This window comes from Pedobacter kyonggii, from assembly GCF_004310665.1.
GTDB classification, from domain to species: Bacteria; Bacteroidota; Bacteroidia; order Sphingobacteriales; family Sphingobacteriaceae; genus Pedobacter; species Pedobacter kyonggii.
Window position 1 is genome coordinate 57,672 of record NZ_SIXF01000003.1, and the last position, 57,149, is coordinate 114,820.

Sequence of the window (57,149 nt, forward strand, 5' to 3'; positions counted from 1 at the left end):
TTTATTGCATTTTACTAGCATTTAATCCCTTTGATATTCATACTTTTGCCCAAAATTAGATAAATGGAACTACTACAGCAGCTCATAGATTTTATTCTTCATATAGATGTACATTTAGCTGAAATTGTTAACGAATACCGTACCTGGACTTACCTCATTTTATTCCTGATCATTTTTGCCGAAACCGGTTTTGTGGTAACACCGTTCCTGCCTGGCGATTCATTGCTTTTTGCAATGGGCGCTTTAATTGCTGGCGAACATGAAACTGGTTTAAATATCTGGATCATGCTCATTATTTTAACAGTAGCTGCAATTTTGGGAAATACAGTTAACTATAAACTCGGGAGTGTTTTAGGTGCAGGTGTATTTAAAGAAAAAAATAAGATTTTGAAGCTTAAATATTATCATCAATCTCACGAGTTTTTTGAGAAACATGGTGGTAAGGCCATTATGTTAAGCAGGTTTCTTCCAATTTTCAGAACCATTGCTCCATTTGTAGCTGGAATAGCCAAAATGCCTTTCGGTCGTTTTACCTATTATAACATTATTGGTGGAGTAGCCTGGATATTTGCATTATTGTTAGGCGGTTATCTATTAGGTCAAATCCCTGTAATTAAAAACAACTTCGAACTGGTAATTATTTTTATTGCTGTGGTAACTTTTGTTCCCGCCATCTGGGCAGCCATTAGGAGCCGTTTTCAGCCTAAAAAGATTGAGGCAATTATTGAAGGAGAAGATACAAAGGCATAATTATAGTTCCCTACCAATTAGGGAACCATTTTGATAATTCTTTTCTACCTTATCACTTTCTATTTTCTCATCAGGTAATAACGCTGTTTTAATCAGGTTTTTAAGCACTGGCTGACCTGCATCAACCCAGGCAGAATACCAGAATGATCCCGTTTTTAATATGGCAGCACGCATTTGCTTTTCTACCATGTTATTCATTTTAGTATGATAGGCTTTTGAATAGGCCATGGAGTATTGTTTGAGGATGGTATTATTCCTTTCGGAAAAGCTATACTTTTTGTCGGAAGGGAATGAAGCGCTCAGTTCAGCTTCGAAAGTTAATACAGTATCAACCAAACTGTGCGTGTGTTTAAGAATTTTCCAAATTTCTTGCAATGGGTTTTCAATATAATCTGCTTTGCCAACAACAAAATTATAATTGGTCGAAAACAGTTCGGGTAAACGGCTTTCCCAAAAAGCATGGATACCAACCTGATTGGTGAGTTGCCCATTATGGTTGGCGGTAGTATGTAAAGGAACATGTGCATCACCAATGTAATGGCCCAGGTCTGCAGAATATTTCAAAATCTTTACCGAATCATGCATTTTAAAGGCTTTAACTAAACCATAATAGCTACGCTGTATTTGCCAGGGGATAATACCATCGGTGTTCAATTTTTTTTGGCCATATTTAGCTAGGGCGTCATCCCATTTTTCGGGAATACTATCGATATTTTTCTCATAGTTCTCTACATCGAGGTAATGCCGTGGTGCTTCGAGTGTATCAGCATACCTGCGTTTATCTGGGTCAACAGCATGTTCGGTAATGTATTTGATATTCTTTTTGTAGAAACCGATCATGTCAGAAGGCAAAGTGAAAACAGCAAGGTTGTTTATCCTTTGATGTGCAAAGAAGCCCCAAGAGGTACAAAGAAATATAGGGATGATTAACGCGGTTAAAATCGTTAATCTTTTCATATCCTAAGATAAAAAAAATATTTATTATTTGTCCTGATTTTATCTTAAGTTAATTTCATCCCGATAGATATTGAAAATTTCTGATCCGATGTTATTTAACTTTTCACTGAAGGGCTCAAATCCATGATCTGTAATATAATTTCTTTCCTTTTCAGTAATGGGCACCATCCATAATATATTCACCTGACTATCACGGTAATTTTCAAGCCATATATCGGGTAAGTGATTCAAATGCTTCACCAGTACTACCGATGTCATTTTTGTGCGTTCAAGAATATTAAAAGTAACGGTGTGGCCGTTCCCAAGCCAGGAAATTCTCTTCCACGGAATGCCTGCTTGCCCACTGATCCAACTCCCAATAAGGTTAAGTTCTGCCTGAGACAAACCTGTATTTAAGAGCAAGCCCAATTCTATTCTATTTACCTCATTAGGGTCTTCGCTATACATTTCAGCCACTGGCATGGGTAGTAACGATAGTCCGACAGTCACAAATACATCCTTAATCTCTCCTTTCTTCAAAAATAAGCCTCTTGGCGGCCATTCGTTTCCATCTATTGCAAAATATTGATCACTTTTACCTAAATTATCTTCATATTGCTGGAGCAACTGAGGTTGAATTATCTGAAAAGGATTAACTTCCAGATCCCATAATTGCCAATATTCTTTTGCTTTTCTAACCCTTTCTAACAAAATATTAGAAGATTTAAGTTCCCAGCAATATTCTCCTTCGGCTACGCAGTCTCTGGCATAACCTGAGAAACCATTCATGCCAGCCCAGGATGGGATGATGGCAATAACCTCTCCCTTTTCCATTAAAGTAGCACCATCACCTTCCTCAAACCAGACAATTTCTAAATCATCTGCTTGCAGAGGTGTTTGTCCTTCAGGGAACCTGCAGTATGCTTTGATTAACATTGGCGGGATCCCTTCTTCCATCTGTTTTAAATCTGCATTTATCGGGGCTTCATCCAGATTTCTGATCCAGCAGGCTTTAACCCCGAAATCGGAATCTTCATCACCCCACAAATAAAAATAAGCAACTTGATTATCCTGCTCCACAATAGCGGTAATCGGACAAGCTGGACTTCTCAATTCCATGAGTACTTCTGGTTTTTCCCTTTTAGGAGCGTCTGAACCAAATAACTTTTTTAATAAACTCATCTGATCATCTTAATTTTAAGAGTTAAAAAAACAATTTATAGATATGTTAATCCAATCAGTTTAGACTTAAAGCTAAACCTTAAGCAATGCATAACTTTTCTATTTCAAGTTTTATGCCAATGCTAAAGATCATCTGGTCTCATTTATTTCTGCAGGGCTTTTCTAACGGCGGGCGCAATCTGATCTCCGAAGAGTTCTATCGATTTCATCATTGCGGCGTGAGATGGACCTCCTACATCCATGTGTGCAGAGAAACGTGTTAAGCCAAAGGTTTCTTCCATAGCCAAAATTTTGTCTACCGATTCGTTTACATCGCCAATAATTAAAGCGCCGCTACTGCTTCGGCCAGCGTCGAACTGATCGCGTTGATAAGGTGCCCAACCACGTGATTTACCGATCCTGTTCATTTGAGCAGAATAAAGTGGGTAATAGTAATCTGCAACTTCACCACTGTTTTCGCCAAATAAAGCGTGCATATGCACACCTACTTCAAATTTACTCATGTCGTGCCCATAAGCTTCGTAAACTCTTTTGTAGTAATCGAAAAGCGGCTTAAACTGTATCGGCTGACCACCAATGATGGCAAACATTACAGGTAAACCTAATCTGCCGGCACGTTCTACTGATTCTGGTGTTCCACCAACCGCCACCCATATTTTTAAATTGTCGTTTACAGCTCTTGGTAATATTTCCTGGTTATTCAGTTCTGGTCTGAATTTACCCTTCCAGCTGATTTTGGGCTCCTTGTTTATTTTAAGGAGCAATGCTAACTTCTCTTCATAAAGTTCGTCGTAATCTTGTAGGTTATAACCAAACAGCGGAAACGATTCGATAAAACTTCCACGGCCAGCCATTAATTCGGCCCTGCCATTCGAAATTAAATCTATTGTGGCAAAATTTTGATATAGTTTAACCGGATCGGATGAACTTAAAACTGAAACTGCACTGCTTAATTTAATGTTTTTGGTTACTGTAGCTGCCGCGGCCAATATGATTTCGGGGCTCGATACGGCGTAATCAGGGCGATGGTGTTCGCCAATGCCATAGAAATCTAAACCAACTTCGTCCATTAGTTTTATTTCTGCTATAATTTCCTGAAGTCTTTGTTGAGCGGGTTGAATTTTTCCTTTTGCATTAATCTGCAAATCGCCAAACATACCAATACCTAATTCCATAATGTTAAAATAATTTTAACAAAGTTAATGGATACACAGGGAGTAGTTTTTGATGTATGGTAAGAAAAGAAGGATATTAAACATTTAGTTATGCATCCTGCAACCTGAGTTTTTTTATGCTGGCCTGAGTTTGCTAAACCCGATTATAGCGAGCATCCCGATCTTTTCATCGGGATAAAGCGGTAAGCGGGGCTTTCGGAGCCGATAAGTATTGGCATTGCTTTCCAAAAAAATCGGAATGAAGATCGTAAGCAAATTTGAACCATATAAGGAACATAAGATCATATCAGTTTATACCTGGAAAGATTCTGAAACAATTTCATAATGAGTTGTTTATAGAATCAAGTTCAGGATGAGGCAGCTGAGTTAAATCGGCAACTGCTAACTAAAAACTGCCAATTGCCCACTGAAAGCTACTCGATCTTCTTACCTTTCATTGCCGTAGAAATCGCTGCATCCATTACACGCTCGGCAAAAGGACGGGTAAATTCATTCAGCTCGTCTGCTTTCTTTAAAATAGTATCTTTTTCTTGAGTAGCTAAAGCCGTTTTAAGTGCTTCGATGTGTACTTTGGTATCTGAAATTTCTGCTTCGGTTAAATGCTCGGCATGTTTTTCGATAAAACGCTCGGCAGTATAAAGCAATTGTTCGCCTTCGCTTCTTGCTTCAATAAGCATACGTTGTTCAACATCACTTTTAGCATGTTCTATGCTATCAAGCAGCATTTTCTCTACTGTATCATCACTTAAGCCATAACTTGGTGTAATTTCTATCTCTTGTTTAACGCCAGAACGTAACTCTATCGCCTGAACGGTTAAAATTCCATCGGCATTCAGTAAAAAATTGATATCTACTTTTGGCAAACCCGCAGGCATCGCAGGAATTCCCTTTAAGTCGAACTCAGCCAATTTTCTGTTTTCTTTCACTAAATCGCGCTCGCCCTGATAAACAGAGATTTTCATATTTACCTGTCCATCTATAGAAGTGGTGTATTGGCGGCCGGCTTTAGTAGGTACTTTGCTGTTGCGCGTAATAATTACATCCATTAAACCGCCCATGGTTTCGATGCCCAAAGAAAGTGGCGTTACATCTAACAACAAGATGTCAGAACGGTTTCCTGCCAAAACATCGGCCTGAATGGCTGCACCAAGTGCAACTACTTCATCAGGATTGATATTATCCTGCGGTTTTTTACCAAAGAAATTTTCTACAGCCTGTTTTACATATGGTGTACGGGTAGAACCTCCTACTAAAATTACTTCATCAATATCGCTGGCAGATAGATCTGCATCCTTTAATGCATTTTTACAAGCGGTGATGGTTTCTTCAACCTTTTCTGAAATTAACTGCTCAAAAGTTTGTTTATCAAGCGTACACCAGATCTCACCAATCTGTTCGTTATATAGATTTTGGGTAGAGAGCGCTTTTTTAGCAGCCTCAGCCTGTAGGCGTAAGGTCTGCATTAGAATATTATCCTGAGCAACTACCGCTACATCAAGGTTGTTTTTCTCCAGCCAATAGTTTAAAATGGCACGATCGAAATCATCACCACCTAAATAAGTATTTCCGTTTGTGGCCAAAACCTCGAAAATTCCATTCTGGATCTGTAGAATAGAAACATCAAATGTTCCTCCTCCCAAGTCGTAAACCGCAATGGTTTTTTGTTGCGATGGATCTAAGCCAATTCCGTAAGCCAAACTTGCTGCGGTAGGTTCATTTACAATACGCATCACATCTAAACCGGCCAGTTTTCCGGCATCTCGGGTAGCCTGTCGCTGACTATCGTTAAAATATGCCGGAACAGTGATTACTGCTCTGTTAACCGGAGTTTTTAACGCGTGCTCTGCTCTTGCTTTAAGCTCTTTCAAAATTTCCCCCGATAATTCGATCGGCGTGTAGAAACGGTCGCCAGCATGGATTTTCACCAAAGCATCGCTATCATCGTCTATAATTTTGTAAGAAAAAATAGCTGCGTGTTCAGCTACATCTTTGTAAGACCGGCCAAGTAGTCTTTTAACTGAAAAAATGGTGTTTGAAGGATCAGTGGTTAAATATTCTTTAGCCTCGTTACCTACAACGGCTTCATTCTGGCCATTAAAGTATACCACCGATGGTACCAATATTCCTTTACCTGCATCGTTAATTACCTGCGGATTCTTATCTGGATTGATAAACGCCACCAAACTATTGGTTGTACCTAAATCTATTCCTACTATAATTTCTTCCTTTTGAAACGAACCTGTAGCAAGGTTAATTGATATTTTTGCCATGGCTGCAAATTTACAATAATGTTGTGCTAAAATTGTTGTTAAGTTGTAAGTTTTAGATGAAAAAAGTCCGAGGTCGGAGGTCTGAAAGCCGGGAGTTTTATTGATATTACTATATCTTCGGACCTCGGACTCCCGACCTCGGACTCCCGACTTCGGACTAAAGACTCTGGACTATCTCTTATTCTTCTCTTCAATCCACAACGACATATATTTGGTGCTCTGTGCCGTATGGTGATTTAATACCTGTCCGAAAAAGTTATTTTGTCGGTGTGCAGTTAAATCTGAAGCTAATTTCTCAGTTTTTTGTATGAACTGATCAGCAAAATGTTTTGCCGAATACCTTTGGTTAATAATCTGTACGCCATTTTGCTGCGCAATTTGCCAGGCATTTTTATCCTGATAGAGTTTTACGGCTTCATCAATAAATAATTCTAAATTATCTTCAATGCTACCGTTCCAATCTAAATTGCCTTTCATGGCTTCTGCACCAACGGATGTTGTAACTGAGGGCGTACCCATTCGCATGGCATCAATAAATTTACCTTTTACACCTGCACCGAACTGAATAGGGGCAAGTAATATCCGATGTTGAGCAATGGTTTCCTGAGCATCTAAAGCTCTTCCTTTAATTAAGAATTTTTCGTTTTTGTTATCCAACTGCAGTACTTTTTGCGAAGCATAAGATCCAAATATATTCAAGTTTGCATTTGGAACCCTTTTTCTGAGTACTGGCCAGATCTTAGTTTTTAAAACCTGAACGGTATTCCAGTTGGGCTCATGAAGGAAATTGCCAATGAAAACAAAATCTGCCCGATCCTCAAAGGGAATCCATTTTTCGACAACCTGCAGATCGATTTCTTCTTCGAGAAAAGGTAAATAATAAATCAGCGAAGGATCAATTTTGAATTGATTTTTCAATATATCCATCTCCACTTCCGAAATCATCATAGATAAATCGCAGCGCAAAATTGATGCAATTTCTCTTTTGGCAGTATCGGAAAATAAATCTAAAACTTGTTTTTTCTTGTCGCTTTGTTGGCGCGCGCTTCTCAGACAATGTAAATCTTCGGTATCTAAAATCCTAAGTGCATTAGGGCATTCCTGCTGAACCCGCCAACCATATTGTTCTTCTACCATAAAGCGGTCGAACAGTACTATTTCTGGATTTAATTCTTTCAGAAATACGTTAAAACTTTGGTCGTTTAGTTTGATTTGTTGCTCAACAACACTAGTCTTACTAAAATCATAACTGAAATCGCTTTTTGAGGCTGCCGATGAAAATGTGATCTGATAACCTTTCGAAAGAAATAAATCAACCAATTGGATCATCCTCGTACCCGCTGCTGATGAAGTGGGTTCGGGCCAGACAAATCCAATAATTAATAATTTCTTAGCGCTTTTATTCATTTACCTGCAAAATAAGTTCTTTTTTTTGGCTCCCGCAGATAAATGTGATTTTCACAGGATGAAATGTAAATCTGCATAATCTTTTAAATGTGTTGGGGATATTAAACGTATCTTAAATATTCTTAATTTTGCAGCTCAATTACAAGCACTACATGTTAGGATTAAAATTGTTGACAGACCCACGTTGGGCAAATATTGCGGAATCTAATTTAGAAGAAATTTTATCTGACCATGCCTGGTGCGAACAAAAGGCGGCAACCAATGCCATTACTTTAATTACTCAAAATTCAGAACATCAGGATCTTGTAGATGAATTAACAGCGATTGCCATTGAAGAAATGCAGCATTTTCAGATGGTAATTGAAATTATAAAAAAACGGGGTTATACTTTAAGTCGCGAGCGGAAAGATGACTATGTTGGCCGTTTGGTGAAATTTAGCAAAAAAGACGGAAGCCGAAATATGGCTTTTATTGATAGGTTATTGTTTGCGGCAATGATTGAAGCCAGAAGTTGCGAACGTTTTAGGGTACTTTCGTTAAATATAAAAGATCAGGAACTGGCCAGGTTTTATCATGAGTTAATGGTTTCGGAAGCTGGACATTATACTACATTTTTAAATTTTGCGCGTAAATACAGTACCGATGTTGATGTAGATAAACGCTGGAAAGAATGGTTAGATTTTGAAGGGGAATTGATTCAGAGTTTTGGAACGAAAGAAGCGATACACGGATAGTCAGAAGTCGGATGTCCGAAAGTCGGAAGTTTTTAGCGCATAACTTCTACTCATTATCTTCGGACTTCGGTCTTCCTTACTTCAGACTTATGGATATTCCACAGCCAAATTACAATATCCTGATAACTATCGATTCCTTTTTTCTGATTGTTCAGTTTTAAGAAGCTATCGAATGCGGCATCCATATAACCGAACATATCGCCATTGTATTTTCGCCAGAATTCTTTTTCGGTTCTAAAATCGGCTAAAACCTGTGGTAAGAGTTTCAAATAAAGTAATTTATAATCATCAGGAGATTTCATTCTGATCTCAAATAAAATATACCGTAACATTTCATAATTGGCCGAATATTGATAATTTACATCAATACTGTTGCTTGCCGTGAGATAACCCAAAAGATTGGCTTCGTCTTCATAAGCGATGCCCAATTGATGGCCTATTTCGTGGCAGCTTACATAGGGTTTAACGAAATCTGGTAAATTCATATTCATATTGGCTTCACCAGAAAGCGGGGCGTAATAGCCTTCGATGCCAATTTTACTGATCAGCCATGAATTTAAAACAGATTTTAAGCAAGGGTTTTGATATTGGAATAATTTATTTTTTCGCGACATAAGCAAATAGGCTTCTGCCGATTTTGATTCCAGTTCTTTGATTGTGTAAGCTGGAATTTTGCCTTGCTTCAGTTTTAGATTATTGGTTTTTTGGATGAAATAATCGCCAAGAACCACTAATTCTTTAACGTTATATTTTTCATTGCCAATACCCAGTTCTTCACTAATGCTTGGCCGGCTGTAATTTAGACCCCATACAGTTTTGAAAATGATATAGAGCAGCAGGAAGAAGTTGAGGACCTGTAAAGGAACAAGAATTCTATCCTGTCTTTTTAGCGATTTTCGTTGTTTATAAAATCTAACGATCTTATAAAGTACAAAACCAATCAATAAGGCGTAAATGATATCGCCAATGGCAAAAGGAAAAATAGATGATATAAATCTTAATATTGAAGAAATATAAAGATAAAAGCCTGTTGAATAATATTTTTGAACAAGGGTTGGGAAGAAGCCGAAGATATAAATAATTAGGGCGATGACCAATATAGCAGCAGCTTTTATAAGATTTTTTTTTATTGAGGGCATTATTTGTAATGGCCTTTCAGCGAATAAATATAGAGAACATCCTCTATCACTTCATAAATAATTCTATGTTCATCGTTAATTCGTCTAGACCATTTCCCGGAAAATTCATATTTGAGTGGCTCTGGCTTACCTATCCCACTATATGGCTCTTCAATAATAGCTAATATCAATTGTTCAATTTTCTTTTGTATAGCCTTGTTTCCAGATTTCTTCCAAAATTTGATATCTAATAAAGAATCGTCAACATATTGAATCTCCATCGGATTATTTCCATAAATCTTCAATAGCTATCTTAACACCTTTGCCAGCTTTTACCTGTTCTTGGCCTCGTTTTATTTTAGCTATAAATTCTGGGTTATACGGACTTTCTTCTGTTTCAAAATCAATCTTCAAAACTTTCATAACTGCTTTTAAAGCTGTTGATTGTTCTTCGTTTTTTGGATGTACGATTAGTGTTTCCATGTTATTTCATTGTGATAAAACAAATATAACAAATCTATCTGGCAAAAGTTAGGCGTTTTCCGATCTGATCGGTCGTGAATTTGCCATTTTGATAAGCCAGATTTCCTGATACAAAAGTGTGGGTAATACTTGCCTGGAAGGTATCGCCATCGAACGGACTCCAACCACATTTATAGAAATTGTTAAGTTTGGTTACTGTCCAGGAATCTTTCAGGTCTACCAACACTAAGTCTGCCCAATACCCTTCACGAATGAAACCGCGTTTTTCGATATCGAAACAGATGGCCAGGTTGTGTGCTGTTTTTTCTGCAATTTTCTCTAAAGAGATTTTACCCTGTAAATGCATTTCTAGTAATGCTGGTAAGGCATGTTGTACCAATGGACCACCAGATGGGGCTTGAGCGTAAGGCTGCTGCTTTTCTGCCAATGTGTGTGGCGCGTGGTCTGTTGCAATTACATCAATATAATCTTCAAGAATACCTTTAAGCACACCTTTTTGATCATCTTCGGTTTTTACCGCAGGGTTCCATTTAATGAAATTTCCTTTTGAAGCGTAATCTTTATCATTAAACCAAAGGTGGTGTACACAAGCCTCAGCCGTAATTTTTTTATCCTTTAGCGCGGTAATATTATCAAATAGTGTTATTTCTTTTGCTGTAGAAATATGTAAGATATGCAACCGGGTTTGATAAGTTTTAGCCAGTTCGACCGCCAATGATGATGATTTATAACAGGCCTCTGCGCTGCGGATCAAAGGATGCATATCAATGGTCAGGTCTTCACCGTATTCCGCCTTAAACTTGGCTAAGTTTTCGCGGATAGTTGCTTCATCCTCACAGTGGGTAGCCACTAATATAGGTGCCTTACTAAAAATGTTTTCTAAGGTTTTTTCGTTATCCACCAGCATATTCCCGGTTGATGAACCCATAAAAACCTTTATTCCGCAAACGTTTTTAGGATCGGTTTTTAAAACCTCGTCAATATTGTCGTTACTGGCCCCCATATAAAATGAATAATTCGCTAACGAAGTCTGGGAAGCAATTTCGTATTTATCAGCTAATAAATCCTGTGTTAAAGTATTGGGTACGGTATTGGGCATTTCCATGAAGGAGGTAATCCCTCCAGCTACTGCAGCCATGCTTTCGGTAAAAATATCAGCTTTATGGGTTAAACCTGGCTCGCGGAAATGTACCTGATCGTCAATCATTCCTGGTAAAAGGTATTGCCCTTCTGCGTTAATTTCTTGTGCATCAGGTGCAGATAGATTTTGACCGATTTTGGCTATCAATCCATCTTTTATCAATACATCGGCAACAATTTTTTGTCCTTCATTTACAATTGTAGCAGCTTTTATCAGGTAAGTATTCATGGTTTCAAAGGTAGTAATTTAGTGTTAAGTAGCGAGTATCAAGTATCAAGATTTTGATGCTGTGGGTAGGGGGAACTGAGTTTTATGTTGCTGTTTTGTGTAAAATAAACCCGACAGTAGCGTGCACGAAGTAAAGCGAATGGCGGGACTTTCGTAAATGAAGAATTACTGAAATTGCTTTGCCTTAAATTCTCAAGAGGGGACTTTGAATTGAAATGGGATTCAAAACCTTCTGCCTTACACCTTCAAACCCTCAACCTTAATCACTATCTTTGTGCGCTATGGCAAAATCGTTCGAAGAATTTAAGTTAAACAGGCAAATTTTAAATGCAGTTGCCGATGCAGGTTACACCGTTGCCACGCCGATTCAGGAAAAAGCAATTGCACCAGTATTATCTGGACAGGATATTTTTGGTATTGCCGAAACTGGTACAGGAAAAACCGCTGCTTTTGTTTTGCCGATTTTAATGCAATTGAAATATGCTCAGGGCGATAATCCAAGGGCTTTGATTTTATCACCAACACGTGAACTGGCAATGCAGATTGCCGAGCAGGTAAAGTTATTTTCTACTTATACGGATTTACGTTCATTAGTGATTTTTGGTGGAATCGGTCCGAAAACGCAGAAAGAGCAGATTGCTAAAGGGGTTGATATTCTGATTGCTACACCCGGAAGGTTCCTGGATTTATATTTGGCTGGTGATATCAACACACAGAGCCTAAAATTTTTGGTACTGGATGAAGCGGATAAAATGATGGATATGGGCTTTATTGGCTCTATACATCGGATTTTGGAAATCGTTCCGCGTAAACGCCAAAATTTATTGTTTTCGGCAACCATGAGCGACCTGGTACAGAAAATTGCCGGTGATTTCTTGAATAATCCACTTGTGATTGAGGCATCTGCGCAAGCAACGCCTGCTGCAAATGTAACGCAGACTTTGTATTACGTTCCGAATTTCAAAACGAAAATTAACCTATTGCAACATTTGTTGAAAAATGATGAGGCTTTTAACCGCCTGATCATTTTCTGTAAAACAAAAACCGTTGCCGATAATATTTACAGTTTTATTGAGCGCAGATATGGTGCTGAGAATGTTCGTGTGATCCACGCCAATAAAGGACAAAACACCAGAATTAACTCCATAAATAGTTTTAAAGAAGGTAATATCAGGGTTCTGGTGGCTACAGATGTGGCAAGTAGGGGTATTGATGTGAGTGATGTAAGTCATGTGATCAATTTCGATGTGCCTATCATTATAGAAGATTACGTACACCGCATTGGCCGTACCGGTAGGGCTTTTGCCAAAGGTGATGCGATTACCTTTGCAACGGATGCCGAAAAATATTATATCCGCAAGATCGAAAAATTGATCCGCCAGTACATTCCTGTTGCTGAAATTCCTGAAGGCGTTTTCATTGATGAAACGCCATATGAGGAACGTCAACATATTGCAAAGGAAATCGATATGCAGAAACGCAAGGAAGATCCTGATTTTAAAGGAGCTTTCCACGAGAAAAAACATGCTGCTGCGATTGAGAAAAAGGTAAGAGAAAAAGCCAAAGCAAAGGCTGGCAAACAGGTAAAGAGTTTTAAAAAAGGTAAAAAATTCGATAAGAAAAAGTAATGAACCCGACACAATTAAAATAATTATTAATTTTCTAAATAATTATTTCAATTGTCAAAGGCTCCATCTGACAATTGAAAACAAATAATAAACACAGATGAACTTTAGGATAACGCCTTTAAATATCGTTAGCGCCATTGGTTTGGGATTAGTGACCGTAAATTTGGTTTCAGAGAAAAGCACAGCACCACGCCATGTGGATATGAGCGGCTTTTATCTCCTGATTTTAGGTTGCCTTATCCTTGTAACCTTTATTACAGATATGATTTTCCGCTTCACTTTAAAAGATATTAAGCGCATTTGGGTGGTAGAGTTGATATTTATTGTTATTGCTGCAGTATTGATGTTGATATTGCAAAAGCTAGCGTAATTAAACCGTAAAAATATCCCGCCAAATGTTAATCAGTGTAATCTACTAATCTGTGTAATCAAATTAATTAAGCATCTTTGCATCCGGAAAAATTAGTCGATAAATTTATGTAGTCTCTTTATCGGTGTAATCAATATTAAAAATGAAAAAAGCAGAAATAAAAATAACCGTTGAGTTAGATGAAGGTAATAACCCAGATAACATACTTTGGGAGAGTACAGATGCTGGAAACGCTGATAAAGTGCCTGCAAAGGCGATGTTTTTATCGGTTTGGGACCATAATTATAAAAACACTTTAAAGATAGATCTTTGGACAAAAGATATGCCTGTTGATGAGATGAAACGTTTCTTCTACGAAACTTTGCAAACCATGGGCGATAGCTTTTTAAAAGCCACAAACGAAACGTTGATTGTTGAAGATTTACGCGATTACTGTGCCCACTTTGCAGATAAGATGGGGATTATTGAGGGGCAATAGAGGTTGGTTCATTAGTCATTAGTCATTAGTCATTAGTCATTAGTCATTAGTCATTAGTCATTAGTCATTAGTCATTAGTCATTAAAAAATGCCAGACAAGTTAGCTAAAAACCATTAACTCCCGTTACAAACAATTAAGCAATTAGTGAAATCGTTAAAATCAGTTTAATCATCTTATACTATGTTAGTATTAAATAAATTCAGGGCGTGGTTAGGCATTATGTTATGCGTTATAGCAGGTTTCTGCCCAATGTTAAAAGTGCCCATTAAAGGTAATTGGAATCTGTATCAATCAGATGCGCGTTTGTTTTTGATCACTTATGCCATTATTGCCATTTCGGTGTTGTTTCTGTTTATCAGAAAAGTTGGTATCTTTAAGTTTATGAGCTTTGTAATGGCTATTTGGTATGTTTTAGCTGTAGTTGCTGTTTATTTTACTGCAAATAATTATACTAAATATGGCTTCGCCAATAAACTTATCGGTAAAGTTGTTCATTTCCAGTGGGGCTGGATTGTACTTTTGGTGGGTGTTTTATTTATGCTTTTTAGTGTAAAACGTGGTGAAAAAATTACCGCTTAAGCCTTTTTTGTATAACTACGAGCTTAGCTGGTTTTAAAAATGCTAATCTGCGATAAAATAATCGTTGGTATCATCTTCCAGGGGAATATAGATTCTTTCCCATTCATTGCCTTCTATAACTTGCCAGGTGTGCCCTTCTCCGGCCGTATCATTGGCAATGAGTATAATCCCAGGCTCGATAATAAAAGTTTCGCCATTGCTTACTGTAAACCGAAGTTTACCCTTAAGCGTAATTACGTATTGACGTCGTGGGGCAGGGTGGGGGATTTTCTCTAAAGAGGATACATCGGTTTGTGCGAAAAAATAATTCGCATTAATATGCTGGCGGATAGGGATTGTACCCGTTTCAAAAGCGCATTTGTTATCTTCAATATTAATTAAACGGATGGCTTTTATATAATTTTTAGTTGTTTCGGCTTGGTCTGTATTCATCTGCAAAATAAAGTATGGTTTTAAAATTTTAATTCAGCTTGTCCTTTTTGGGAAACTTCACGTTCGTGTTGTAGTAGCCATTGCTTACGCCATAAACCACCTGCATAGCCCACCAGTTTGCCATTACTGCCAATTACCCTATGACATGGTACTACAATGGCAATATTGTTTTTTCCATTTGCTGTGGCAATAGCCCGTATCGCTAATGGATTGTGCGCAGAAAATTTGGCATATGAAGTGGTTTCGCCAAAAGGTATGGTCAGTAAATTCTTCCAAACCTTCTGCTGAAATTCAGTCCCTTTTTGCTTCAAGGGGAAATCGAAATCCTTTAAATCGCCTTTAAAATAATCATTTAACTGATTGCCTACCTTTACTGTAAGTGCGTTTTCTGATAATCCTGTAATATCCTTTTCAGCAAAAGTAATTACATGTACAAATTCGTCATCAGCTAAGATGGTTATTGTGCCAACAGGCGATGCTATAACTGATGCGTAGTTCATATCATAATTACTTTAACCACAGATTCTCACAGATGAACACAGATTATTGTGGACATTTTTTTTGTGTTCCGCGCCTAATTTAGACTTTTAGAACATTTGTGCTGCTACGAAAAAATGCCATCTGTGTTTATCCTCTTCATCTGTGGTTCAAAACTTTTTCTGCCACCTAACTTTAAACAAAATTACAACAATACAACAATTTAAGCATGCAATATTTACCAATAAAAGTATCTTTGCGGTTATGCAATTGGCCAAAGAGGTTAAATATTTAATTCACAAGGAAGTATTGTTAGAGTGGCGCTCCAAATATACCATTAACGGTGTATTGCTCTATGTGGTTTCTACCATTTTTACTTGTTACCTCTCTTTTGTTAGCCTGGGCGATAAATTAACATGGAATGCCTTGTTTTGGATCATCATGCTTTTTGCCTCAATTAATGGCGTATCGAAAAGTTTTTTGCAAGAAACCAAAGGACAGCAGTTATACAGTTACGTCTTGGCAAGTCCAGCTGCGGTTTTAATTTCTAAAACGGTTTACAATACGCTCCTCATGTTGGTGCTTACTACAATTGCTTTAGGTTTTTATACGCTGGTTTTCGATTCTTTTACCCCACCCGATTTAGTGATGTATTACGTAGCTGTGGTATTGGGTAGCATCAGTTTTTCTACTGTATTTACAATGGTTTCGGCAATCGCAAGCAAAGCGGGAAATGGTGGAATGTTGATGGCTATTTTAAGTTTTCCAATTATTATTCCGGTGTTGATCTTGTTAATTAAACTGGCCAAAAATGCTGTAGACGGCTTGCCGTGGGAGAATAGTTACGATGAAATAGCGATGTTACTGGTGGTGAATGTGCTGATGGTGGCAACGTCTTTATTGTTATTTCCTTACCTTTGGAGGGATTAAATGAATAATAGAAATATAGAATGAGTGATTGATTGAATGGGCAATGTGCAAATATTCAATCATTCAAAATTAAATATGTATGAATAAAACTTGGTGGAAAATTTTAGGTTCGGTTTTGGTAATTTATACTGCAATAGCAGGTTTATTACTTGGAGTACCTCGTTTACCGATATTAAATGAAACAATCAGAAATCTCTATTTCCATGTTCCGATGTGGTTTGCCATGATTGTGCTCTTTTCGATCTCTGTTTTTTACAGTGTAAAGTCATTAAGCAGCAAAAGTGAAATTGATGATATTAAAGCCGTAGAAAGTGTAAACGCTGGAATAGTTTTTGGCCTTTTAGGTTTAGTAACAGGTGCTATCTGGGCTAAATATACCTGGGGACAGTTTTGGAGTTTCGATCCGAAACAAAATTTTGCCGCCATTTCTGTTCTGTTATACTTTGCTTATCTCATTCTCCGCAACGCGATTGATGAAGAACAAAAAAGGGCCAAGATTTCGGCCATTTACAATATTTTCGCTTTCCCAATGATGGTGGTATTGCTTTTTGTTTTACCCCGCTTAAAAGATTCATTGCACCCAGGCAATGGTGGTAACCCGGGTTTTAACAGTTACGATTTAGATAGCCGAATGCGTATGGTATTTTATCCAGCATGTTTGGGCTGGATATTAATTGGTTACTGGGTTTATACCATCCGTTTCAGAATACGTAATATAGAAAACAAACAACAACATAACTAAAATGAAGAAGATATTTTTTTTCCTGATATTAATGATGGCCACCATGCAGTTATTTGCGCAGGATAATGGCGTAGAAATGGCTGATAGCCTTCGTAGCAATGGAAAGATATATGTTGTGGTAATATGTATCGTAATTATTCTTGTAGGTTTGTTGGCCTACCTGTTCTCAATCGATAAAAGATTAAAGAAAATAGAAAAAGAAAACCAACCTGATAAATAATAGATTAAATATAAATGCTGGTTAAAACTATATTTGGTTTTAATGGTTGGTAAATAGGTGTATTTTAAGACTAAATTCATTGGTTTTTGGTGTTTATCTTATTGTAAAAGAGGTTTTTGTTAATTTTAAAAGCCCTAATTAAAAATACAGCGCAGTAGCCACATAAAATACCTACATCACAGTATTGTTTCTTGATTATTTATTGATCAAGTTTGATTAGTTATAAATTAAATCAACGGGACGATTTAGGTTAACTTAAGAAGGTGATCAACACAATTGGTCACTTTTTTTATGTCCTGTTTTTTATAGGTATTTGCAATATTCGTAATATTGATCTGTTTTTTAGCTTCTATTTGTTGAGTGTTGCAACAAAAGGTTGTTTTGAATATTTTTTTTATAATTTTTTTTAGATCAAAATAACCTGTAGAAATCCTGTAAAAATAGTTGTTTTTATGGTGTAGGCTGACTAAGATATCTGCGTTTAAATGTGTTTGGGTAAAGTTTTTAGACAGTTTTCTCTAATGGGTATAAAAGCTGATTTTAGGCTAAAATAGAATGGTGTTTGCTTTACACTAAGTCTTTTTGCATTTGGATATGTGCAGTTTTTTTAGGCAATTTTGCACCGAAAACTTATTCAATATAAAAAATAAATAATGGCTAATCTAGCAGACGAGAACAAGTTCTTTGCAGATGTTTGTAAGAACTTTGACAGTGCGGCTCAATTCACCAATCATCCAGAAGGTTTATTGAACCAGATTAAAACATGTAATAGTGTGTATCGTTTCCAGTTCCCAATCCGCCGCGGAAACGGTTTTGAAGTAATTGATGCTTGGCGTGTAGAACACTCTCACCACATGAGCCCTACCAAGGGTGGTATCCGTTACAGTGAAATGGTAAACGAAGATGAGGTTATGGCACTTGCGGCCTTAATGACTTACAAGTGTGCCATTGTTAACGTTCCATTTGGTGGCGCAAAAGGAGGGATTAAAATTAACACTAAACAATACAGTGTTGCCGAGTTAGAAACCATCACCCGCCGTTATACTACAGAATTAATTAAGAAAAACTTTATTGGCCCTGGTATCGATGTTCCTGCTCCTGACTATGGATCTGGCGAACGCGAAATGAGCTGGATTGCCGATACTTATATGACCATGAATCCTGGTCAGTTAGATGCTTTAGGCTGTGTAACTGGTAAACCAATTGCTTTACATGGTATCCGTGGCCGTAAAGAAGCTACAGGACGTGGTGTTGCTTATGCCGTGCGCGAATGTGTAGAAGTGGCAGAAGATATGGCTAAAATAGGTTTTAAGGCTGGTTTAGGAGATAAAAGAGTAATTGTTCAAGGTTTAGGTAATGTGGGCTACCATTCGGCTAAATTCTTGGCAGAATTTGGTGCTACCATTGTAGGTTTATGTGAATTTGAAGGTGCTATTTACAATCCTAATGGATTAAATGTGGATGAGGTTTTTGCACACCGTAAAAATACTGGTTCAATTTTAGGGTTCCCTGGTGCTAAAGACTTTAAAAATTCGATGGAAGGTTTAGAGCAGGATTGCGATATCATTGTTCCCGCTGCTCTAGAAAACCAGTTCACCGAGCTTAATATCCGTAATATTAAGGCGAAAATTATTGCCGAAGGTGCAAATGGTCCAACAACGCCAGAAGCTGAAACAATTTTTACCGAAATGGGTGGTATCATCATTCCTGATATGTATTGCAATGCGGGTGGTGTTACGGTTTCTTATTTTGAATGGTTGAAAAACCTTTCTCACGTGGCTTTCGGTCGTATGGAGAACCGTTATGCAGCTAACTCAAATGCAAATCTGATCAATACTTTAGAAAACCTTACAGGCAAAACCATCCTTCCTGAGCATCGTTTAATGATTGTTAAAGGCGCATCTGAAATGGAATTGGTAAACTCTGGTTTAGAAGATACCATGATCCATTCTTACCACGAAATCCGTGAAACATTAATGAACAAACCAGCAACTCAAACATTGAGAACAGCTGCTTTTGTAAATTCAATCGATAAAATTGCAGTTTCTTATATGAACCTGGGCGTTTGGCCATAATCAACTAATCGTCATTGCGAATCCCGATCCTTTATCGGGATGTGGCAATCTTATTATGAAGCCTTGCAGGATTAAAACTGCAGGGCTTTTTTTGCGCCCAGGTCATCATTGCGAGGTACGAAGCAATCTTACTACGATAGCAAGTCCGAATCCATGTTTGGTGATGTATCAGGCGAAAGGGTCACCATTTTTAACGAAAATTGTTTTGGAAATGAGAGGTTTGTGTTTCATGGGGATGGTTTAGCCCTGCTGTACCTCCTGCCAATTGAAGGAATTGGCATCCGTCCCATCAGGTTTAGATACAAGGGTTTGTGCACCATGCAACCCTAAAAATGAAACACTTTCTTAGCTGCTTAGCCCCGGTTGGAGTGTTACCCTGCAGCAACGAGGCACGAGGAAGCGAAGCGTAAAAACGCAAAACGGGATGAAACTTTTTGTTTTGTACAAGCGGTGCGCTCCAAATAATAAATATATTTTTAGCTTTAGAAATGAAGCGCTACATTTTCATTGGACTGGCTTGGCCCTGCTGTACCTCCTGCCGATGAAGGATCGGCATCCGTCCCATCAGGTTTAGGTACAATGGACAGTTAATCTGCATAAATCACCTTGAATCTGCGGGAAATACTTTACTTGTTTACCGGAATATCAACAGAAAAATTAAAATTTAGTGAACTATTGAAACCATTTTTAAATGTTTTTAAAAGTTGGATCACGGCGTTGGCATCCTCGTTTAAAAATAAAAGTTCCGATTCAAGTTTGATTTTGTCTTTTCCTATGCTTTTTGCTTTGATCTCTAATTGACTAAAAGTACCCAGTTTATCTGCAATTAATGGCATTGGTGTTTGTTTAATCAACTTTTTAACATCTACTTTAAAATAAAAGAAATCGTCAGATGACGACCTTTTTAAATCGGGTTTAGCATTTTGTATAGTGCTCAATTGAATATTACCACTATTGCCTTTAAAATAAACCTGGTACAATGGAATCATCGAGCTGCTGATCTTTCCGGTAGATTGATCCAATGCGCCTAATGATTGTAGGTAATCGCTTACTTCCCGGTCATTGGCAGTCAGATTCATGGTAATAGAAGGAATCCTCCGGTCCTGAAGTACTTTTTTTTCAACCCTTTCAAAATCATCATTATATTCATAACCTACAACAGTATCTACCTGTGTAATGGTGTTTGTCCATTCAAAATCTACATAATCTTTGTAAAATCTGAAAAAGCTATCTTTTGAAAGGAGAGAAGGGGGGGCGGTCTGATTTTTCTTAGGTAATTCTGATTTAAACTTTGCGTTTAGCCACATGCCTATTGTGCTTTCCGGGTTCAAAATTCGGTGCTGTGGTTTAGCTGCTGGCACGATCATTTGGTTTATGAACTCATTGCAGAAATTGATTTTTCCATCAGTAAAATTAATTCTGCTAAAGTTCTCGGTATTTTGAAACGAAACATGATCAGAAAGGTTTACAAGTTGTTTAAATAGGCTCTCACCAACTTTAATGATGTTTCTGCGGTTCAATATTTCTACCAGCGTAGTTTTTACTTGTTCTTTTTGTTGCGTATAAGCAAAAGCGACAGTTGTTTTATTAAATAGGATAAGGAAAGTCGAATCTTTGGATTGAAAGAAATTACTATCCTTTTTAATCAACGACAAAGCAGAATTTTTTTGAAGAAAACGGTTAAATGCTAGCGTATCTGCTATTTCGAAGCTCGAAAAAAAAGTAGTTTTTGCTTTTCCGTTTAAACTATATAGGTAAATGTTTGCCGGGATTTTCAATCCGGTGTTTAAATTGTCTACCTTTTCCTTAATCCCTTTTTTATCTGCTCCCGAATATTGACTTGGATGTTTTACATAACTAACCGCAATGGTTTTGTATAGTTCATCAACATTTATTTTAAGCAATGCATTGGTAGAAACCGGGATGGATACATTATTAGCCTGAATTTGTCTGTATTTGAAAAAGCCGAAATAACAAATAAGCAGCAATAAAACTATTGCTGCTGTTATTTTTAAAAATTTCTTCATAGAATATGGTTAACTGTTTAAATCGGTAATCGGTTAACTGCCAACTGATAATTGCCAACTAAACTACTTCGCTGCATTTTCAATTAAAGAGAACAGATATTTCAATGCATTTTCATGTCCGTTCGGAATTTCTGCGCTAATATCTGCTGAAACCAATCTACCCTTAATCGCGTTCGATTTCATGTATACATTGCCCATTTTTTCTAAAGTACTGTTAAATTTCCTAGCGGTTTCTTCACCACCAATTTCAGAATCTGGTACTTTGCCCACCAGGTTTTTGGCATTAAATAAAAAGCTGAAATTGTTTTTGTTCAATAGTTGTTTGTGCAGTTTACTTAATTTGTTACTGTTGTATTGATTGTTGCTAATACCCTGCATTTCAGTTAACGAATTACCAAAAAATACAATACCATCTTTAATCATAAAATAAATATCAATCGGGCTTTTCTTTTCCAATATTTTATAAATGTTGTGCTCAACAGATACATAATTTTTGTTTACACCGTATTTAATCAGTTTGTTGATCAATCTGTGATCTTCAGAAGAAAACATGAAAAGGAAATCGGGTAGCGTTTCTTTTTTGGTTTTAACTACCTCTTTCTGATTGTAATCATCATCATATTCGTAAGTGGTATAAGTAACATCTTTTGTGTTTAATCCATTAATTACAAATAACGCATCGCCTTTAATTACCTTGCTTACTGCTTCTTCATCCAGCAAAAGAGAAAGCAATTCGGCGCCAAGATCAATTTCTTCATCCATTCTAGCGCCCAAGAAAGAACCATAGGTCTGTTTCATTAATTTAGGGAATTCTTCCAGATAAGCTTTGGTATCAATGGAATAGCTCATAAAACCGAGGGCTTTTTCGCTGTTTACATATTTCAGAAACTTTTTGTTTAACTTTCTGTCCATGATTTTTTTATAAGCATCTGCTTGTTCCTGCGCCAATTCCAAGCCAGTAGAGATGCGGAAACTTTTGTCATCCATAAAAAGTTTTGCATTTAAACTGCCATAACCTTTCATTAGCCCTGCTTTACCATAAGCACCAAATTCTGGAGAAATCGCATTATAAACATCTTGAAGACTCGACACCCAAAGTTCTGCAATGGCTTTGTTATCTAAACTCGCTGTGTATGATTTATTGGTTTCGATAGACTCGTAACTGCCATTGAAAATCTGATCTGCCTGGGCAGTCATCCAGGTAAAAGCCAATCTTTTTTTCTTTGCATCTTGTTCCAAACGCTCTTGTTGGTAGGTATCATATTGCTCATCAACAATACCATGAACAGGAGTCATGGCGTTCGCAGTATCGACATATGCATCATCAACGGCTACCACCGCATCATCATCATGTTGGTACTGCGGTTTTAGAGGGATTTTTTTCTTTAATGCTTTTTTCTTTTTGCTGATAGTTTTTTTAGCACTCTTTTTTATGGCTGGCTTTTTCTGAACCTTCAGTTTTACAACAGGAGGGGCAGGTACTTCTTCAACCATTTCTTCTATTGTAGCAACAGAATCTACAACTACGGCAGCGCTATCAACAGCTATTGCATCGTCATTTTGGAACCTGATGTCCTTAATTCCGTAACGGGCAGATTTAGCAGAATCGGCAAAAAAAGAACTGTTGATGCTTCCTGTTACAAAGTACATCATGTTATTGTTCCACTTAATAATACTCGTACTATCGGGCAAAATCATAGTGCGAACGTCGCCTTCCTTTTTAAATTTATTCTCTTTGTTATTAATTAAACTTTCGAACTTAGTCGCATCTTTTATCGGGATCAGAAAGCAGTTATAGGTAATACTATCGCTTAGCTGATTAAAATAATACATGTTTTTCTCCAGGTTGATGCCGAAATCTTCTATGCTGGTAAAGCTTTTATCAAGTGATTTTGAAGTTTCGGTCAATAATTTCTTGCCTACAAAAGATTCGTTAAAATCTTTTACAAACATCAATTTAAATACGTTATCACCTTTAATGGTGGCAACTGTGAAGGCATTTGCAGGTATTTTCTTAATTAGATCCTGTGCCTCGGCCAGATTAAACGATAAGAAAAGAGCGATTGCAATTAGAATTTTTTTCATTAGATATTATTTGGTTTTTAGCGGTTATGAAGCTATCATGAGCTTGTTCATCTCGGTTTGTGAAAGGTATGCTCCTGATGGTTTCATTGGATATAATTTGTTTTCAGTGGAGATGAAACGATCGCAGATTAGGCGTGGGTTTTATTTTATTTAGATAGTTGTATAGAATTAGATACGTTAATTTTTCCGTTAATTAAATCCATGATACTACTTTTTAACATCACGGCTTTTTTAGATTTCGATACATTTGATGCCGGATTGGTGCTACTTGTTACAAGCGATTCGAAACGATAGATGCTGGTGTAAGTTGCGCCGTTAAAAACTGCCTTATCTTTTGCTTTTAATTTATTGAATTCTGTTTTAGCGGTACCTATTGCCTGATATTTTCGGCTAAAGGTTTTGGTGGCCTTGTTATATGTATACGAGGAGGTGTTAGTGGCCTTAATTTTTTGCTGGGCAAGAATGTTTTTGGTAATGTTATTGATATTTGAAACATCTTTAAAAGAAAAACTAATGGCTGCGATGTAATTATTAAAATCACTTGTACTTTTTACATTAGAAATCCCTTCCGATTTTTTTAAATAGGCCACTGCCTCATTTAATTCCTGTTGAATTTTTTGCTTACTGGGTACTTTATAGCCTTGTACGCTATCCAAAAGCATTACCGAAGCTACCTTGGTTTTACTCTGGCTCAGGTTTATGGTAAGTACCACATCGCCGGTTCCATCGTTTTTCATAGCAATTTCTTCAATTACCTCAAAACAAGAACTTAAAATGGGTATCAAAACGATAAATAACAAAAGTTTATAAAACTGTTTCAAGTTCATATTTAATCCGGTTTATGTTTTACTGTGGGATGTAAAAAAGGAATGATTATCTGAAAGGCCAAACTTAATAATTTCAGCCCGAACTTTTAAGCGATTTAATATATTACTTAAGATCAGTTATAAATAGGGGCTTCAAAAAAAATATTTCCCTTCAAAAATCAGGTAATTGTCAATATAAAGACAAGAAAAATGTAAAAGAATGCTGGCTAAGCCGATTTTTCTATCTTTGTTGCCAGCTTTTACAACAAGTATAACCATGAAGAAAAGTGCAATCATTGGATTAATTACCATCGCAATTTCCGTAGGAATTTTATTTAGCTTAAACGCAAATACTGACACCTACTCTAATTTCAAACAGGCAGCCCTTTCTGAGAAAGAAGAGCATGTTATGGGTTACTGGGTAAAATCGATGGGTACTTACTACGATGCCGTAAAAGATGCTAACCATTTTTCATTCCACATGAAAGATGAAAAGGGTGAAGTGAGAGAGGTAATTTACGCAGGTACCAAACCGCAGGATTTTGAAAAATCAGAAAAATTAGTGCTTATCGGTAAAATGGAAAGGGACAAATTCTACGCATCTAAAATTTTAATGAAATGCCCATCTAAATATAATGATAACCTTGTTGAAATTAATAAAGACGGTAAGGTTGATACGGTAGGTAAGTACGGCGAGAAAAAATATAACTAATTTTAATGGATATTCAATTTGTAGGCGAAAACCTGCTACCGGGTAAAATCGGGCAGTTTTTTATTGTGCTGGCGTTTAGTGCATCATTACTTTCAACAATCGCATACTTTTATGCCAGTCGCGATAAAAATTTAGAAGATAAATCTTGGCGTAACTTAGGCCGGATTGGATTCTTGGTTAATTTTGGCTGTATAATTGGTATCGGAGCAATTTTGTTCTACCTGGTACTGGGCCACTACAATGAATACAGTTATATTTATTGGCACTCTTCAAAACAACTTCCAATTCATTATATTATTTCTGCTTTTTGGGAAGGGCAGGAAGGAAGTTTCTTGCTTTGGGCTTTCTGGCAATCGTTTCTAGGTACTTTATTAATCTGGAAAGCTAAAAGCTGGGAGCGCCCTGTAATGACAGTTGTGGCCTTTTCTCAAGTGTTTTTAACTTCAATGCTTTTAGGTGTAGAGATCTTGGGTGAACGCATCGGAAGTTCTCCTTTTATCCTATTAAGAGATTCTCTTGATCTGAAATCAATGGCTCCTGTAGTTTTCGCAAACCCTGAGAACTTCGCTAATTATTTAAAATTTATTACCGATGGTAGAGGATTAAATCCATTGTTGCAAAACTATTGGATGGTTATCCACCCGCCAACCTTATTTTTAGGTTTTGCCAGTATGATTGTGCCTTTTGCCTATGGAATTGCGGCTTTGTGGCAGAAAAGATATAAAGAATGGATTAAACCAGCTATGCCCTGGGCACTTTTTGCGGTGATGGTTTTGGGTACAGGTATTATTATGGGTTCTTTCTGGGCTTACGAAGCACTAAACTTTGGCGGTTTCTGGGCTTGGGATCCTGTAGAAAATGCTTCTTTAATTCCATGGTTAACCTTAATTGGTGCCGTACACGTAATGATTGCTTATAAAAATACAGGTCATGCTTATTTTACAGCAATTGCTTTAGTATTCTTAAGTTTCTTATTGGTGCTTTATGCATCGTTTTTAACCCGAAGCGGAATTTTAGGTGATACATCAGTTCACTCGTTTACCGATATGGGGATGTTTGGCCACTTGATTTTATACAATGTAGTTTTCGCTGTTTTAGCAATTGTGCTCATTGTAGTAAGGTGGAAAGAATTGCCAATTACCACCAAGGATGAAGAAACCTATTCGCGCGAATTCTGGATGTTTATTGGGGCTTTAGTGGTAACCATCGCTTGTATCCAGGTCATATTCTCTACATCAGTTCCTGTATTTAACAAAGCCTTTGGAACAAACTTTTCGCCTCCGATCGATGCTGTGAAATACTATAATCAATGGCAGGCACCATTTGCTGTATTAATTACTTTGATTTCGGGTTTCTCTCAATATTTAAAATACAAAAGGACTGATCCACGCAAATTTTATAGCAGTCTGGTTTCGGCAATTATTTTCTCAATTGTATTAACAGCAGGTTTGGTGTATGTGGCAGATATTTATACCAATACCATGTACATCCTGATTACCTTCAGCTGTTTATTTGCCGTACTTTCTAACGCAGCAGTATTATATCAGGCTTTCGGTGGTAAGGCAAAATTGGCTGGGTCGGCAATTGCACATATTGGTTTTGCTTTTTTGGTCCTAGGTGCATTAATTTCTGCTGCTACAAACAAACCATTATCTATCAACTCGAATAATTTTATTCCGGTAAAAGATTTCGAAAAAGTAGAAAAACCTGGAGAGAACATCATGTTATACAAAAACGAACCCAAGAAAATGGGTAAGTACACCGTAACCTATGTAGCCGATACCACGGTAGCTCCTAATACCATTTATACCCTTAATTTTAAAGTTTTAGATAAAGAAGGTAAGGTTAAAGAAGATTTCAACTTACATCCACATGTACAGGAGAATGAAAAAATGGGCTTAATTGCCTCTCCTGATACCAAGCATTACCTTACTTATGATGTTTATACCCACATCACCAGTGCTGCGATTAAAAAAACATCGCATGAAGATCATGAAGGTCATTCTGATGATGAAAATTATAAAGCACCACGCATTGTTAAGGTTTCGGTAGGAGATACCATTCATACCTCAAGTGGTATTGTTACCGTGAAAGATTTGAACAGAAAACCTACTGCAAAAGATTTAGTTTTAGGCCAGGGCGATTATGCGGTTGGTTTACCATTAGAAATTAATGCTTCCGGTAAAGTTTACAACACAGAGCCTATTTTCTTGATCAAAGGGAATAATACTTTCGATTTCGCACGTAAGGTGGATGAACTGGATTTGAAATTCCGCTTTTCCAGGGTATTGCCAGATGAGAAAAAAGTGGAGCTTCAGATTTTTGAAAAACCTCAGCAGGCTAAAGACTGGGTAGTTTTTAAAGCAATAGAATTTCCTTTCATCAATTTATATTGGGCAGGTACTATTGTAATGGTTGTCGGTTTCTTACTTTCAATTTTCAGAAGAAGAAAAGAGGCTAAAACCGCATAAAATCATGAAGATCGTTTTATTAGGTTCGGGAAACGTTGCCACACACTTAGCAAAAGCATTAAAAGCCAAAGGTGAAGATGTGGTACAGGTGTACAGCCCAAATCTTAATAATGCAAAATTATTGGCTGATTTAATAACAGCTGAGGCCATAAGCGATTTAAATGAGGTTAAACAGAATGCTGATTTATATATTATCTCGGTAAAGGACGATGCCATTGAAACCGTATCCAGATCATTAAAAAATGTAAGCGGTTTGGTGGTACATACCTCTGGAACTACCGATGTTAATATTTTATCGTCACAGGTAAAAAAAGCAGGTGTTCTTTATCCTTTGCAAACTTTTTCAAAAGGTAAAGAGGTTTCATTTGAAAATATCCCGCTCTGTATAGAAGCGAACGATGAAAGTCAATTGGCGATTTTAAACAATCTGGCAACTAAAATTAGCCGTCAGGTGTACGGATTAGGTGGCGAGAAAAGAAAAGTGTTACACCTTGCAGCGGTATTTGCCTGTAATTTTCCGAATCACCTGTATGCTTTGGCGAATAAAATTTTAAGTCAGAACGGTTTGGATTTCGAAATCATCAGGCCGTTAATTGCCGAAACCGCCGATAAGGTAATGAGCAATCTGCCTGAAAATGTGCAGACTGGGCCAGCAATTAGGGCTGATGAAAGCACTTTAAATAAGCATTTGAGCATGTTAACCGATATGCCCGAATTGCAGAACATTTATCAAACATTGAGCGATAGCATAAAATTAACGCTGAAATAGCATAATTACGGCTTTTGCTTCTTACTTTTGCAAAATAATTATGAGCATTTTTAAACTAAAAATAAATTTTGAAGAAGCAGATCACGAATCTATTGAATTACCAATAGCAGCCGGCGAATCTGTTTTAGATGTTTGTCTGGATAACGGAATCGAATTACAGCACAACTGTGGTGGTGTTTGTGGTTGCAGTACCTGCCATGTATACGTAACAAAAGGTATGGATAATATCGAAGAGATTTCTGATAAAGAAGAAGACTTTATCGATAGGGCTGTTCGTCCGAAAATTACTTCCCGCTTAGGTTGCCAATGTGTGGTAATTAACGGCGATATCGAAGTTACCATTCCAGATCAGTCTGGCTTTATGGGACACTAATTTAGTCCTGAGTTCAGAGTCTTTAGTTGGGAGTCGAAAACCTTCCAACATTAAACATTTCAACTTTAAAACAACAACAACCAACAAAACAACATGAATAACGATAAATTTGCTTTACCTTTTTACTGGAACGATTACGAAGATATTGCAATGTCTTTATATGAGAAATTTGGTGATGATTTTACAGAAGCCAAAATCTACCGTATCCGCTTTACCGAACTTTTAGAATGGGTTTTAGCATTGCAAAACTTTAAAGGTACCCGCGAAGAAAGCAGTGAAGGGCATTTAGAGCAAATTCAATCTGCCTGGGTTTACGAGTGGAGAGATAACCAGTAATTAGTCCTAAGTTCGGGCTCCTCAGTCCAGAGTCAGCACCGAGCGCTTAACCCTAAACGCCAAACGCGCGAATGTTTTTACAGAAACTAAAAGAGATCACTACCTTCATTTTTGACGTAGATGGTGTGCTTACCGATGGATCAGTTCAGGTTACTGATAATGGTCAGTCCTTGCGCACTTTTAACATTAAAGATGGTTATGCCATGCAATTGGCAGTTAAAAGAGGGTATAATATCTGTATTATATCTGGTGGAGATGGTATTGCCATGGGGAAGCGTTTTTTTAATCTGGGTGTAACCGATGTGTTCCTGGGAGCAGGAGATAAGGTGGCCATTTTTAATCAATACCTTCAGGATAAAAACATTGCTGCAGGAGAAGTGCTTTACATGGGCGACGACATTCCTGATTTAAAAGTAATGAAACTCGTAGGGCTTCCAACCTGCCCTGCTGATGCCGTGGAAGAAATAAAAGAGATAGCTACATTCATTTCCCCTTACAATGGAGGCAAAACCGCTGTTCGCGATATTATCGAAAAAGTAATGAAAGTACAGGGCAGATGGCATGATGAAAATCCAAATGCTGCCGATTCAGGTATGTAAATTAGTTCAATAGTTCATTTGTCATTGGTTAGCCTTTTGCCGTCATTGCGAGAAAGCTTTTCAGCCGACGAAGCAATCTTTACCAGAAAATCTATTTATTAAGGAAAATCCTTCCCACTCGTCATCCTGAAGCTTGTTTTACAAGTGTAAATAGTGTTTTCAATTGTCTTGTAGCTACTACGTGGTCAGGATCTTTCTAGCTGTAAAAGATTCTTCACTACGTTCAGAATGACAAAGTATCAGAATAACATTTTTCTTGCAACAGCTAAGTTACATATCGGCGTTAAACTTTTATTTTTTTTTATACTCCAACATGCTCAATTTTCAACCAAAACAACAAAAACGACATGAAAAAATTAATGATGATTTGCGGATTGATGCTAGGAATAGCCGGTTTCGCTAACGCGCAGCAAGGTGGTGGACAAGGCAGAATGATGATGAAGCCTGAAGAACGCGTAAAACAGTTAGACGAAAAATTAAAGTTATCTGATGATCAAAAAACAAAGTTAACCACTGTGTTTACTGAGCAGGCAGAAACCATGAAAAAAATGCGCGAAGAAATGCAAGGTGGTGGCGATAGAGATGCGATGAGAGAGAAAATGCAAAAAATGCGTGCTGACAATGATGCAAAAGTAACTGCAGTATTAACAGACGATCAGAAAAAAACTTACGAAGCCTGGCAAAAAGAGCAACGTGCTGAAATGGAAAAGCGTAGACAAGGTGGTGGAAATAACTAATCTCGGTAAAATATCGAATAAGAAAAGCGGCTTTATGTCGCTTTTCTTATTTTAGCAGAAAAATAAAATATGCCTGCCAATTTCCCTCCCATTATTTTAGCATCTAAATCGCCACGTAGACAAGAGCTTTTAACGCTTATGGGCTTAAATTTTAAAGTCGAACTAAAAGATATAGATGAAAGCTACCCATCGGATTTAAGTCCCGCAGAAATTGCCGTTTACATTTCAGAACAGAAGGCTAAGGCTTTTACTGCTGATGGTGAAATAGTAATTACAGCCGATACCATCGTAGCCTTAAACGGTGAAATTTTAGGTAAACCTGAAGATAGGGCGCATGCACAAGAAATGTTAGCTAAACTCTCAGGAAGCAAACATGAGGTGTTTACTGGTGTAACACTTGTTAAAGGAGATAAAATGCATTCGTTTTACGATAGAACAGAGGTTTACTGTAAATCTGTTACAGCTGATGAAATTGATTTCTACATTGATAATTATAAACCCTTTGATAAGGCAGGAAGTTATGGCGTGCAAGATTGGTGGGGCATTGTAGTAGTAAAACGCATAGAAGGCTCTTATACAAACGTAATGGGCTTACCAACTGAAAAGCTTTATAACGAGCTGCTGAAATTTATTTAAAACTCCTTGTGGAATTCTCGTAAAAGTTTCATCATTTCTAAAAACAACCACGATGAAAACGAGAATTAACGAAGTTACCATAGCCGAGCCATGTTTACAGAATTGGGATGAAATGGAAAAAGGTGTAGGTTTTAATTTCTGTAAAGCCTGCAGTAAAAATGTAATCGATTTTTCAGGTTACACCAATGCCGAAATTATAGGGGTATTGGCTAATTCCGGTTCTTCGGTATGTGGCCGCCTAAGCCAAACTCAATTAAATCAGCTCAATTATCATTTATCCATTGTTCCAACAAGCAACAAGAACTGGATAAAATATATTGGAGTGCTCGCCATTGGAATGAGTGTTTTTATAATGGAAGCCAGTGCCACAAACTTTAAAGCACCAATTGAAATAACAAGAAGTATAAACAACGGAATAGACGATAAAAAGCCTACTGTGCCTAAAAAAATATATGGTTATGTTATTGGTGCAGATAATAAACCTGCGATAGGAATAAAATTGACCATTGCTGATACTAGGCTTTTCTCCACCACTGATAAAAACGGGCGCTACGAAATTACCTTAGATGATAAGTTTGATGTCAGCAAAAACAAACTGGTAGTTGAAAGTTTGCAATATCATGCTATTTTAACTCTCGATTTTTCTAAAGGGAAACAAAACAACCTTAAGCTTCAAAAAGCTGAGTCTATGATTATGGGCAAGATAATGATTGCACCTAAAAAAAAATAACTTAAATTAATATACGCTAAACTCTCAATGATCCATATCCTGTATGGATCATTTTTTATATCAGGCTAACCAAAACACCCATTTTTAAATCGTAGGTAGAGAGCGTTAACTGGTTTATTTTCGTTCTACCTAATACATAGTTCGTAATTAAAGCAGCAATCACAATCATATCAACCCTTAATGGGGTCATGCCTGGCATTTCGGCCCGTTCTTTATGCGTAGCATTGAGTAACTTGATCGAAGTTGCAATGTAGTCGTCGAAATTGAATGCGAAGGTTTTGGCCGTTTTAATATCTGCTTTTAAGTTGTTTTTTCTGATAATGAGCTCAGCAAATGTTTCGAATGCCCCGGCAGATCCGATTAAAATTTCTGGATGGTACTTTTCACAGATTTCGAAAAGATCTGCCAATTGATTTTGAATATGAAATAAAATGGCATTTTTCTCCTCATCGGTTATAGGATCTGATTTAAAGAACTGCTGCATTAAACGCGCTGCCCCTATGTTATAACTTTTTTTCCAGATCAGTTTTTCGGGATCACACAGGATAAATTCAACGCTTCCACCACCAATATCCATAATCAAAGATATCTTTGTAATTGCTCCGCTCAGTTTTACACCTTGGTAAATTAATTCAGCCTCTTCATCGCCGCTAATCGTTTCGATATTTATTCCGGTTCTTTCTTTTACTGCATCAACGAAATCTTGCCCGTTTTCTGCGCTTCTAACCGCCGAAGTAGCGGTAGCCCTTACCTCACTAACCTGATATTCAGCAATTGTTTGGCTAAACGTTTTAAGACAGTTCACGCCTCTTTCAAAGGCTGCAGGAATGATAATATTGTCGTTAATTCTTCCTTCACCCAATTTAACAGGCACATTGGTTTTGTATAAAACTTCAGGCTGATTTCCTGTTGTTTCGGCAATAAGTAAGTGAAAAGTATTGGTTCCAAGATCGATAACGGCAACACGCATATTTATTGTTTTATGTTTTTTTGGAAAGCAGAAGCCGTATTTCTTCGGGAGCTGTAGTCCTGCTATCCACTAAATTTCGTTAATGTTGGTGCTAAATTAAGGGTAGTAGAGCGAAATACCATTGCTAATAGGTTTATTTTATTTTCTCGTGGTGTCGGATATTACCATCTGACACAGCAAAAATCATTCAGCAGTATTCATTTGTCATATAATCGAAGCAGTCAGATGGTAACATCTTACTGCACTAATATAAAAATCTTCCTCCAATTTTATTAATATGATCGAGGTAGTCAGATGGTAACATCTGACATCACAAAATAAACCTATTTCACTAAATCCTGCAATTGTTTCGCATTATGCAATGCTCCAACCCCCCAAGTATTGTTAAAATATACAAAAATTCCGCTTTCTGTATCCTTGATCTGATTTTTGAAAGCTTTAATAACATTGATATCGTATTCTGATTTGTAAAGCACAGGTTTCCCATGAAAACGGTAATAAACGGTCGATGTGTTCTGGATCACCTCATCAGGTAAGGAAGAAGGATAGCTTTGGCCACTAAATATGATGTTGTTTTGAGCGAGGTTTTTATAAACTTCTCCATCAAACCAGCTAATGTGGCGAAACTCTACCACATTTTTTAAATCAGGTCTTAAATTTTCGATCAACAGGTTTAACCGTTCTGCACCATAATCGAACTTTGGTGGAAACTGAAACAGTACACATCCCAATTTCTCTTTTAGTCCGATTTGAATGGCCTCGTAGAAATCGTTTATGAGTTGCTCGCATTCATTGAACTGTTTATAATGTGTAATCAGCCGTGGCGCCTTAATCGTAAATAAAAAATCACCCGGACTTTCATTATACCACTTATCGAACGATTTTTGAGTTGGCATTTTATAAAAGGTAGAATTGATCTCTATTGTATTAAAATGCTCGCAATAATATTTAAACCAATCTTTTTGTGTCAAACCTTTTGGGTAGAAAATCTCTTTCCATTCGCGATAATAGAAGCCCGAGCAACCAATTTTCCATTTCATACATAGAAAACAGCCTATAAATAAAAAGGTTTATTATCCGTTATATATGCCGCTAAAAATAGTTAATGAGATACCAATATAGCCGGATAGCTTTAAATAGAAGTTATTTCTCTTGGTTACAAAACCTATTATTAACGTAATTAACAACTAGAAAATTGAAAGTGTTAAAAATCCAGTAAAAGATGAATGATTGTTTTTTAATTGCGATTCGTTTTTTGTTGATGCAAAGAAAACCTCAATCAGGACCGGGGAAATCCAACCAATTAATACAAAGCAAATATTACTGAGGCTATTGGGTACTTTCTGAAGGCAATAGTGAGTTCGTTCATGTTTTGGGATTAATACCTGTTTCATGGATATGGTAACCCAAAAACAAACTAAAATACCCGTGGTGTCAGATGTCTGATACGGCGAAAAATGAATTATCCAAGTTTATGGTATAGCTCTAATAGTCAGATTGGAGTATCTGACTTCACTGAAATGAATGATCGATTGGCTATTAGTTGTAAACTTGGTTTTTATACGATGATGCTTTATAAAACAAAAAAAACCGACGCTTGCGACATCGGTTTTTCAATTTATATTTAATTAATTACTCGAAGTATTCTTTCATTCTTTCGAAGAAACTCTTATCATTTTTACCCGGTTGAGGCTTAAAGTTCGGCGATTCACGTAATTTCTCTAAAGCATTACGTTCGTCGCTACTTAAAGCTTTTGGTGTCCAGATGTTGATGTGGATAATCTCATCACCTCTATGGTAAGAATTCACTTCTGGTAAACCTTTACCTTTTAAGCGTAATAATTTTCCGCTTTGTGTTCCCGGATCTATTTTGATTTTTGCTTTACCATCAATGGTTGGTACTTCAATGCTCATTCCTAAAGCAGCATCAACGAAGCTTAAATGTAAATCGTAAACGATATTGTTGCCTTCGCGTTTTAAGGTTTCGTGTGGCGTTTCTTCAATTAAGATAATTAAATCACCTGGGATACCACCATTAGGTGCAGCATTTCCTTTTCCACTCATGCTTAACTGCATACCTTCACTTACACCAGCAGGAATATTGATGGTAATGGTTTCTTCGCCACGTACAACACCATCTCCATGACAAACTGTACATTTTGAGGTAATTTGCTGGCCGCTACCATTACAGGTAGGGCAGGTAGATGCGGTTTGCATCTGGCCTAAAATTGTATTGGTTACTCTACGCACCTGGCCACTACCACCGCAGGTACCACAGGTACTTACCGATGATTTATCTTTTGCACCAGAGCCATCGCAGGTTTTACAAACAATTAGTTTATTAACCTTGATTTTCTTTTCTGCACCATGTGCAATTTCCTCTAGTGTTAATTTAACTTTTATACGTAGGTTAGAGCCTTTGGCTACACGACGGCCACCACGTTGCTGTCCGCCACCACCACCAAAAAAGCTTTCGAAAGGATTGTGGCCGCCAAATACATCGCCGAAATTGCTAAAAATATCGTCCATGTTCATGCCGCCACCGCCGTAACCACCGCCACTTGCGCCTCCAACGCCTGCATGACCGTATTGATCATAACGTTGTTTTTTATCGGGACTGCTTAAAACTTCGTAAGCTTCGGCAGCTTCCTTAAATTTATCTTCAGCAGCTTTATCTCCTGGATTTTTATCTGGATGATATTTAATCGCCATCTTGCGATAAGCTTTTTTTATCTCATCAGCGGCTGCGCCCCTAGTTACGCCTAATACGTCGTAATAATCTCTTTTACTCATCTTCTTTATAAAATGATTAAATGATTGAGTGATGGAATGAGAGAATGTTAATTCAATCATTCAAAATTCAATCATTCAATAATTATTTCTTACGCTCCAACTACAACTTTAGCAAAGCGGATTACATTATCATTTAAGGTATAACCTTTTTCAACTTCGTCGATCACTTTCCCTTTAAGATCATCGCTAGGAGCAGGGATATTGGTAATTGCTTCGTGGAAATCGGTATTGAAAGGTTGACTGATGCTTTCTACATCTTTCAATCCTTTTTGTGCTAAAGTGTTTTTTAGCTTTGTGCTTACCAATAAAATGCCTTCTTTAACCGGGGCAACGTCAGCAGCAGTTTCCATTGCTTTTAATGCACGGTCGAAATCATCTAAAACAGGTAAAAGTGAAACAATTACATCTTTACCAGCCGTTTGCAATAATTCTACGCGTTCTTTTTGTGTACGACGTTTATAATTATCGAACTCAGCATATAAACGTAAATATTTGTCGTTAAGTTGTTGAACTTCCTCTTGCAATTTTTCTTCTGCAGATAATTCGGGCGCCTGCTCAGCTTCAGCGATAGGGGCATCAGTATTCTCTACATTCTCAGCAGTATTTTCTGATGTATTTTCAGGATTCATTATATTTTCTTCTTTATCGTTATTTTTCTTCTTATTAAACATAATACTGGGCTGAATTTTTTTGTGTTGATCTCAACTATTTTGCCATAAACGGAAATCAGCCAAGCTGTCAGATTTATTTGTATTTATCTGAACAGATTGGCTGATTAGCTGACGGATGTCAGAATTTTTTATACGATTTGTGCATCTTCGTGCACAACTCCATTCTCACATTTAATAATGCGCGAAGGGAAAGTACGGATGATATGATAATCGTGTGTAGCCATCAAAACGGCAGTTCCGGCCTGGCTAATTTGTTTTAAAAGGGTTACAATTTCTTCTGATGTTTCCGGATCTAAATTTCCTGTAGGCTCATCAGCAAGAATAATTTCCGGATCATTTAACAAAGCTCTTGCAATAACAATACGTTGCTGCTCGCCACCAGAAATTTCGTGTGGCATTTTTTTGATTTTCGAACGCAAACCAACTTTGTCTAAAACATCTTTAACGCGTTCGTTGATTAGTTTTTCGTCTTTCCAACCTGTTGCCTTAAGCACAAATTCAAGGTTTTTTTCAATGGTTCTATCGGTAAGCAATTGAAAATCCTGAAAAACTACACCCAATTTACGGCGTAAAAACGGCACCTGGCTTTCTTTCAGGTTTTTAAGGTCGAAACCAGCAATATTGCCTTCGCCATTACCAATATGTAAGTCGCCATATAATATTTTAAGCAAACTGCTCTTACCCGAACCTGTTTGACCGATCAGGAAGACAAATTCGTCCTTTTCGATGTGTAAATTTACGTTTGAGAGGACTAGATGTTTCTGTTGAAAAACATCAACATTGCTTAAATGAATTACTGAGTTGCCTGCCATATTATATTTCTAATTTTGCAATCTGCCCGAAAGGCAAATCTTTAACCATTTCCATAATGTATTCTTGCTTGTCGCCAAGTCCGAGTTTTTCCAGCGATTTATCAGGTCTATCAACCCTAAAATAAGCTAAAAGTGTAAACTTGTCATCTCTTAACTGTACGTAATCTGGAATTTTGGCTATGCCTTTAACTTTAACGATATACATTGTGTCCAAAAATAGCATTTCCAAATGATAAGCGGAAGTAAGAAGCCCTTTTTATCTCATTAGCATTACCCAGCCAGTATGGATTTTAAAATCTTTGTTTAAATAAATGCTGTAATAATATATTGCCGGTGGAAGATCTTTCCCATTCATTTTTCCATCCCAGGCTTTAAAAATTCCGGTACTTTGGTAAACGAGTTGGCCATATCGGTTGGTTACTTTTACAATTGAACTGGGGAAAGAAGTAATAGATGGAATACTCCAGGTATCGTTTACATTATCACCATTTGGCGTGAAGGTGTTGGGGATTACCACTTTTGGATAAACCTTGATGAAAACCTCATCACTGCTACTGTTACAGCCTAAATTTGAGCTGGCATGTAAAGTATAGGTAATGTCTTCTGTTGGTGTAGCAATGGGATTGAGTTTGGTGGGGTCGTCAAGATAATCTGATGGTGTCCAGAAATAGGTAAAATCATCTCCACTCGCTTTACCGTTTAAAACTGTTGACTGTCCGGTAACGATCGTTTGATTCGCACCTGCATCAGCAATTGCATTTTTATTCACATTGATGGTGATTTCCGCGGTTGCTGAGCATCCATCGTTGGAAACCTTTACTGTGTAAGTGGTTGTTTCAGTTGGTGAAGCGATTGGATTAGATGCTTGTGGATTGGAAAGACCATTGGATGGAGTCCAGAGGTAAGAGCTGCCTCCTGACACCTCAAGCTGAACAGATTTACCTTCGCAAATGGTTACGCTTTGGATATTGGTTATTGGAATTATTGGTTCTAAAACTTCAACGGTTGTTGTTGCTGGCGATGTACATCCATTTGCAGTCACTTGAACAGTATAAGAGCCTTCCATCGCTTTAGTTGCGTTGGGAATGGATGGACTTTTATCTGTTGAGCTAAATTGATTCGGGCCTGTCCATCTGTAACTTGTTCCGCCAGATGCATTTAACTGAATGTTATTACCAATGCAAACTCGTCCAGAATTTTCTGCCGTAGCTATCGGAAATGGGTTTACAGTAACCTTTATTGGCTCTGATATTGCCCTACAATAAGTTCTATCAATATTGCCATTCATAGCCGTAATTAACCGATATTGATAAGTGCCAGCTATGCGATTTGAAAAATCTATAGCAGCTTGTTTCGTTGTTTTGCCAGCAATGTCAGCCCAGCCGCTACCCGTATTTTCCTGCCATTGATAAACAGCATTTGTATATCCTGCAGTAATATTTGCATCTAAAATGAAATTTCTGGTATTACCTTCGCACATATTTAATAAAGAGGCATTCGCGTTGAAAAATGGAACGATAGCTGGACCACAAGCTTGTACGGTAATATCATCCAAAGCAAAATCGTTTCCGCTATTTGTTGGTGTTCTGTTAACTAGTTGTAAGGTTACGGTTGAGCTGCTGCCATTGGTGAAATCAACAAAATATTGATGCCAAGTGAGATCTGCGGGTACACTTCCGGTAGATTTCTCATTTAATACATTACCATTAGGATCGGTGATGCGCAAGACCATGTTTGGGGTTTGGGCATTGGCAGCCGGCGAATTTGAATTTAATACCCAGATGGACAAGCGTAAAATAGTATTTGGGCACAAATTGTCCATTTGTTGCTCGAAAAATACGGTTGGTGTGGCAATCCCATCAATTAGAAGCATCAAACCATTGGGATCCCCGGTATGATCAGCATGTGGCTGCCAATAAATGGGAAGGGGATTACCCGGTGTTGCAGGTGTTTTAACTAAACCTGATTGATTCGGCATTAAAGCAGAATTGCTCGGCCCTGGGGGACCAATAAATTCTGTAAATGTTGAGGCACCTGGTGCATATTGTGCCAATGGGCCATACCAATTATCTGTACTATTTCCCTGTCCAAAGGTCTGACTAATGAGTGGTTGTCCGAAAGTTCCGCTACAAAGTTGTGCTTTTGCTAAATGTGCAACCAGGAGGATATAAAGAAAGAATAAAGCTTTTGATAGCGCGTGCATTTACTGGTTTAGATTTATACAATATTAAATAAATTTAAAATCTAAATGCCATCAATGTGCAAAGTCACTCACCAATATTAATTTAACCCATTCAAAAACTCAATAGTATTTACATTATCTGCGTAGTCCCACAGTTTGGGGTGCTGGCTTTGGCCAAAACCGAAAGTGTTTAAGCTTAAAGGCGATTTGCTAATCACACATTGAATGTTTTCTGATTGGTTTTTCAGTTTCTCTTCAAGCGCTTGCAGCTGCTCGTACTCTTCATAAAAAAGAACAGCCAAAGGCGATGTCAGGCGCTCATCTTCTTTTAATAATAAGAAACCATTGTCGAAATGTTTAGCAGCATTAACCAGATAGATAGATTTATTGTAATCGTAATTATTGTTGTATTTAAAGTGGTTGATAATAGGTTGAAAACTTTCTATGCCCTCGTAAAAATTTGCAATATCGTAGCCTTTTGGAAAATAGATTTTAGAAACATTTCTGCAGCCTAAGCCAAAATAATCGAAAATATCGTTGCCTAGGTTTTGAATATCCTCGAAACTTTCAGAACCATCTAAAACTGCAACACTGTTCCTGTTTTTTCTGATAATATTGGGCACTTTACTGAAATAATAGTCGAAATAACGGGATGAATTGTTGCTTCCGGTTGCAATAACAGCATCAAAATCTTTTAAGCGCTCTACATATTCTATTTTATCCTCAAAAGCAGGTTCTATTTTAAAGAGTTCTGCAATTACGGCTTTAATTAACTTGTCATCAGCCGAAGAAAGTTTGATTAAAGCAATATTACCTGTGGCCAGTACACTTAAAACATCATGTAAACCCACCAGTGGGATATTCCCTGCCAGGATTAAACCCACCTTTTTAGGAGCGGTACTAAGCTTAACCGATTTGAACCAAATGGCCAGATCAGCCTCATTTAACATCTCAGCAAAAGATAAAATCGATTTTTTTATGTTTTCTGCAGTGAACCATGCATTAGTGCTTTCAGCGGTATAAAATGCATTTCCTAGTATGTCAGTAGGGTTTGTAAGCAATTTACCTAGTTTGTTGAACGCGATTATTACTTTTTCTTGAGTTAATGCTGACATATTTAGAATTATTATTAAGTGATTATATCTTATATTTGCAGCGCAAAGGTAAACTAAGCAAAAGAATTAGACGAAAACATGGCGATTAAAATAACAGATGAGTGTATAAATTGTGGGGCTTGCGAACCAGAATGTCCTAATAACGCAATTTACGATGCCGGTACTGCATGGCGTTTTTCTGATGGTACAAATTTAAATGGTATCATTGATTTTGGTAATCAACAAATTGAAGCTGATGCAGCTCAAGAAGCAGTTTCGGATGAAGTTTATTACATTGTATCCGATAAGTGTACAGAGTGTAAGGGCTTTCATGATGAGCCTCAGTGTGCGGCAGTTTGCCCGGTTGATTGTTGCGTAGATGACGAAGATATCCGCGAAACTGAAGAAGAATTATTGGCGAAGAAAGCTTGGTTACACCAGGAAGGATAAGCTTTATAAAATATTTACAATATCAAAGGCACCATTTGGTGTCTTTTTTAGTTTCTAGATAGTCTATAATTTTTTTTATTCTTTCTTCAAGAGTAAAATCACCTCTAATTTCTAAAATTTCTTTGTTTAAATCTTTAATCCAGTCCTCGTGTACTTTTAACGATCTGCCTGTAAAGCCAGATTTAATCGGATCAATATCATAGTTAGTTGCCCATTCGATAAAATCCTGATACTTTTTTATTCTTTCAGGATCCTGATAAATTACAGATCCATAACGTTCAAATTCTCTTTTTTTTAATCTATTCAACCTCACTTCTGGTGGAAGCCAAAGAAATACAATCAGATCAAATTCTGGAAAAACACCATCGCCCCAGCTCACACTTGAGCCACCAAAAACCCAATGATCACTTTCTGTTAAAGCCATTTTTATGAGATCATTTCTTTCCTTAGGATTTCGTTTTGTTATAAATGGAGGATCAGTGGGTATCCAGAAATAATGATCACTGTCAAAATAGGGGATATTTAATTTTTTTGCCAATGCTTTGCCCAACGTAGTTACTCCCGAACCAGAAGCTCCGAATATGTGAATTTTCATTTGGTTTGAACTGAATTTAGCTCAAACATCGCATTTATTAGGAATAATCAAAACCGGACAAGCAGATTTTCTTGCCACATGTTCGGCAACGCTTCCCATTAAAAAGTGGTACAAGCCCGTACGTCCATAAGTGCCGATAACAATTAAATCGGATCCCCACTCATCTGACTGCTGGATAATACCATGTGCTGCGGTATCAACAATACTTAAATAAGTGGTTTTTGCACCTTTGCTATATTTCGTCTCCATTTCTTTAAGCAAAATATGGCTGTTTTCTTCGCTATTGTCATATGTTTCTAAAAACACCGGCGCCAAGGTTAAATCAGGATTTACATTAGCCGGAATAGGCTCGATAATGTTAACCAATGCTACTTCTGCTCCAAATTTTTCAGCCATGTCGTAACCGGCTTTTGCCGCTTTTTCTGAGCAGGTACTGTTATCAACGGCAATTAATATTTTTTTAAAATTCATGGCGGGCATATTTAAAAGGTGATCATCATAAAAATAACAAATTTGTGCGCAAAATGTTAGGCAATGGATGTATTTTATTAGTTTTACAATAGTTTCACGAGCATATTTAAATGGAAAATCAATACGGTATTTGTAGAGTTGCTGTAGCACCCTTAAGAGCTGATGCATCAGATAAAGCAGAAATTGTTTCGCAACTTTTATTTGGCGATCATGTAGAAGTTATTCAGAAAGAGGAACGCTGGTGGCTCATTCAAAATGGCTATGATGGTTACCAAGGCTGGATGGATTTCAGACAATTGACCCCGATTACCCAAAGCCAGTTTACAGCAATGCATGATTGTAAATTGCTTGCTCCATTAAGTTTTAATAATGTGATAACTGCTGCCGATGGAAGTTCATATCATTTAAGTCCGGCAAGCAACCTCCCTTTTTTAAAAGATGGATTCTGTTATGCCGGAACGGAAAAATTTGAACTGAATTTCGAAGCGTACGACAATAGTGCTGTGGATTTTACCGATAAAGTTACCGAAACAGCAAAATTTTTTCAAAATATCCCGTACTTATGGGGTGGAAGGAATCTGTTTGGCTTTGATTGCTCTGGTTTTGTACAAACTGTATTTAAAATGTTAGGTATTAAGTTAAACCGCGATGCCTCTCAGCAGGCCGAACAAGGCGAATTGGTTGGTTTTTTAGCTGAATGCAGGGCTGGTGATGTTGCTTTTTTCGATAACGACGAAGGCAGAATTACGCACGTAGGTATCATGCTCAGTCCAAATGAAATTATCCATTCCTCAGCAAAAGTAAAAATTGATCCTATTGATGACCAGGGGATTTTTAATAAGGAATTGGGTAAATATTCGCACAAGCTCAGAATTATCAAACGTTTTGTGGAATAGTAGCAGGAAATGTATCCTATATAAAAGATACATTTTTTATGCCATCTAAATTTAAAATTCAAATCTCAAATCCCTGCCATGAAGAGTGGGCGGGAATGCAAGCTGATTCAAACGGGAAATTTTGTAGTTCCTGCCAGAAATCTGTAATAGACTTTACGAGCTTTACTGATACTGAACTGAAACGTTGGTTTAACCAGAATCAAGGAGATAGTTGTGGAAGATTTAAGCTGGAACAGCTTGATCGTTATATAGGTAGCAAAACCGTACCATTTTTCAAAATTTTTAAACCCGGTTTAATCGCAACTTCAATTTTAGCGTTTTTAAGTATTCCTAAATTTACTTATGCAAAATATGTGAAGCCATTGGAAACGGAATATAAAATTCAACAAAGCCAAGTTTTGGGTGATGTAGAAGGGGAGTATACCTTTATAAAGGGAAGAGTATTTGATCAGGATGGAATTGGCTTAAATCATATAAATATCGAATTAAAAGATCAAAATATTTATGCTGAAACGGCCGCCGATGGCTCATTTTATATTAAAATTAAAAAGCCAAAAAACAGGACTATCGCCGAATTGATTTTTACTTCAAACGCATTTGAGACTAGAAAGAGTTTATTCCTTTTAGGAGAGGAAAAAGAGATCTCTATTGTTTTACAATATGCCATGCGGATGGATTTTACAAACAAGATAGTTGTTGATAAGCAAAGCGAACAATTGGTAGGAAGGCTTGGTGGTATTTCGATAAAAACAACTGTAACCAGGAGAATTGTGAGCGATGTTATAAATATCTTTAGATAATTTGTTAATTGAATTTTATGAGCTCAAATTTTAAGATCCAGATTTCCAACCCTTGTCATGAAAAATGGGGCGAAATGATCGATAATAATACGGGTAAATTCTGTAATTCGTGTCAAAAATCAGTTGTTGATTTTACCGATTTCTCAGATCGAGATTTGCATAGTTGGTTTACAGAAAATCAGGGTAAAAGCTGTGGTAGATTTAAGCCTGAGCAGCTTGATCGTTTAATTCATGTGAAATCGAGTTTTGCAATTAGCCGATTTAAACCTTGCCTGATTGCTGCTTCTTTATTTGCTTTTTTGAGTTTTCCGAAATTGGGTAAAGGAGAAGTAATAAAACCATCAACAGTTCAAACTGCAAAAACGATAACCAATTTTGATAAAAAGAACCAGGATGAGGCATTATCTGATTCGTTACGGTTTATAAAAGGAAAAGTTACTGATAAAGATAAATCTGCATTGCCAGGAGTAACTATCCGTATTTTGGGAGAAAAATATGGCTATTCAACTGATGCAAATGGTGAATTTTCACTTACTTATATCATTCAAAAGGAAAATGATTTTAAAGAATTGGATATAAGGTATATAGGCTTCGAAAATAAGAATGTTAAATTCAAATCAACCGAAGTGTATCTCAATATTATTTTAAATGAAGATACAACTGCATTTATGGGGGATGTTGTTATTGTGAGAACACCATTTTGGAAGAGGATCTATTCTAAAATGAGAAATCAACTGCGGGATATTAATCCATTCTATAAAAAATAAATTAACCTTCCATCTCCCAAACCATCACCTGCCGATCATCTCCTGTAGAAATGAGATATTTGCCATCATGGCTCCAGATGATTTTGTTGATGGAGTGGGTATGACCGGTTCCAGCTTTCTCTAAGCTTAAAATTTTATATAATTTAAAATTCTCTGCATCCCAGAGTTTAATGCTTTTATCCTGACTGCTCGTAGCGAAATAAGGCTGGCTAGGGTGAAAGGCGATATCGTAAACAGTAAACATATGTGCTGGAACCGTTTCCCTAAGCTCATAATTTGGCAGATCCCATATCTTTAGTTGCGCATCCCTACTCCCTGAAATGAGATATTTGCCCGTAGGATGATAAGCCAAAGAGGTAACGGGTAATGAATGGCTTTCCAGAGATTGTTTGAGGCTATAATCAGCCAGGTTATAAATCCTGATCAAGTGATCCTTACAGCCAAAGGCCACTTCACTTTCGTTAGGTGCAATTGCAATGGTCCTAACGGTATCGTAAGCCACCTGAAAACGGTAAATTTCTGTGAAATCTACTAATGACCACACTGCAGCTGTACCATCTTCGCCAGTGGTTAATAGCTCATTTTTGCCTTTTACTGTTTGTATATTGAAAATGGGTTTAGTGTGGGCATTTATTCTGGCAATTACTTTTTGTTCTTTCAGGTCGTAAACACTGAAAGCACCGCTGCGTTCCCCAATAAAGAGCTGGTTATTATAATAATGTAAACAATAAACTGAACTCTGTACCGGCATTTTAACCTTTAAAAAAGCCATCGTATTTAACGACCATTCTACAACGCCCTTATCATTTCCTGCACTGAAAAATATACCATCCTCATTCGAATTGGATAATGCATATACAGGGTTTTGGTGACCAGGAAGGGTTTGTAGGTGTTTAAGCATTTCTTGAGGTTTATGGTTTATGGTTTAGGGTGTAAGGTTAGGCAATTGTCTTATACTCTAACCTCTAAACCCTAACCTTATTTATGTCTTTTCTCTAAATTTTTAGCAATATCCTGAATCGATAAACCTTTTTCTTTCAATAAAAATAAAAGGTGGAAAACAAGATCTGATGCTTCTCCAATGAGTTCTTCTTCCGTTTCGGCAAGTGCTGCAATAACTGTTTCTACACCTTCTTCACCAACTTTTTGGGCAATTTTATTTAGTCCCTTGCTACGCATTTTGTTGATGTAAGAACCCTCAACCGGATTTTCATATCGATCATTAATGATGTTTTCGAGTTCGAAAATAAAGTTCTGGTTAAAATCTGTTTTAAAACAGCTACGGCTACCGGTATGGCAGGTTGGACCAACAGCATCGGCTTTAATCAGAATGGTGTCGTTATCACAATCAACAAAAAGTTCTTTTACAAATAAAAAGTTGTTACTGGTTTCACCTTTTGTCCAAAGGCGGTTTTTAGAGCGCGAAAAGAAAGTTACCTTGCCTTCGGCCTGCGTTTTCTCAAGTGCTTCAGCATTCATATAACCCAGCATTAAAACCTCTAAAGTTTTGTAATCCTGAATGATAACCGGGAGTAAGCCAGCTGTTTTATCCCAATCAAGGGTTGATTTATAGATATTCATTTTTTATGATGTTTTCGTCATTGCGAGGCACGAAGCAATCTTATTGTGCAGGCTTTCGAACCCATAGCTTTGGGATTGCTTCGTGCCTCGCAATGACGAGTGTATTATTATATTCTAACAGGAATATGATTTCTTTTCAATTCCTGTTTTAAATCAGGGATCAGGATTTCGCCATAATGAAATACTGAAGCTGCCAGTGCCGCATCAACATTGGCCTTTTGAAAAACTTCAGTAAAATGTGCCATACTACCTGCCCCGCCTGATGCTATAATCGGGATATTGATCATTTGGTTTACTTTACTGAGTAATCCACAATCAAAACCTGCTTTTGTGCCATCATGATCCATCGAAGTTAACAAAATCTCTCCTGCGCCTAAATCTTCTCCCTGTTTAATCCAGTTTTCGGTTTCCAGTTCGGTAATTAGTCTTCCTCCATTTAGGTGGACCATATTTTTACCGTTTACATATTTGGTGTCGACTGCCAAAACCACAAACTGCACGCCGAAGGTTTTAGCCAGATCTTCTATTAATTTAGGATTCCGAACTGCTGCCGAATTGATGCTGATTTTGTCGGCTCCTGCATTTAATAACGCTTCGGCATCCGCAATTTCAGTTATTCCACCACCAATGGTAAAAGGAATATTTAATTGCCTAGCAACCGATTTAACCATTTCAATCATCGTTTTCCGACGCTCGTGAGTTGCGGTAATATCCAGAAAAACCAATTCGTCGGCACCCTGTTGTGCATATTGGGCGGCCAGTTCAACCGGATCGCCAGCATCACGTAAATCAACAAAGTTTACGCCTTTTACTGTACGACCGTCTTTAACGTCTAAACAAGGGATTATTCTTTTACTTAGCCCCCCGCCCCCTAAGGGGGGAGATGCAAACTGCTTAGCCTGTATGGCTTCTTTTATCTTTTCCAAAACTGAGTCTAAATTATTGTAAAGTTCAGTGTTTTTAAATCTAATTATCTTTATTCCAAATTGTTCGAGAGTCCTTTGTCTTTCAATATCATTATTGATAACTTCTGGTAAATCATGAATGCTCCCATCTAATTCGACAATTAATTTTGCTTCATGACAGTAAAAGTCAGCGATAAAACATGAAATGGGATGTTGTCTTCTAAATTTTACTCCTAATTGCTTATTATTGATGACCTGCCATAGCAAATTTTCTGCTTCAGTGACATTGTTTCTTAAGCGTTTCGCATTTTTAAAAATTATATTTGATGCACCATAAAACATGTTAGGTTCATTGACTTGTAAAAAGTCAAAATCATCCTCATTTATTTTATAGGTCATCTTTAACTATGCTATTAACTCCCCCTTTAGGGGGCTGGGGGTTAGATACTTGACAAGGCTTTCAAGTTCCACTCTTTTATTTCTTCGATGGTAATACGGTCTTCGTAAATGGCTTTTCCAACCACTACACTTCTAATTGGGTATTTGGCCAGATCGTAAATATCCTGCATCGAACTTACACCGCCTGAAGCAATCAGTTTAATCATAGGCGAATGTTCGAGCAGTTTTTCGTATAAATCGATCGCTGCACCACCTAATTTTCCATCTTTGCTGATGTCGGTGCACAAGAAACGGAAAAACCCTAAAGAAAGACATTTGTCAACGTAATCCATCAGTTTAATTGGTGAGCTTTCCATCCAGCCGGAATATTTAATTACCTCATCCAAAACGTCGATTGCAACTACAATACGGTTCGCATAATCGTCTTTTTTAGCAAAAGCTTCACTCAATTGAGGTAAGAAATCGGGGTTGGTAATTGCTTGTGTGCCCACAATTACGCGATGAATGCCAGCATCAAGCAAATTTGTAACCTGCTCAATGGTTCTGATGCCACCACCGTACTGCACTTTCATTTCGGTTTTTTTGATGATCTCGAAAAGTGCTTTTTGATTGCTAAAATCGCCTTTGGCTCCGTTTAAATCAATGATATGGATGAAATCTGTACCATTTGAGCGGTATTTTTCTATCATTTCGGGGATTGAAACATCATATTCCGTTTTTTGGTTGTAGTCGCCTTCACGAAGACGGACAACTTTTCCATCCAAAATATCAATAGCAGGTATTATGTACATTTTATAAGCTTAAGTTTGAAAAATTTTTTAATACTAGTTCGCCGGCTTTTCCCGATTTTTCGGGATGAAATTGAACGCCGTAAAAATTATCTTTTTGTACTGCTGCCGAAAACTTTAAACCATAATCAGCAGATGCGATGTCAAAAGTAGGGTTATATTCAATAAAGTACGAATGCACAAAGTAAAATTGTGTATTATCTTCAACACTTTCAAATAGCGAATTGTTTTTTGGACTAACCGCGTTCCAACCCATGTGTGGTATTTTGATATTCAGTGACTTATCGAATTTTTTGGTTTTAACCGGAACGATATTTAAAAGCGCTGCATCGCCCTCTTCCGAATGTTCGGTAATGAGCTGCATACCCACACAGATGCCAAGAACGGGTTTAGTCAGTTTTTTAATGGCTTCAACTAATCCTGTTCCCTTTAATTTTTCCATGGCAGCACCCGCATGCCCAACACCAGGAATGATGATGTGGCTATATTTTTCAAGGTCGTTTTCTGTATTTACCATGCCGTAGGTTACATTTAAGCGATCTAATGCTGCGGTAAGGGAGAAGATGTTGCCTGCTCCGTAGTTTACTATTCCAACCCCTAAATCCCCTAAAGGGGACTTCGAATTTCTATCGTTCATGTTATTGTGTATAACTTAATTTATCTTAATAGCGCCCTATCTTATTCCAGTTTACTCCCCTTTAGGGGTTGGGGTTACAATAGCCCTTTAGTGCTCGGTAAAACCATTTTCTCGGCATCACGCTTGATTGCCATTTTAATGGCCTTTGCAAATGCTTTAAAAATCGCTTCAATTTTATGGTGCTCGTTATCGCCTTCTGCTTTTACGTTTAAATTACATTTTGCAGCATCACTGAACGATTTAAAGAAATGATAAAACATCTCTGTAGGCATATCGCCAACTTTTTCACGTTTAAATTCAGCATCCCAAACAATCCAGTTTCTTCCTCCAAAATCAATGGCAACCTGTGCCAAACAATCGTCCATTGGTAAGCAAAAACCATACCTTTCGATGCCTAGTTTATTGCCTAATCCTTTAGCAAAGGCTTCGCCTAAGGCAATACCAGTATCTTCTATGGTGTGGTGCTCATCAATATGTAAATCGCCTTTAGCAATTACTTCTAGATCTACACTTCCATGTCTGGCAATCTGATCAAGCATATGATCGAAGAAGTTTAAACCTGTTTCGATTTTGGCTTTTCCTGTTCCATCCAGATCAAGGTTAATGGTAATGTCGGTTTCGTTGGTTTTGCGTTCGTGGTGAATTTTTCTGCTTCCTGCTTTAAGCAAGTTGTAGATATCTTCCCATTTCTTGGTTTCCAGAATAATAACATCCAACAAAGTTTCGTGTTTATCCAGTGCTTCAGTCGAACCTAATGCATCATTCTGACGAAGGAAAATCGCCTTAGCACCCAGGTTTTTGGCCAAAACCACATCGTTTAAACGATCGCCGATCACGAAAGAATTTTTCAGATCGTAATCTTCGCTGAAATATTTTGTCAATAAAGCAGTACCAGGCTTACGGGTAGGGGCATTGTCTTTCGCAAAAGTTCTATCGATTACAATCTCGCTAAAATGAACACCTTCGCCTTCAAAAGTATCCAACATAAAATTGTGGATCGGCCAGAAATTTTCCTCAGGATTTGAAAGTGTGCCCAAGCCATCCTGGTTGGTTACCATTACCAGTTCGTAATCCAGTTCGGCTGCAATTTTAGACAAATAATATAATGAGCGCGGATAAAATTTAAGCTTAGCAAAACTATCTACCTGTTCATCATCAGGCTCGATATTTAACGTTCCATCGCGGTCTATAAACAATACTTTTTTCATCTTAAAAATTTTCTAGAACAGTTAATAGTTTGTCGTTTTCTTCTTTTGTTCCCACGGTAATCCTTAAACATCCTTCGCACAAAGTTACTTTAGAACGATCGCGTACAATAATGCCTTGGTCTACCAAAGTATCGTAAATTTTTAAGGCGTCGGTAACTTCCGTTAGGATAAAATTAGCATCAGAAGGATAGACTTTTTTGACAATATTTAATGCATTTAACGCCTTGCTTAAACGGTCTCTTTCTGCAACAGATTCTTTAATCCAATCGTTCACCTGAGCGATGTTTTTTAAGGCTTCAAAAGCTAAATCCTGCGTAGCCTGATTGATGTTATATGGTGGTTTAATTTTGTTCAAAACATCGATCACTTTTGTTGAAGAAAATGCCATGCCTAAACGTAAAGCGGCAAGCCCCCAGGCTTTCGAAAAAGTTTGCAAAACAACCAGGTTTCCGTACTCGGTTAACTCCTGAATAAAGGTCTTCTGTCGGGCGTAATTAATGTACGCTTCATCCACTACAACAATGCCATTAAAGTTGGCTAAAATGGTTTCAATATCTTCACGGTTTATCGAATTTCCAGTCGGATTATTTGGCGAACAAATGAAGATTAATTTCGTGTTTTTGTCGATGGTTTCTGCGATCTTTTCCATATCCAATTGGAAGTTCGGAAGCAGGCTAACTTTGCGTATTTCTACATCGTTTATGTTAGCTGAAACCTCATACATTCCATAGGTTGGAGGCAATACAATTACATTGTCTTTTCCAGGATTACAGAATGCGCGAAACAATAAATCTATCGCTTCATCGCTGCCATTTCCTAAAAAAGTATTTTCGATTGGCACACCTTTTATTTTACTGATTGCATCTTTCAGGTCGAGTTGCAATGGATCAGGATAACGGTTGTAATTTGCCGGTAACGGCGAGCCATAACTGTTCTCATTTGCATCTAAAAAAACTGATGCCTGACCTTTAAATTCATCCCTAGCGGTAGAGTAGGGGCGAAGGTTTTTTATATTTTCTCTTACTAAATCGTTAATGTCCATGTTAATTAAAATGATTGCACAGATTACTTAATTCTTTTCCTTCGGTTTGATCACACAGATTAGGTAATTGCACCGATTCTTTCTTGTTTTACACCGTTTTATCTTCGGACTTCGGACTTCCGACCTCGGACTCAAAGTTCAATCTAATACTGACAGCATTTTTATGTGCTTCCAGGCCTTCTGCTTCTGCAAGTATTTCAACTGTGGTGCCAATGTTATTTAATCCATCAGCCGATAAATGCTGAAAAGTGATTTTTTTCAGAAAAGCATCAGTAGATACGCCTGAATAAGCTTTTGCGAAACCACTGGTTGGTAAAGTGTGGTTGGTTCCAGAGGCATAATCGCCAACACTTTCTGGTGTAAGATTACCCAAAAACACCGATCCTGCGTTGATAATCATTGGGATAAGACCCTGAAAATGCTCAGTGGCCAATATTAAGTGCTCTGGAGCATATTCATTTGAAAATTGCATTGCCTTATCCAGGTTTTCAGCTAAAACTGCATAAGAATTGGCTATTGCTTTGGCTGCAATGTCCTTTCGTGGCAGGATATCAAGCTGATTTTCAATTTCTTTTAATGTATCAGTAATAATCTGATTAGAAGTAGATACTAAAATAGCCTGACTATCAGTTCCATGTTCAGCCTGCGCAAGTAAATCTGCGGCGATAAATGACGGATTGGCAGTCTCATCAGCAATAACCAATACCTCTGATGGCCCGGCAGGCATATCAATAGCTACTTTGTTTTGAACCATTGTTTTTGCCGTGGTTACATAGCGGTTGCCCGGGCCAAAGATCTTATATACCTGTGGTACACTTTCCGTTCCGAAGGCCATTGCCGCAACGGCTTGTGCACCCCCAATAAGGAATACTTTTTCGATACCCAGCAGCACCGCACAGTAGGCTAGATAACAATTGGTTTTGCCGTCATTTTGTGGGGGAGAACACACCACGATTTCTTTACAGCCTGCGATGATTGCCGGCGTAGCCAACATTAAAAAAGTGCTCGGCAAAACTGCGGTTCCTCCAGGGATATAAAGTCCCACTTTTTCAATTGCCCTCGATTCACGCCAGCACAGAACGCCCGGCATTGTTTCGATTTTATCTTCAGTTTTTAACTGCGACTGGTGAAAAGTTTTGATGTTTTGGTAAGCCGTATCAATTGCTTTTTTTGCTTCTGCGGGAATGGTAGATGCAATTGCTTTTAATTCTTCTGCATCTAAAAATAGCTTCTCCAGATCAACTTTATCAAATGCTTTTGCGAAGTTGAAAAGCGCCTGGTCGCCATCTTTTTTTACCGTGCTGATGATGTCGGTTACCCGTTCTTCAACCAGTTTATCGTCTTCAATTTGCCTCGAACAAAGTTCTTCAATTTTTGATTTAGATAAATCTGTATAATTGTAGATTTTCAATGCTTTATAATTTTAAATTAACTAATAGTTAATATGAATTTAAACAATTTTATTTGATTATTTTCTCAATTGGCATTACCAAAATGCCTTCAGCACCTGCTGCTTTTAAACTGTTTATTTTATCCCAGAAATCTTCCTCAGCAATTACAGAGTGCACGGCAACCCAGTTCGGTTCGAAGAGCGGAACCACAGTTGGACTTTTTACACCCGGAAGTAAATCGACTACTTTTTGAAGGTTATCTTTTGATACATTTAGTACCACGTATTTGTTAGACTTTGCACTGAGTACAGAGCGGATACGTTGAAGCAATTCTGCAACTTCTGGATTATCGGCTATCGATTTGTTTCCGATTAAAACAGCTTCAGATTGCATTACATCAGCGAATGGTTTTAGGCCATTGCTCTTTAATGTTCCACCTGTTGATACGATATCAAAAATGGCATCACTTAAGCCTAGGCCCGGACCAATTTCTACCGATCCGGAAATGGTTCTGATATCAGATTTTATGCCTTTTTCCTGTAAGAATTTTTCGAGGATTACCGGGTAAGAAGTAGCAATGGCTTTGCCATTTAACTCTTCCAGTTTTTGGATATTACTGGTAGCCTGAACAGCGATTTTTAAGGTGCATTTTCCGAAGCCTAATTTTTGTAGATAGTCTACCTCAGCTTTGGTTTCTACAATTACGTTTTCTCCAACTATACCCAAATCGGCAATGCCATCCTGTACATATTCAGGAATATCATCATCCCGGAGGAAAAGAATTTCTAAAGGAAAATTGGTAACAGTTGAGATGAGTGAGCTTTTGTAGTTTTCGAAAGATAAACCACAGTTTTTAAGTATTTCTACAGATTTTTCGTTTAACCTACCCGACTTCTGGATAGCGATTTTAAGTGTTTTCAAAGTATTGAATATAGAGTGAACAAGAAATTATTTTACGGAAAAAAAGTTTTGAAGTACAAAACAAACATATCATATCGCCTATCGGCGATGGTGTAAATGTAAGTGATGGTTCAAAGTTAAATTCATAAATTATTTCTGCCAGTATCAATGCTTTAGCTGATAAGCGCTGGCAAATATAGTGTTTGAAATGGTAAAACAAAAAATAATGGCACTTAATTTGCCATTATGCTGTTTTTATTGCCAATAACCCTTATTTTGTATTAAAATCTTACTCTTTTGAAAAAGTTTCGCTTTCTAATTCTGCCCTTTATTTTGTTTGTTTCTGCCTGTGGATGGTTTAAAAGCCCACCCGAGATCGGAAAAGTGCTGTCTGAACATTTCAAGAACAAAATCTACAAAGATTTCGACACTGTAGCTTATGATAGCATTTTTGTAAAAACAATAGACAGTCTTTCGGGCAAGTTTGTCAATCCAAAAACAATCAAAGCTTTTTATTCAAATCATTCTGCTGAACCTAAATTAGTTACCCAGTTTTATATTAATGGAGAATTAGACTCGTTGGTGAGCTATTTGGATCAATGTAAGGCGCATGGTTTTAATCCAAAGATTTTTAAAACCGACGAAATTAAAGCCCTTTTGGACGAATTATCGGCAAATAAGTTTAAAAGAGTGGATGAAAGTTATCCTGTAATTGCAAAACTAGAGCTGCTGGCGGCCAATGCTTATTTAAATTATACAAACTATTTAAAATATGGGGTAGTAAATCCACGCACTATTTTCTCGCGTTATTATATTAAAGTTAGGCGTCCGGATAGCGCTGGGATGATCAATCTTTTGAATAGTACGAGCCTGTTGGATACACTCAGATCTGTTCAGCCCAAATCAGCTCAATATAAAGCTTTGCAGGCTGCGTATTTGAATACAGATGCTTACGATGAGAAACGGATTTTACTGCTAAATATGGAGCGCTTCCGTTGGAAAATGCCAGAGACTGGTGATAATTATGTACAGGTAAATATTCCTGATTTTAGGTTAACCTGGCTGGATAAACAAGATACCGTAATTACAATGAAAGTTTGTGTTGGCGGGAGGCGTGAAAATGGTTACGAAGAGAAGTTAAAAGCCTTTGCAAAATCGGGTAATTTGGATGATAAACCGAAGAATCATGAGACACCTTTATTGTTCAGTAAAATCAATTCCATTCAGGCCAATCCGATTTGGAATATTCCTGTAAGTATTGCGCAAAGTGAGATCTATTGGATGGCAAGAAAAGATCCATATTATTTATCGAACAGCAACATTAAAGTTTACTATAAAGACAAACTGATTGGTGAGCCCGATACCATCAATTGGAATAGGTATTCGCGTGATAAATTACCCTTTAAATTTAAGCAAGGATCTGGCGGTGGAAACGCCTTAGGAAAGTTCAAATTCATCTTCGATAATAGTTCGAGTATTTACCTGCACGATACCAATAACAAGAACGGATTTAATCTGACAAACCGAGCTATAAGTCATGGTTGCGTGCGCATCGAAAAACCACTTCAATTTGCCGAACTTCTTGTGAAAGATTCTTACACTTACGACAAATTAAGGGCAGAAGTAGATTTGCCTCCGATAGATAGTACACACGTAAAATGGTATAAAAAACGCATGGCACAAAAGGCCGATACACTTAAGGCGTTTCAATTAAAACCTGCATGGTTCGCACCAAAGAAAAATGTTCCGCTAATTATTACTTACATCACAGCATGGTCTCAAAATGATAAGATTGAATACAGACCTGATGTTTACGGTATGGACGAAAAACTTTGGACCGCGATGAAGAAGTTCAGGTAGAATTTAATCAGCAGCTTAGATCTTCTTGGTTAAAACGATTAACTTTGTGTTGTTTTAACACAAATTAGAGGATGACCGATCAAAATATTAAAATTGCTGTTGATGCCATTGTATTTGGCTACGAAAAAGGAATGCTTTATGTGTTGGCTGTTCAGCAGCGATTTGGTAAACTGGCGGATAGATGGGTTTTGCCAGGTGGATTTATTTTAAACGACGAGCCTTTGCTTATGGCAGTTGAGCGTGAACTTAAAGAAGAGGCCGGTATAACGGTAAATTATCTTGAGCAGCTGGGTACGTTTGGTGATGATGTTAATCGCGACGAACGCTTCAGGGTAATTTCTGTGGCTTATTTTGCCCTGGTTAATCCTAAAAATTTTGTATTAAAAGCCGATACCGATGCCAAGGATGCGAAATGGTTTCCCGTAACCGGAATTCCACAATTGGGGTATGATCACAATGAAATGGTTAATCTCGCGCATCAGCGTTTAAAAAGCAAACTCACTTACCAACCAATCGGTTTTGATCTGTTGGATCAGGAATTTCTCTTTTCCGATCTTGAAAATTTATACTGCTCCATTTTAGAAAGAGATATAGACCGACGAAATTTTAGAAAAAAAATTCTAAGTTTTGGAATTGTTACAGAAACCGATAAAGTAGTTAAAATTGGTGCCAGTGGTAGGCCAGGCAAACTTTTTACCTTCGATAAGGAAAAATATAACCAGCTTTTGAAGGAAAATTTTCAATTCGATATTAGGTTTGCGTAAAATAAACACAAATTATTCTTTGCATTCTAAAAATGATTTTTATATTTGTGTAAATAATACGCAAATATATGTTGAATCTTAATCCAAGTTTTACTCCGCTAGGCGAAAATAACTTAATCGAATACAAATCTTTCTTATTTGCGGGTGGCGAACCACACATTAAAATTTCGAACAATTTTGATGTTGCTGCTCCGGTTACCATTACGCAAAGAATAAATTCCTTCAATGATTTAGGTATGATCTGTATTACGGTTGATGCCTTGAGAAGAATGGGTGTAAAAGAAATCGAATTTTTTATACCATACTTTCCGGCTGCAAGGCAAGATCGGGTGATGATTCCTGGTGAGCCTTTATCGGTGAAAGTTTATACCGATATCATTAATGCCATGGCATTGGCAAGTATTACCGTTTTTGATCCGCATAGCGAAGTAACACCAGCCTTGCTCAACAACTGTGTAACAGTTTCCAATCACGAATTTATAAAACAGGTAATTGTAAACATTGGAACTGAAGTAAAACTCATTTCTCCTGATGGTGGTGCTTTAAAGAAAATTTATAAGGTATCTGAATTTTTAGGTGGTGCAGAAGTGGTAGAGTGTTCAAAAAGCCGGGATGTGAAAACAGGAAAACTTTCAGGATTTAAAGTATATGCTGACGATTTAGCTGGTGCCGATTGTTTGATTGTGGATGATATCTGTGATGGTGGCGGTACATTTATCGGCTTAGCAGAAGCATTAAAAGCTAAAAATGCTGGAAAACTTTATTTAGCGATTAGTCATGGCATATTTAGCAAAGGTTTTGGCGAGCTGGGCAAATATTTCGAACAGATCTTTACTACGGATTCGATCAAAGAAGTTGATCATGAAGGGGTAACACAGATAAAGCTGGCTGATATTATTTAGAATTCCCTTAGATACTTTAGTGTAAGCGGTCGTCACCCTGAATTCATTTCGGGGTCTAAATCATAATAATTATGAAAACGATAAGATTATTCAGACCCGTTGGGTTAAAAGAAATGGAACTCATTGCTGAAAGCGGCTTTAACGCCTTTCCTCCGAGATTAGCATGGCAGCCTATTTTTTATCCGGTAATGAATCAGCAATATGCCGAACAAATTGCTTTGGAATGGAATACTAACGATGAATTTTTTGGTTTTATCGGCATCGTAACCGCTTTTGAAGTAAATGAGGGTTATTTGAAGAAGTATGATGTTCAAAATGTAGGCGGAGCAGTGCATAACGAACTTTGGATTCCTGCAGAGGAGTTGAACGATTTTAACAGCAACATCAACGGTACTATAGAAATTGTAAAAGTTTATTTCACTGGTCGATCTACAAAAACAGAAAACTTGGCGTTAAAAAGCAAATTAAAAGAATTTAAAAAATGATTTTAGAACTAATCAAAGCCGATATAACAGAAATTAGGGCCGATGCTATCGTTAATGCAGCAAACAGTTCTTTGCTTGGTGGCGGAGGGGTAGATGGTGCCATTCATAGAAAAGGTGGTAAAGCTATTTTAGAAGCTTGCGTAGCCATC

61 protein-coding genes (1 of these 61 only partly in view) are annotated in these 57,149 nt (G+C 37.4%); 28 read left to right on the top strand and 33 right to left on the bottom strand.

Features of this window, described 5'->3' with window-relative positions; all coding sequences use genetic code 11:
• Window positions 1-63: 63 nt before the first annotated feature.
• Window positions 64-750 carry a DedA family protein gene (locus EYS08_RS04585; protein WP_131028679.1) on the top strand — a complete coding sequence of 229 codons (687 nt, stop codon included), beginning with the start codon at window positions 64-66 and terminating at the stop codon, window positions 748-750.
• Here the strand turns inward: EYS08_RS04585 and EYS08_RS04590 are convergent, their stop codons facing one another.
• The 5 genes from EYS08_RS04590 to EYS08_RS04610 form a co-directional block, all read right to left on the bottom strand.
• Window positions 751-1,707 carry a zinc dependent phospholipase C family protein gene (locus tag EYS08_RS04590; protein WP_131028680.1) on the bottom strand — a complete coding sequence of 319 codons (957 nt, stop codon included), beginning with the start codon at window positions 1,705-1,707 and terminating at the stop codon, window positions 751-753.
• A gap of 39 nt (window positions 1,708-1,746) precedes the next feature.
• Window positions 1,747-2,868, bottom strand: coding sequence for a suppressor of fused domain protein (locus tag EYS08_RS04595; RefSeq protein ID WP_131028681.1), 1,122 nt, complete (start codon window positions 2,866-2,868; stop codon window positions 1,747-1,749).
• Window positions 2,869-3,011: 143 nt separating this feature from the next.
• Complete coding sequence (locus EYS08_RS04600) at window positions 3,012-4,043, bottom strand: LLM class flavin-dependent oxidoreductase (protein WP_131028682.1); 1,032 nt, start codon at window positions 4,041-4,043, stop codon at window positions 3,012-3,014.
• A gap of 413 nt (window positions 4,044-4,456) precedes the next feature.
• Window positions 4,457-6,313, bottom strand: coding sequence for a molecular chaperone DnaK (gene dnaK / locus EYS08_RS04605; RefSeq protein WP_131028683.1), 1,857 nt, complete (start codon window positions 6,311-6,313; stop codon window positions 4,457-4,459).
• Between the two features lie 171 nt (window positions 6,314-6,484).
• On the bottom strand, window positions 6,485-7,720 hold the full coding sequence (locus tag EYS08_RS04610; RefSeq protein ID WP_131028684.1) for a glycosyltransferase: 1,236 nt from the start codon (window positions 7,718-7,720) through the stop codon (window positions 6,485-6,487).
• A gap of 152 nt (window positions 7,721-7,872) precedes the next feature.
• On the opposite strand from EYS08_RS04610, the gene miaE reads away from it, so the two are divergent.
• Window positions 7,873-8,454 carry a tRNA-(ms[2]io[6]A)-hydroxylase gene (gene miaE / locus EYS08_RS04615; RefSeq protein WP_131028685.1) on the top strand — a complete coding sequence of 194 codons (582 nt, stop codon included), beginning with the start codon at window positions 7,873-7,875 and terminating at the stop codon, window positions 8,452-8,454.
• 53 nt (window positions 8,455-8,507) lie between these two features.
• On the opposite strand, the gene EYS08_RS04620 is transcribed toward miaE, so the two are convergent.
• From EYS08_RS04620 to EYS08_RS04635, 4 genes are read right to left on the bottom strand one after another with little or no spacing between them, the layout of a single operon-like run.
• Window positions 8,508-9,593, bottom strand: coding sequence for a DUF3810 domain-containing protein (locus EYS08_RS04620; RefSeq protein ID WP_131028686.1), 1,086 nt, complete (start codon window positions 9,591-9,593; stop codon window positions 8,508-8,510).
• Entirely contained in the window at window positions 9,593-9,853 is a 261-nt protein-coding gene (locus EYS08_RS04625) for a Txe/YoeB family addiction module toxin (RefSeq protein ID WP_116249917.1), read from the bottom strand. The genes EYS08_RS04620 and EYS08_RS04625 overlap by 1 nt, the downstream gene beginning before the upstream one ends.
• Window positions 9,854-9,857: 4 nt before the next feature.
• The gene (locus EYS08_RS04630) at window positions 9,858-10,055 is read right to left on the bottom strand and encodes a DUF2683 family protein (protein WP_131028687.1); all 198 of its coding nucleotides are present in this window, start codon (window positions 10,053-10,055) and stop codon (window positions 9,858-9,860) included.
• 34 nt (window positions 10,056-10,089) lie between these two features.
• Window positions 10,090-11,424: a dihydroorotase gene (locus tag EYS08_RS04635; protein WP_131028688.1), complete on the bottom strand. Its 1,335-nt coding sequence runs from the start codon at window positions 11,422-11,424 to the stop codon at window positions 10,090-10,092.
• 281 nt (window positions 11,425-11,705) lie between these two features.
• On the opposite strand from EYS08_RS04635, the gene EYS08_RS04640 reads away from it, so the two are divergent.
• The 4 genes from EYS08_RS04640 (at window position 11,706) to EYS08_RS04655 (ending at window position 14,480) form a co-directional block, all read left to right on the top strand.
• On the top strand, window positions 11,706-13,052 hold the full coding sequence (locus EYS08_RS04640; protein WP_131028689.1) for a DEAD/DEAH box helicase: 1,347 nt from the start codon (window positions 11,706-11,708) through the stop codon (window positions 13,050-13,052).
• Window positions 13,053-13,149: 97 nt separating this feature from the next.
• Window positions 13,150-13,422, top strand: a complete 273-nt coding sequence (locus EYS08_RS04645) for a hypothetical protein (RefSeq protein ID WP_131028690.1) — start codon at window positions 13,150-13,152, stop codon at window positions 13,420-13,422.
• Window positions 13,423-13,564: 142 nt separating this feature from the next.
• Window positions 13,565-13,900, top strand: a complete 336-nt coding sequence (gldC, locus tag EYS08_RS04650; RefSeq protein ID WP_057932380.1) for a gliding motility protein GldC — start codon at window positions 13,565-13,567, stop codon at window positions 13,898-13,900.
• Window positions 13,901-14,081: 181 nt separating this feature from the next.
• A complete protein-coding gene (locus tag EYS08_RS04655; protein ID WP_131028691.1) occupies window positions 14,082-14,480 on the top strand; it encodes a hypothetical protein in 399 nt (132 codons plus the stop codon).
• A gap of 42 nt (window positions 14,481-14,522) precedes the next feature.
• On the opposite strand, the gene EYS08_RS04660 is transcribed toward EYS08_RS04655, so the two are convergent.
• Together EYS08_RS04660 and EYS08_RS04665 are read right to left on the bottom strand one after the other, a co-directional pair.
• On the bottom strand, window positions 14,523-14,912 hold the full coding sequence (locus EYS08_RS04660; RefSeq protein WP_131028692.1) for a cupin domain-containing protein: 390 nt from the start codon (window positions 14,910-14,912) through the stop codon (window positions 14,523-14,525).
• Between the two features lie 20 nt (window positions 14,913-14,932).
• The gene (locus tag EYS08_RS04665; protein WP_131028693.1) at window positions 14,933-15,412 is read right to left on the bottom strand and encodes a methylated-DNA--[protein]-cysteine S-methyltransferase; all 480 of its coding nucleotides are present in this window, start codon (window positions 15,410-15,412) and stop codon (window positions 14,933-14,935) included.
• Window positions 15,413-15,653: 241 nt separating this feature from the next.
• On the opposite strand from EYS08_RS04665, the gene EYS08_RS04670 reads away from it, so the two are divergent.
• From EYS08_RS04670 to EYS08_RS04685, 4 genes are all read left to right on the top strand, one after another.
• The gene (locus tag EYS08_RS04670) at window positions 15,654-16,319 is read left to right on the top strand and encodes a heme exporter protein CcmB (RefSeq protein ID WP_131028694.1); all 666 of its coding nucleotides are present in this window, start codon (window positions 15,654-15,656) and stop codon (window positions 16,317-16,319) included.
• Between the two features lie 79 nt (window positions 16,320-16,398).
• On the top strand, window positions 16,399-17,061 hold the full coding sequence (ccsA, locus tag EYS08_RS04675; protein ID WP_131028695.1) for a cytochrome c biogenesis protein CcsA: 663 nt from the start codon (window positions 16,399-16,401) through the stop codon (window positions 17,059-17,061).
• A gap of 1 nt (window position 17,062) precedes the next feature.
• Complete coding sequence (locus tag EYS08_RS04680; protein ID WP_165456375.1) at window positions 17,063-17,281, top strand: CcmD family protein; 219 nt, start codon at window positions 17,063-17,065, stop codon at window positions 17,279-17,281.
• Between the two features lie 653 nt (window positions 17,282-17,934).
• Window positions 17,935-19,356, top strand: coding sequence for a Glu/Leu/Phe/Val family dehydrogenase (locus tag EYS08_RS04685; RefSeq protein ID WP_057932370.1), 1,422 nt, complete (start codon window positions 17,935-17,937; stop codon window positions 19,354-19,356).
• A 626-nt stretch (window positions 19,357-19,982) separates the two neighbouring features.
• Here the strand turns inward: EYS08_RS04685 and EYS08_RS04690 are convergent.
• The 3 genes from EYS08_RS04690 to EYS08_RS04700 all read right to left on the bottom strand — a co-directional run bounded on the left by EYS08_RS04690 (window position 19,983) and on the right by EYS08_RS04700 (window position 24,295).
• Window positions 19,983-21,383, bottom strand: a complete 1,401-nt coding sequence (locus EYS08_RS04690) for a hypothetical protein (protein ID WP_131028696.1) — start codon at window positions 21,381-21,383, stop codon at window positions 19,983-19,985.
• A gap of 63 nt (window positions 21,384-21,446) precedes the next feature.
• Window positions 21,447-23,468 carry a hypothetical protein gene (locus EYS08_RS04695; protein WP_131028697.1) on the bottom strand — a complete coding sequence of 674 codons (2,022 nt, stop codon included), beginning with the start codon at window positions 23,466-23,468 and terminating at the stop codon, window positions 21,447-21,449.
• Between the two features lie 146 nt (window positions 23,469-23,614).
• Window positions 23,615-24,295 carry a hypothetical protein gene (locus EYS08_RS04700; protein WP_131028698.1) on the bottom strand — a complete coding sequence of 227 codons (681 nt, stop codon included), beginning with the start codon at window positions 24,293-24,295 and terminating at the stop codon, window positions 23,615-23,617.
• Between the two features lie 256 nt (window positions 24,296-24,551).
• Here EYS08_RS04700 and EYS08_RS04705 point away from each other — a divergent pair, with 256 nt between their 5' ends.
• The 9 genes from EYS08_RS04705 to EYS08_RS04745 all read left to right on the top strand — a co-directional run bounded on the left by EYS08_RS04705 (window position 24,552) and on the right by EYS08_RS04745 (window position 31,637).
• The gene (locus EYS08_RS04705) at window positions 24,552-24,986 is read left to right on the top strand and encodes a cytochrome c maturation protein CcmE domain-containing protein (RefSeq protein WP_131028699.1); all 435 of its coding nucleotides are present in this window, start codon (window positions 24,552-24,554) and stop codon (window positions 24,984-24,986) included.
• 5 nt (window positions 24,987-24,991) lie between these two features.
• Window positions 24,992-27,457, top strand: a complete 2,466-nt coding sequence (locus tag EYS08_RS04710; RefSeq protein ID WP_131028700.1) for a heme lyase CcmF/NrfE family subunit — start codon at window positions 24,992-24,994, stop codon at window positions 27,455-27,457.
• 4 nt (window positions 27,458-27,461) lie between these two features.
• A complete protein-coding gene (locus EYS08_RS04715) occupies window positions 27,462-28,226 on the top strand; it encodes a Rossmann-like and DUF2520 domain-containing protein (RefSeq protein ID WP_131028701.1) in 765 nt (254 codons plus the stop codon).
• 40 nt (window positions 28,227-28,266) lie between these two features.
• Window positions 28,267-28,599, top strand: a complete 333-nt coding sequence (locus EYS08_RS04720) for a 2Fe-2S iron-sulfur cluster-binding protein (protein ID WP_025143142.1) — start codon at window positions 28,267-28,269, stop codon at window positions 28,597-28,599.
• 93 nt (window positions 28,600-28,692) lie between these two features.
• A complete protein-coding gene (gene iscX, locus EYS08_RS04725) occupies window positions 28,693-28,935 on the top strand; it encodes a Fe-S cluster assembly protein IscX (protein WP_131028702.1) in 243 nt (80 codons plus the stop codon).
• A 71-nt stretch (window positions 28,936-29,006) separates the two neighbouring features.
• Window positions 29,007-29,534 carry a KdsC family phosphatase gene (locus EYS08_RS04730; RefSeq protein WP_131028703.1) on the top strand — a complete coding sequence of 176 codons (528 nt, stop codon included), beginning with the start codon at window positions 29,007-29,009 and terminating at the stop codon, window positions 29,532-29,534.
• A 347-nt stretch (window positions 29,535-29,881) separates the two neighbouring features.
• Window positions 29,882-30,271 (top strand): Spy/CpxP family protein refolding chaperone, encoded by a 390-nt coding sequence (locus tag EYS08_RS04735; protein WP_086545265.1) that lies wholly within the window; start codon window positions 29,882-29,884, stop codon window positions 30,269-30,271.
• Window positions 30,272-30,340: 69 nt separating this feature from the next.
• Window positions 30,341-30,907 (top strand): Maf family protein, encoded by a 567-nt coding sequence (locus EYS08_RS04740; RefSeq protein WP_131028704.1) that lies wholly within the window; start codon window positions 30,341-30,343, stop codon window positions 30,905-30,907.
• Between the two features lie 52 nt (window positions 30,908-30,959).
• Window positions 30,960-31,637, top strand: a complete 678-nt coding sequence (locus EYS08_RS04745; RefSeq protein WP_131028705.1) for a peptidase associated/transthyretin-like domain-containing protein — start codon at window positions 30,960-30,962, stop codon at window positions 31,635-31,637.
• A gap of 55 nt (window positions 31,638-31,692) precedes the next feature.
• On the opposite strand, the gene EYS08_RS04750 is transcribed toward EYS08_RS04745, so the two are convergent.
• The 8 genes from EYS08_RS04750 to EYS08_RS04785 all read right to left on the bottom strand — a co-directional run bounded on the left by EYS08_RS04750 (window position 31,693) and on the right by EYS08_RS04785 (window position 40,180).
• The gene (locus tag EYS08_RS04750) at window positions 31,693-32,607 is read right to left on the bottom strand and encodes a Ppx/GppA phosphatase family protein (protein ID WP_131028706.1); all 915 of its coding nucleotides are present in this window, start codon (window positions 32,605-32,607) and stop codon (window positions 31,693-31,695) included.
• 323 nt (window positions 32,608-32,930) lie between these two features.
• A complete protein-coding gene (locus EYS08_RS04755) occupies window positions 32,931-33,647 on the bottom strand; it encodes a DUF72 domain-containing protein (RefSeq protein ID WP_131028707.1) in 717 nt (238 codons plus the stop codon).
• 592 nt (window positions 33,648-34,239) lie between these two features.
• Window positions 34,240-35,400 carry a molecular chaperone DnaJ gene (gene dnaJ / locus EYS08_RS04760; RefSeq protein WP_029278682.1) on the bottom strand — a complete coding sequence of 387 codons (1,161 nt, stop codon included), beginning with the start codon at window positions 35,398-35,400 and terminating at the stop codon, window positions 34,240-34,242.
• An 89-nt stretch (window positions 35,401-35,489) separates the two neighbouring features.
• Window positions 35,490-36,071, bottom strand: a complete 582-nt coding sequence (locus EYS08_RS04765; protein ID WP_131028708.1) for a nucleotide exchange factor GrpE — start codon at window positions 36,069-36,071, stop codon at window positions 35,490-35,492.
• Between the two features lie 128 nt (window positions 36,072-36,199).
• The gene (locus EYS08_RS04770) at window positions 36,200-36,883 is read right to left on the bottom strand and encodes a cell division ATP-binding protein FtsE (protein ID WP_131028709.1); all 684 of its coding nucleotides are present in this window, start codon (window positions 36,881-36,883) and stop codon (window positions 36,200-36,202) included.
• 1 nt (window position 36,884) lies between these two features.
• Entirely contained in the window at window positions 36,885-37,088 is a 204-nt protein-coding gene (locus tag EYS08_RS04775) for a hypothetical protein (RefSeq protein WP_057932355.1), read from the bottom strand.
• A 51-nt stretch (window positions 37,089-37,139) separates the two neighbouring features.
• Window positions 37,140-39,086 (bottom strand): gliding motility-associated C-terminal domain-containing protein, encoded by a 1,947-nt coding sequence (locus EYS08_RS04780; protein ID WP_131028710.1) that lies wholly within the window; start codon window positions 39,084-39,086, stop codon window positions 37,140-37,142.
• Window positions 39,087-39,163: 77 nt separating this feature from the next.
• Window positions 39,164-40,180, bottom strand: coding sequence for an acyl-CoA reductase (locus tag EYS08_RS04785; protein WP_131028711.1), 1,017 nt, complete (start codon window positions 40,178-40,180; stop codon window positions 39,164-39,166).
• A 78-nt stretch (window positions 40,181-40,258) separates the two neighbouring features.
• Between EYS08_RS04785 and EYS08_RS04790 the strand changes: the two genes are divergently transcribed.
• Entirely contained in the window at window positions 40,259-40,609 is a 351-nt protein-coding gene (locus tag EYS08_RS04790) for a 4Fe-4S dicluster domain-containing protein (protein WP_025143125.1), read from the top strand.
• 22 nt (window positions 40,610-40,631) lie between these two features.
• Here the strand turns inward: EYS08_RS04790 and EYS08_RS04795 are convergent, their stop codons facing one another.
• Window positions 40,632-41,204 (bottom strand): P-loop NTPase family protein, encoded by a 573-nt coding sequence (locus EYS08_RS04795; RefSeq protein ID WP_131028712.1) that lies wholly within the window; start codon window positions 41,202-41,204, stop codon window positions 40,632-40,634.
• Window positions 41,205-41,225: 21 nt separating this feature from the next.
• Window positions 41,226-41,675, bottom strand: a complete 450-nt coding sequence (locus tag EYS08_RS04800) for a universal stress protein (RefSeq protein WP_131028713.1) — start codon at window positions 41,673-41,675, stop codon at window positions 41,226-41,228.
• Between the two features lie 110 nt (window positions 41,676-41,785).
• On the opposite strand from EYS08_RS04800, the gene EYS08_RS04805 reads away from it, so the two are divergent.
• Genes EYS08_RS04805 through EYS08_RS04815 form a run of 3 tightly spaced genes read left to right on the top strand, consistent with a single transcriptional unit; the run spans window position 41,786 to window position 44,138 of the window.
• Window positions 41,786-42,571, top strand: a complete 786-nt coding sequence (locus tag EYS08_RS04805; protein ID WP_131028714.1) for a C40 family peptidase — start codon at window positions 41,786-41,788, stop codon at window positions 42,569-42,571.
• Between the two features lie 38 nt (window positions 42,572-42,609).
• The gene (locus EYS08_RS04810) at window positions 42,610-43,371 is read left to right on the top strand and encodes a hypothetical protein (RefSeq protein ID WP_131028716.1); all 762 of its coding nucleotides are present in this window, start codon (window positions 42,610-42,612) and stop codon (window positions 43,369-43,371) included.
• A 17-nt stretch (window positions 43,372-43,388) separates the two neighbouring features.
• Window positions 43,389-44,138: a carboxypeptidase-like regulatory domain-containing protein gene (locus EYS08_RS04815; RefSeq protein WP_131028717.1), complete on the top strand. Its 750-nt coding sequence runs from the start codon at window positions 43,389-43,391 to the stop codon at window positions 44,136-44,138.
• Window position 44,139: 1 nt separating this feature from the next.
• On the opposite strand, the gene EYS08_RS04820 is transcribed toward EYS08_RS04815, so the two are convergent.
• The 9 genes from EYS08_RS04820 to hisG form a co-directional block, all read right to left on the bottom strand.
• Window positions 44,140-45,039: a WD40 repeat domain-containing protein gene (locus EYS08_RS04820; protein WP_131028719.1), complete on the bottom strand. Its 900-nt coding sequence runs from the start codon at window positions 45,037-45,039 to the stop codon at window positions 44,140-44,142.
• 77 nt (window positions 45,040-45,116) lie between these two features.
• On the bottom strand, window positions 45,117-45,719 hold the full coding sequence (hisIE, locus tag EYS08_RS04825; RefSeq protein WP_131028721.1) for a bifunctional phosphoribosyl-AMP cyclohydrolase/phosphoribosyl-ATP diphosphatase HisIE: 603 nt from the start codon (window positions 45,717-45,719) through the stop codon (window positions 45,117-45,119).
• 107 nt (window positions 45,720-45,826) lie between these two features.
• Window positions 45,827-47,023, bottom strand: coding sequence for an imidazole glycerol phosphate synthase subunit HisF (gene hisF / locus EYS08_RS04830; protein WP_317130078.1), 1,197 nt, complete (start codon window positions 47,021-47,023; stop codon window positions 45,827-45,829).
• Between the two features lie 41 nt (window positions 47,024-47,064).
• Entirely contained in the window at window positions 47,065-47,814 is a 750-nt protein-coding gene (gene hisA / locus EYS08_RS04835; protein ID WP_131028723.1) for a 1-(5-phosphoribosyl)-5-[(5-phosphoribosylamino)methylideneamino]imidazole-4-carboxamide isomerase, read from the bottom strand.
• Window position 47,815: 1 nt separating this feature from the next.
• Window positions 47,816-48,448 carry an imidazole glycerol phosphate synthase subunit HisH gene (gene hisH, locus EYS08_RS04840; protein ID WP_131028725.1) on the bottom strand — a complete coding sequence of 211 codons (633 nt, stop codon included), beginning with the start codon at window positions 48,446-48,448 and terminating at the stop codon, window positions 47,816-47,818.
• A gap of 74 nt (window positions 48,449-48,522) precedes the next feature.
• Entirely contained in the window at window positions 48,523-49,656 is a 1,134-nt protein-coding gene (gene hisB, locus EYS08_RS04845) for a bifunctional histidinol-phosphatase/imidazoleglycerol-phosphate dehydratase HisB (RefSeq protein WP_086545281.1), read from the bottom strand.
• A 1-nt stretch (window position 49,657) separates the two neighbouring features.
• Window positions 49,658-50,698, bottom strand: a complete 1,041-nt coding sequence (gene hisC, locus EYS08_RS04850; RefSeq protein ID WP_108200683.1) for a histidinol-phosphate transaminase — start codon at window positions 50,696-50,698, stop codon at window positions 49,658-49,660.
• An 88-nt stretch (window positions 50,699-50,786) separates the two neighbouring features.
• Window positions 50,787-52,109, bottom strand: coding sequence for a histidinol dehydrogenase (gene hisD, locus EYS08_RS04855; protein WP_131028726.1), 1,323 nt, complete (start codon window positions 52,107-52,109; stop codon window positions 50,787-50,789).
• Window positions 52,110-52,158: 49 nt separating this feature from the next.
• Window positions 52,159-53,010, bottom strand: coding sequence for an ATP phosphoribosyltransferase (hisG, locus tag EYS08_RS04860; protein ID WP_029278663.1), 852 nt, complete (start codon window positions 53,008-53,010; stop codon window positions 52,159-52,161).
• 276 nt (window positions 53,011-53,286) lie between these two features.
• Here hisG and EYS08_RS04865 point away from each other — a divergent pair, with 276 nt between their 5' ends.
• The 5 genes from EYS08_RS04865 to EYS08_RS04885 all read left to right on the top strand — a co-directional run.
• Window positions 53,287-54,849, top strand: a complete 1,563-nt coding sequence (locus tag EYS08_RS04865) for a L,D-transpeptidase family protein (protein ID WP_131028728.1) — start codon at window positions 53,287-53,289, stop codon at window positions 54,847-54,849.
• A gap of 71 nt (window positions 54,850-54,920) precedes the next feature.
• Window positions 54,921-55,613: an NUDIX hydrolase gene (locus EYS08_RS04870; protein WP_131028730.1), complete on the top strand. Its 693-nt coding sequence runs from the start codon at window positions 54,921-54,923 to the stop codon at window positions 55,611-55,613.
• 68 nt (window positions 55,614-55,681) lie between these two features.
• The gene (gene prs / locus EYS08_RS04875) at window positions 55,682-56,515 is read left to right on the top strand and encodes a ribose-phosphate diphosphokinase (RefSeq protein WP_131028731.1); all 834 of its coding nucleotides are present in this window, start codon (window positions 55,682-55,684) and stop codon (window positions 56,513-56,515) included.
• 71 nt (window positions 56,516-56,586) lie between these two features.
• A complete protein-coding gene (locus EYS08_RS04880; RefSeq protein WP_208745790.1) occupies window positions 56,587-57,000 on the top strand; it encodes a hypothetical protein in 414 nt (137 codons plus the stop codon).
• Window positions 56,997-57,149, top strand: partial view of an O-acetyl-ADP-ribose deacetylase gene (locus tag EYS08_RS04885; protein WP_131028733.1) — the start only. 369 nt of this gene lie beyond the right edge of the window; 153 of the gene's 522 nt are visible here — the first part of the coding sequence; it begins with the start codon at window positions 56,997-56,999; its stop codon lies off the right edge, out of view. The genes EYS08_RS04880 and EYS08_RS04885 overlap by 4 nt, the downstream gene beginning before the upstream one ends.

Bases quoted from the DNA above. Each gene is read 5' to 3' on its own strand.
- gldC (WP_057932380.1), top strand. From the start codon at position 13,565: ATGAAAAAAGCAGAAATAAAAATAACCGTTGAGTTAGATGAAGGTAAT.
- EYS08_RS04795 (WP_131028712.1), bottom strand. From the start codon at position 41,204: ATGAAAATTCACATATTCGGAGCTTCTGGTTCGGGAGTAACTACGTTG.
- EYS08_RS04720 (WP_025143142.1), top strand. From the start codon at position 28,267: ATGAGCATTTTTAAACTAAAAATAAATTTTGAAGAAGCAGATCACGAA.
- hisC (WP_108200683.1), bottom strand. From the start codon at position 50,698: ATGGACATTAACGATTTAGTAAGAGAAAATATAAAAAACCTTCGCCCC.
- EYS08_RS04680 (WP_165456375.1), top strand. From the start codon at position 17,063: ATGAAGAAGATATTTTTTTTCCTGATATTAATGATGGCCACCATGCAG.
- EYS08_RS04600 (WP_131028682.1), bottom strand. From the start codon at position 4,043: ATGGAATTAGGTATTGGTATGTTTGGCGATTTGCAGATTAATGCAAAA.
- EYS08_RS04670 (WP_131028694.1), top strand. From the start codon at position 15,654: ATGCAATTGGCCAAAGAGGTTAAATATTTAATTCACAAGGAAGTATTG.
- EYS08_RS04700 (WP_131028698.1), bottom strand. From the start codon at position 24,295: ATGAACTTGAAACAGTTTTATAAACTTTTGTTATTTATCGTTTTGATA.
- EYS08_RS04870 (WP_131028730.1), top strand. From the start codon at position 54,921: ATGACCGATCAAAATATTAAAATTGCTGTTGATGCCATTGTATTTGGC.
- prs (WP_131028731.1), top strand. From the start codon at position 55,682: ATGTTGAATCTTAATCCAAGTTTTACTCCGCTAGGCGAAAATAACTTA.
- dnaJ (WP_029278682.1), bottom strand. From the start codon at position 35,400: ATGAGTAAAAGAGATTATTACGACGTATTAGGCGTAACTAGGGGCGCA.
- ccsA (WP_131028695.1), top strand. From the start codon at position 16,399: ATGAATAAAACTTGGTGGAAAATTTTAGGTTCGGTTTTGGTAATTTAT.
- EYS08_RS04620 (WP_131028686.1), bottom strand. From the start codon at position 9,593: ATGCCCTCAATAAAAAAAAATCTTATAAAAGCTGCTGCTATATTGGTC.
- EYS08_RS04750 (WP_131028706.1), bottom strand. From the start codon at position 32,607: ATGCGTGTTGCCGTTATCGATCTTGGAACCAATACTTTTCACTTACTT.
- EYS08_RS04770 (WP_131028709.1), bottom strand. From the start codon at position 36,883: ATGGCAGGCAACTCAGTAATTCATTTAAGCAATGTTGATGTTTTTCAA.
- EYS08_RS04590 (WP_131028680.1), bottom strand. From the start codon at position 1,707: ATGAAAAGATTAACGATTTTAACCGCGTTAATCATCCCTATATTTCTT.
- EYS08_RS04685 (WP_057932370.1), top strand. From the start codon at position 17,935: ATGGCTAATCTAGCAGACGAGAACAAGTTCTTTGCAGATGTTTGTAAG.
- EYS08_RS04780 (WP_131028710.1), bottom strand. From the start codon at position 39,086: ATGCACGCGCTATCAAAAGCTTTATTCTTTCTTTATATCCTCCTGGTT.
- EYS08_RS04880 (WP_208745790.1), top strand. From the start codon at position 56,587: ATGAAAACGATAAGATTATTCAGACCCGTTGGGTTAAAAGAAATGGAA.
- EYS08_RS04630 (WP_131028687.1), bottom strand. From the start codon at position 10,055: ATGGAAACACTAATCGTACATCCAAAAAACGAAGAACAATCAACAGCT.
- EYS08_RS04595 (WP_131028681.1), bottom strand. From the start codon at position 2,868: ATGAGTTTATTAAAAAAGTTATTTGGTTCAGACGCTCCTAAAAGGGAA.
- EYS08_RS04820 (WP_131028719.1), bottom strand. From the start codon at position 45,039: ATGCTTAAACACCTACAAACCCTTCCTGGTCACCAAAACCCTGTATAT.
- hisIE (WP_131028721.1), bottom strand. From the start codon at position 45,719: ATGAATATCTATAAATCAACCCTTGATTGGGATAAAACAGCTGGCTTA.
- hisH (WP_131028725.1), bottom strand. From the start codon at position 48,448: ATGAACGATAGAAATTCGAAGTCCCCTTTAGGGGATTTAGGGGTTGGA.
- EYS08_RS04585 (WP_131028679.1), top strand. From the start codon at position 64: ATGGAACTACTACAGCAGCTCATAGATTTTATTCTTCATATAGATGTA.
- miaE (WP_131028685.1), top strand. From the start codon at position 7,873: ATGTTAGGATTAAAATTGTTGACAGACCCACGTTGGGCAAATATTGCG.
- hisA (WP_131028723.1), bottom strand. From the start codon at position 47,814: ATGTACATAATACCTGCTATTGATATTTTGGATGGAAAAGTTGTCCGT.
- EYS08_RS04625 (WP_116249917.1), bottom strand. From the start codon at position 9,853: ATGGAGATTCAATATGTTGACGATTCTTTATTAGATATCAAATTTTGG.
- EYS08_RS04765 (WP_131028708.1), bottom strand. From the start codon at position 36,071: ATGTTTAATAAGAAGAAAAATAACGATAAAGAAGAAAATATAATGAAT.
- hisB (WP_086545281.1), bottom strand. From the start codon at position 49,656: ATGAAAAAAGTATTGTTTATAGACCGCGATGGAACGTTAAATATCGAG.
- EYS08_RS04645 (WP_131028690.1), top strand. From the start codon at position 13,150: ATGAACTTTAGGATAACGCCTTTAAATATCGTTAGCGCCATTGGTTTG.
- hisF (WP_317130078.1), bottom strand. From the start codon at position 47,023: ATGACCTATAAAATAAATGAGGATGATTTTGACTTTTTACAAGTCAAT.
- EYS08_RS04655 (WP_131028691.1), top strand. From the start codon at position 14,082: ATGTTAGTATTAAATAAATTCAGGGCGTGGTTAGGCATTATGTTATGC.
- EYS08_RS04690 (WP_131028696.1), bottom strand. From the start codon at position 21,383: ATGAAGAAATTTTTAAAAATAACAGCAGCAATAGTTTTATTGCTGCTT.
- EYS08_RS04805 (WP_131028714.1), top strand. From the start codon at position 41,786: ATGGAAAATCAATACGGTATTTGTAGAGTTGCTGTAGCACCCTTAAGA.
- EYS08_RS04790 (WP_025143125.1), top strand. From the start codon at position 40,259: ATGGCGATTAAAATAACAGATGAGTGTATAAATTGTGGGGCTTGCGAA.
- EYS08_RS04740 (WP_131028704.1), top strand. From the start codon at position 30,341: ATGCCTGCCAATTTCCCTCCCATTATTTTAGCATCTAAATCGCCACGT.
- EYS08_RS04800 (WP_131028713.1), bottom strand. From the start codon at position 41,675: ATGAATTTTAAAAAAATATTAATTGCCGTTGATAACAGTACCTGCTCA.
- EYS08_RS04705 (WP_131028699.1), top strand. From the start codon at position 24,552: ATGAAGAAAAGTGCAATCATTGGATTAATTACCATCGCAATTTCCGTA.
- EYS08_RS04775 (WP_057932355.1), bottom strand. From the start codon at position 37,088: ATGTATATCGTTAAAGTTAAAGGCATAGCCAAAATTCCAGATTACGTA.
- EYS08_RS04745 (WP_131028705.1), top strand. From the start codon at position 30,960: ATGAAAACGAGAATTAACGAAGTTACCATAGCCGAGCCATGTTTACAG.
- EYS08_RS04730 (WP_131028703.1), top strand. From the start codon at position 29,007: ATGTTTTTACAGAAACTAAAAGAGATCACTACCTTCATTTTTGACGTA.
- EYS08_RS04635 (WP_131028688.1), bottom strand. From the start codon at position 11,424: ATGAATACTTACCTGATAAAAGCTGCTACAATTGTAAATGAAGGACAA.
- iscX (WP_131028702.1), top strand. From the start codon at position 28,693: ATGAATAACGATAAATTTGCTTTACCTTTTTACTGGAACGATTACGAA.
- EYS08_RS04715 (WP_131028701.1), top strand. From the start codon at position 27,462: ATGAAGATCGTTTTATTAGGTTCGGGAAACGTTGCCACACACTTAGCA.
- dnaK (WP_131028683.1), bottom strand. From the start codon at position 6,313: ATGGCAAAAATATCAATTAACCTTGCTACAGGTTCGTTTCAAAAGGAA.
- EYS08_RS04815 (WP_131028717.1), top strand. From the start codon at position 43,389: ATGAGCTCAAATTTTAAGATCCAGATTTCCAACCCTTGTCATGAAAAA.
- EYS08_RS04710 (WP_131028700.1), top strand. From the start codon at position 24,992: ATGGATATTCAATTTGTAGGCGAAAACCTGCTACCGGGTAAAATCGGG.
- EYS08_RS04695 (WP_131028697.1), bottom strand. From the start codon at position 23,468: ATGAAAAAAATTCTAATTGCAATCGCTCTTTTCTTATCGTTTAATCTG.
- EYS08_RS04640 (WP_131028689.1), top strand. From the start codon at position 11,706: ATGGCAAAATCGTTCGAAGAATTTAAGTTAAACAGGCAAATTTTAAAT.
- EYS08_RS04735 (WP_086545265.1), top strand. From the start codon at position 29,882: ATGAAAAAATTAATGATGATTTGCGGATTGATGCTAGGAATAGCCGGT.
- EYS08_RS04785 (WP_131028711.1), bottom strand. From the start codon at position 40,180: ATGTCAGCATTAACTCAAGAAAAAGTAATAATCGCGTTCAACAAACTA.
- EYS08_RS04610 (WP_131028684.1), bottom strand. From the start codon at position 7,720: ATGAATAAAAGCGCTAAGAAATTATTAATTATTGGATTTGTCTGGCCC.
- EYS08_RS04755 (WP_131028707.1), bottom strand. From the start codon at position 33,647: ATGAAATGGAAAATTGGTTGCTCGGGCTTCTATTATCGCGAATGGAAA.
- EYS08_RS04660 (WP_131028692.1), bottom strand. From the start codon at position 14,912: ATGAATACAGACCAAGCCGAAACAACTAAAAATTATATAAAAGCCATC.
- EYS08_RS04665 (WP_131028693.1), bottom strand. From the start codon at position 15,412: ATGAACTACGCATCAGTTATAGCATCGCCTGTTGGCACAATAACCATC.
- EYS08_RS04810 (WP_131028716.1), top strand. From the start codon at position 42,610: ATGCCATCTAAATTTAAAATTCAAATCTCAAATCCCTGCCATGAAGAG.